At 72.2% G+C, this 56,527-nt stretch carries 50 protein-coding genes and 2 pseudogenes (1 of these 52 running past the window's edge); 23 read left to right on the forward strand and 29 right to left on the reverse strand.

The genetic code is table 11. From position 1 onward, the window contains the following. Positions 1–24: 24 nt before the first annotated feature. The 3 genes from ABZ851_RS30990 to ABZ851_RS31000 all read right to left on the reverse strand — a co-directional run bounded on the left by ABZ851_RS30990 (position 25) and on the right by ABZ851_RS31000 (position 2,975). Positions 25–930, reverse strand: coding sequence for a LysR family transcriptional regulator (locus ABZ851_RS30990; protein ID WP_361134757.1), 906 nt, complete (start codon positions 928–930; stop codon positions 25–27). A 114-nt stretch (positions 931–1,044) separates the two neighbouring features. Then, positions 1,045–1,491 (reverse strand): acyl-CoA thioesterase, encoded by a 447-nt coding sequence (locus ABZ851_RS30995; RefSeq protein ID WP_361134760.1) that lies wholly within the window; start codon positions 1,489–1,491, stop codon positions 1,045–1,047. Between the two features lie 254 nt (positions 1,492–1,745). Beyond that, positions 1,746–2,975 (reverse strand): S1 family peptidase, encoded by a 1,230-nt coding sequence (locus tag ABZ851_RS31000; RefSeq protein WP_361134561.1) that lies wholly within the window; start codon positions 2,973–2,975, stop codon positions 1,746–1,748. Positions 2,976–3,077: 102 nt separating this feature from the next. Here ABZ851_RS31000 and ABZ851_RS31005 point away from each other — a divergent pair, with 102 nt between their 5' ends. After that, positions 3,078–3,620: a cell wall hydrolase gene (locus ABZ851_RS31005; protein ID WP_361134564.1), complete on the forward strand. Its 543-nt coding sequence runs from the start codon at positions 3,078–3,080 to the stop codon at positions 3,618–3,620. Positions 3,621–3,725: 105 nt separating this feature from the next. Here ABZ851_RS31005 and ABZ851_RS31010 read toward each other — a convergent pair whose 3' ends face one another. Then, a complete protein-coding gene (locus ABZ851_RS31010) occupies positions 3,726–5,108 on the reverse strand; it encodes a hypothetical protein (RefSeq protein ID WP_361134567.1) in 1,383 nt (460 codons plus the stop codon). Between the two features lie 203 nt (positions 5,109–5,311). On the opposite strand from ABZ851_RS31010, the gene ABZ851_RS31015 reads away from it, so the two are divergent. Next, positions 5,312–5,866, forward strand: coding sequence for a hypothetical protein (locus ABZ851_RS31015; protein ID WP_361134570.1), 555 nt, complete (start codon positions 5,312–5,314; stop codon positions 5,864–5,866). 66 nt (positions 5,867–5,932) lie between these two features. Here ABZ851_RS31015 and ABZ851_RS31020 read toward each other — a convergent pair whose 3' ends face one another. From ABZ851_RS31020 to ABZ851_RS31040, 5 genes are all read right to left on the reverse strand, one after another. Beyond that, on the reverse strand, positions 5,933–7,126 hold the full coding sequence (locus ABZ851_RS31020) for an acyl-CoA dehydrogenase family protein (RefSeq protein ID WP_361134573.1): 1,194 nt from the start codon (positions 7,124–7,126) through the stop codon (positions 5,933–5,935). Next, positions 7,123–8,397: an acyl-CoA dehydrogenase family protein gene (locus tag ABZ851_RS31025; RefSeq protein ID WP_361134576.1), complete on the reverse strand. Its 1,275-nt coding sequence runs from the start codon at positions 8,395–8,397 to the stop codon at positions 7,123–7,125. The genes ABZ851_RS31020 and ABZ851_RS31025 overlap by 4 nt, the downstream gene beginning before the upstream one ends. After that, positions 8,394–9,392 (reverse strand): NADPH:quinone oxidoreductase family protein, encoded by a 999-nt coding sequence (locus ABZ851_RS31030; RefSeq protein ID WP_361134579.1) that lies wholly within the window; start codon positions 9,390–9,392, stop codon positions 8,394–8,396. The genes ABZ851_RS31025 and ABZ851_RS31030 overlap by 4 nt, the downstream gene beginning before the upstream one ends. 152 nt (positions 9,393–9,544) lie before the next feature. Next, entirely contained in the window at positions 9,545–10,027 is a 483-nt protein-coding gene (locus tag ABZ851_RS31035) for a hypothetical protein (protein ID WP_361134582.1), read from the reverse strand. Beyond that, a complete protein-coding gene (locus ABZ851_RS31040) occupies positions 10,024–10,755 on the reverse strand; it encodes a helix-turn-helix domain-containing protein (protein ID WP_361134585.1) in 732 nt (243 codons plus the stop codon). The genes ABZ851_RS31035 and ABZ851_RS31040 overlap by 4 nt, the downstream gene beginning before the upstream one ends. A 114-nt stretch (positions 10,756–10,869) precedes the next feature. Here ABZ851_RS31040 and ABZ851_RS31045 point away from each other — a divergent pair, with 114 nt between their 5' ends. The 7 genes from ABZ851_RS31045 to ABZ851_RS31075 all read left to right on the forward strand — a co-directional run bounded on the left by ABZ851_RS31045 (position 10,870) and on the right by ABZ851_RS31075 (position 19,368). Further along, entirely contained in the window at positions 10,870–12,081 is a 1,212-nt protein-coding gene (locus ABZ851_RS31045) for a pyridoxal phosphate-dependent aminotransferase (protein WP_093491234.1), read from the forward strand. Between the two features lie 322 nt (positions 12,082–12,403). Then, entirely contained in the window at positions 12,404–13,681 is a 1,278-nt protein-coding gene (gene egtA / locus ABZ851_RS31050; RefSeq protein WP_361134588.1) for an ergothioneine biosynthesis glutamate--cysteine ligase EgtA, read from the forward strand. Further along, the gene (egtB, locus tag ABZ851_RS31055) at positions 13,678–14,997 is read left to right on the forward strand and encodes an ergothioneine biosynthesis protein EgtB (protein WP_361134592.1); all 1,320 of its coding nucleotides are present in this window, start codon (positions 13,678–13,680) and stop codon (positions 14,995–14,997) included. Before egtA ends, egtB begins: the two co-directional genes overlap by 4 nt. A 37-nt stretch (positions 14,998–15,034) precedes the next feature. Then, positions 15,035–15,790: an ergothioneine biosynthesis protein EgtC gene (egtC, locus tag ABZ851_RS31060; protein ID WP_361134595.1), complete on the forward strand. Its 756-nt coding sequence runs from the start codon at positions 15,035–15,037 to the stop codon at positions 15,788–15,790. Next, on the forward strand, positions 15,787–16,749 hold the full coding sequence (egtD, locus tag ABZ851_RS31065) for an L-histidine N(alpha)-methyltransferase (RefSeq protein ID WP_361134597.1): 963 nt from the start codon (positions 15,787–15,789) through the stop codon (positions 16,747–16,749). Before egtC ends, egtD begins: the two co-directional genes overlap by 4 nt. Before the next feature lie 146 nt (positions 16,750–16,895). Beyond that, positions 16,896–17,825, forward strand: a complete 930-nt coding sequence (locus ABZ851_RS31070; protein WP_361134600.1) for a phosphatidylinositol-specific phospholipase C — start codon at positions 16,896–16,898, stop codon at positions 17,823–17,825. Between the two features lie 403 nt (positions 17,826–18,228). Continuing rightward, complete coding sequence (locus tag ABZ851_RS31075) at positions 18,229–19,368, forward strand: serine protease (protein ID WP_361134603.1); 1,140 nt, start codon at positions 18,229–18,231, stop codon at positions 19,366–19,368. On the opposite strand, the gene ABZ851_RS31080 is transcribed toward ABZ851_RS31075, so the two are convergent. Continuing rightward, positions 19,340–20,374 (reverse strand): phosphatidylinositol-specific phospholipase C domain-containing protein, encoded by a 1,035-nt coding sequence (locus tag ABZ851_RS31080; protein ID WP_361134606.1) that lies wholly within the window; start codon positions 20,372–20,374, stop codon positions 19,340–19,342. The genes ABZ851_RS31075 and ABZ851_RS31080 overlap by 29 nt on opposite strands. Before the next feature lie 176 nt (positions 20,375–20,550). On the opposite strand from ABZ851_RS31080, the gene ABZ851_RS31085 reads away from it, so the two are divergent. Beyond that, on the forward strand, positions 20,551–21,090 hold the full coding sequence (locus ABZ851_RS31085) for a DUF2165 domain-containing protein (protein ID WP_361134609.1): 540 nt from the start codon (positions 20,551–20,553) through the stop codon (positions 21,088–21,090). Positions 21,091–21,186: 96 nt separating this feature from the next. On the opposite strand, the gene ABZ851_RS31090 is transcribed toward ABZ851_RS31085, so the two are convergent. Then, positions 21,187–24,363 carry a cytochrome P450 gene (locus tag ABZ851_RS31090; protein ID WP_361134612.1) on the reverse strand — a complete coding sequence of 1,059 codons (3,177 nt, stop codon included), beginning with the start codon at positions 24,361–24,363 and terminating at the stop codon, positions 21,187–21,189. Positions 24,364–24,469: 106 nt separating this feature from the next. Between ABZ851_RS31090 and ABZ851_RS31095 the strand changes: the two genes are divergently transcribed. From ABZ851_RS31095 to ABZ851_RS31110, 4 genes are all read left to right on the forward strand, one after another. Beyond that, complete coding sequence (locus tag ABZ851_RS31095) at positions 24,470–25,189, forward strand: PAS domain-containing protein (RefSeq protein ID WP_361134615.1); 720 nt, start codon at positions 24,470–24,472, stop codon at positions 25,187–25,189. 103 nt (positions 25,190–25,292) lie between these two features. Beyond that, positions 25,293–25,754: a universal stress protein gene (locus tag ABZ851_RS31100; protein ID WP_336049580.1), complete on the forward strand. Its 462-nt coding sequence runs from the start codon at positions 25,293–25,295 to the stop codon at positions 25,752–25,754. Between the two features lie 107 nt (positions 25,755–25,861). Beyond that, positions 25,862–26,077 (forward strand): dodecin, encoded by a 216-nt coding sequence (locus ABZ851_RS31105; RefSeq protein WP_311626337.1) that lies wholly within the window; start codon positions 25,862–25,864, stop codon positions 26,075–26,077. 125 nt (positions 26,078–26,202) lie between these two features. Then, positions 26,203–27,642 (forward strand): amino acid permease, encoded by a 1,440-nt coding sequence (locus ABZ851_RS31110; protein WP_361134619.1) that lies wholly within the window; start codon positions 26,203–26,205, stop codon positions 27,640–27,642. A 73-nt stretch (positions 27,643–27,715) separates the two neighbouring features. On the opposite strand, the gene ABZ851_RS31115 is transcribed toward ABZ851_RS31110, so the two are convergent. The 4 genes from ABZ851_RS31115 to ABZ851_RS31130 form a co-directional block, all read right to left on the reverse strand. After that, positions 27,716–28,192, reverse strand: a complete 477-nt coding sequence (locus ABZ851_RS31115) for a hypothetical protein (protein ID WP_336049582.1) — start codon at positions 28,190–28,192, stop codon at positions 27,716–27,718. A gap of 315 nt (positions 28,193–28,507) precedes the next feature. Next, entirely contained in the window at positions 28,508–28,900 is a 393-nt protein-coding gene (locus ABZ851_RS31120) for a VOC family protein (RefSeq protein ID WP_361134622.1), read from the reverse strand. Positions 28,901–29,063: 163 nt separating this feature from the next. Next, positions 29,064–29,933 (reverse strand): alpha/beta hydrolase, encoded by an 870-nt coding sequence (locus ABZ851_RS31125; RefSeq protein WP_361134763.1) that lies wholly within the window; start codon positions 29,931–29,933, stop codon positions 29,064–29,066. A gap of 33 nt (positions 29,934–29,966) precedes the next feature. Then, positions 29,967–30,212 carry a hypothetical protein gene (locus ABZ851_RS31130; protein ID WP_361134625.1) on the reverse strand — a complete coding sequence of 82 codons (246 nt, stop codon included), beginning with the start codon at positions 30,210–30,212 and terminating at the stop codon, positions 29,967–29,969. A 178-nt stretch (positions 30,213–30,390) separates the two neighbouring features. On the opposite strand from ABZ851_RS31130, the gene ABZ851_RS31135 reads away from it, so the two are divergent. After that, entirely contained in the window at positions 30,391–31,182 is a 792-nt protein-coding gene (locus ABZ851_RS31135; RefSeq protein WP_361134628.1) for a hypothetical protein, read from the forward strand. Positions 31,183–31,362: 180 nt separating this feature from the next. Here the strand turns inward: ABZ851_RS31135 and ABZ851_RS31140 are convergent, their stop codons facing one another. Further along, on the reverse strand, positions 31,363–32,001 hold the full coding sequence (locus tag ABZ851_RS31140; protein WP_361134631.1) for a LysE family transporter: 639 nt from the start codon (positions 31,999–32,001) through the stop codon (positions 31,363–31,365). 113 nt (positions 32,002–32,114) lie between these two features. Between ABZ851_RS31140 and ABZ851_RS31145 the strand changes: the two are divergent. Next, a pseudogene (locus tag ABZ851_RS31145) lies at positions 32,115–33,040 on the forward strand (LysR family transcriptional regulator). 18 nt (positions 33,041–33,058) lie between these two features. Here the strand turns inward: ABZ851_RS31145 and ABZ851_RS31150 are convergent. From ABZ851_RS31150 to ABZ851_RS31180, 7 genes are all read right to left on the reverse strand, one after another. After that, positions 33,059–33,271, reverse strand: a complete 213-nt coding sequence (locus ABZ851_RS31150; RefSeq protein ID WP_086719256.1) for an EF-hand domain-containing protein — start codon at positions 33,269–33,271, stop codon at positions 33,059–33,061. Positions 33,272–33,353: 82 nt separating this feature from the next. Beyond that, positions 33,354–35,810, reverse strand: coding sequence for an excinuclease ABC subunit UvrA (gene uvrA, locus ABZ851_RS31155; protein ID WP_361134634.1), 2,457 nt, complete (start codon positions 35,808–35,810; stop codon positions 33,354–33,356). A 34-nt stretch (positions 35,811–35,844) separates the two neighbouring features. Beyond that, entirely contained in the window at positions 35,845–37,311 is a 1,467-nt protein-coding gene (locus tag ABZ851_RS31160; RefSeq protein ID WP_361134637.1) for an FAD-dependent oxidoreductase, read from the reverse strand. Further along, positions 37,308–37,502, reverse strand: coding sequence for a ferredoxin (locus ABZ851_RS31165; RefSeq protein ID WP_361134766.1), 195 nt, complete (start codon positions 37,500–37,502; stop codon positions 37,308–37,310). The genes ABZ851_RS31160 and ABZ851_RS31165 overlap by 4 nt, the downstream gene beginning before the upstream one ends. A 131-nt stretch (positions 37,503–37,633) precedes the next feature. After that, complete coding sequence (locus tag ABZ851_RS31170; RefSeq protein WP_361134640.1) at positions 37,634–38,698, reverse strand: protein kinase family protein; 1,065 nt, start codon at positions 38,696–38,698, stop codon at positions 37,634–37,636. Positions 38,699–38,845: 147 nt separating this feature from the next. After that, positions 38,846–40,900: a restriction endonuclease gene (locus ABZ851_RS31175; RefSeq protein WP_361134643.1), complete on the reverse strand. Its 2,055-nt coding sequence runs from the start codon at positions 40,898–40,900 to the stop codon at positions 38,846–38,848. Positions 40,901–41,128: 228 nt separating this feature from the next. Continuing rightward, entirely contained in the window at positions 41,129–41,482 is a 354-nt protein-coding gene (locus tag ABZ851_RS31180) for a DUF1330 domain-containing protein (RefSeq protein ID WP_336049592.1), read from the reverse strand. 240 nt (positions 41,483–41,722) lie between these two features. On the opposite strand from ABZ851_RS31180, the gene ABZ851_RS31185 reads away from it, so the two are divergent. Further along, entirely contained in the window at positions 41,723–41,926 is a 204-nt protein-coding gene (locus ABZ851_RS31185) for an SCO3870 family protein (RefSeq protein ID WP_361134648.1), read from the forward strand. 9 nt (positions 41,927–41,935) lie between these two features. Then, positions 41,936–42,178: pseudogene (locus ABZ851_RS31190) on the forward strand (hypothetical protein); the annotation flags it as partial. Positions 42,179–42,324: 146 nt separating this feature from the next. On the opposite strand, the gene ABZ851_RS31195 reads toward ABZ851_RS31190, so the two are convergent. Further along, complete coding sequence (locus ABZ851_RS31195; protein ID WP_361134651.1) at positions 42,325–43,887, reverse strand: AMP-binding protein; 1,563 nt, start codon at positions 43,885–43,887, stop codon at positions 42,325–42,327. Between the two features lie 311 nt (positions 43,888–44,198). On the opposite strand from ABZ851_RS31195, the gene ABZ851_RS31200 reads away from it, so the two are divergent. Beyond that, the gene (locus tag ABZ851_RS31200; protein WP_361134654.1) at positions 44,199–46,028 is read left to right on the forward strand and encodes an alpha-L-fucosidase; all 1,830 of its coding nucleotides are present in this window, start codon (positions 44,199–44,201) and stop codon (positions 46,026–46,028) included. Positions 46,029–46,318: 290 nt separating this feature from the next. On the opposite strand, the gene ABZ851_RS31205 is transcribed toward ABZ851_RS31200, so the two are convergent. After that, a complete protein-coding gene (locus ABZ851_RS31205; protein WP_361134775.1) occupies positions 46,319–46,489 on the reverse strand; it encodes a hypothetical protein in 171 nt (56 codons plus the stop codon). A gap of 390 nt (positions 46,490–46,879) precedes the next feature. Here ABZ851_RS31205 and ABZ851_RS31210 point away from each other — a divergent pair, with 390 nt between their 5' ends. Then, a complete protein-coding gene (locus tag ABZ851_RS31210) occupies positions 46,880–48,304 on the forward strand; it encodes a lipase maturation factor family protein (RefSeq protein ID WP_361134657.1) in 1,425 nt (474 codons plus the stop codon). Here the strand turns inward: ABZ851_RS31210 and ABZ851_RS31215 are convergent. After that, positions 48,198–49,286 carry a tetratricopeptide repeat protein gene (locus ABZ851_RS31215; RefSeq protein WP_361134660.1) on the reverse strand — a complete coding sequence of 363 codons (1,089 nt, stop codon included), beginning with the start codon at positions 49,284–49,286 and terminating at the stop codon, positions 48,198–48,200. The two genes, ABZ851_RS31210 and ABZ851_RS31215, sit on opposite strands and share 107 nt — an antisense overlap. A gap of 297 nt (positions 49,287–49,583) precedes the next feature. Between ABZ851_RS31215 and ABZ851_RS31220 the strand changes: the two genes are divergently transcribed. Further along, positions 49,584–50,819: a lactonase family protein gene (locus ABZ851_RS31220; protein ID WP_361134663.1), complete on the forward strand. Its 1,236-nt coding sequence runs from the start codon at positions 49,584–49,586 to the stop codon at positions 50,817–50,819. A 157-nt stretch (positions 50,820–50,976) separates the two neighbouring features. On the opposite strand, the gene ABZ851_RS31225 is transcribed toward ABZ851_RS31220, so the two are convergent. After that, positions 50,977–51,546 carry a helix-turn-helix domain-containing protein gene (locus tag ABZ851_RS31225; protein ID WP_361134666.1) on the reverse strand — a complete coding sequence of 190 codons (570 nt, stop codon included), beginning with the start codon at positions 51,544–51,546 and terminating at the stop codon, positions 50,977–50,979. An 81-nt stretch (positions 51,547–51,627) separates the two neighbouring features. Between ABZ851_RS31225 and ABZ851_RS31230 the strand changes: the two genes are divergently transcribed. Next, entirely contained in the window at positions 51,628–52,548 is a 921-nt protein-coding gene (locus ABZ851_RS31230) for an NADP-dependent oxidoreductase (protein ID WP_361134669.1), read from the forward strand. A gap of 146 nt (positions 52,549–52,694) precedes the next feature. On the opposite strand, the gene ABZ851_RS31235 is transcribed toward ABZ851_RS31230, so the two are convergent. Together ABZ851_RS31235 and ABZ851_RS31240 are read right to left on the reverse strand one after the other, a co-directional pair. Further along, positions 52,695–53,846 (reverse strand): extracellular solute-binding protein, encoded by a 1,152-nt coding sequence (locus ABZ851_RS31235; protein WP_361134671.1) that lies wholly within the window; start codon positions 53,844–53,846, stop codon positions 52,695–52,697. A 328-nt stretch (positions 53,847–54,174) separates the two neighbouring features. Beyond that, the gene (locus tag ABZ851_RS31240) at positions 54,175–54,966 is read right to left on the reverse strand and encodes a PaaX family transcriptional regulator C-terminal domain-containing protein (RefSeq protein WP_361134674.1); all 792 of its coding nucleotides are present in this window, start codon (positions 54,964–54,966) and stop codon (positions 54,175–54,177) included. 151 nt (positions 54,967–55,117) lie between these two features. On the opposite strand from ABZ851_RS31240, the gene ABZ851_RS31245 reads away from it, so the two are divergent. Further along, positions 55,118–56,527: the 5' portion of an acyl-CoA dehydrogenase family protein gene (locus tag ABZ851_RS31245; protein ID WP_361134677.1), read on the forward strand. It continues 243 nt past the right edge of the window; 1,410 of the gene's 1,653 nt are visible here — the first part of the coding sequence; it begins with the start codon at positions 55,118–55,120; its stop codon lies beyond the right edge, outside the window.

A 56,527-nucleotide genomic window follows, 5' to 3' on the forward strand; every position in this document is an offset into this window, starting at 1 on the left:
CACCGGATTACCGGCGTCCGTCTGTCAGGCGAAAAGCTCCTCGGCGAAGACGCGCCGGGCCGTGGTGACGAGCTCTTCAAGGTCGCCGCCGGGTTCCGCCCGGTCCGTACGGAAGAGCAGGCCGGTGGCGAGTTCGGGCCGGAAGTCCACCACCGGCAGTACCTTCACATTGTCCAGCCGGTAAAGCTGCATCGGGCTCTCCTCAGAAAGCATCGTCATCGAAAACGCGAGGCCACAGGACACCAGTTCCGAGGTCCCCGCATAATCGGAGCTATTGATGCGGATTCTCTTCTTCAGCCCCGCGGAATTCAGCCGGGCATCGATTTCATCGAAATACGCGGGCATGGCCTCGGGCGCGGTGGCCACAAAGGGGAATGGCTTCAGCTCGTCCAGGGTGACCGACTCCCGGCCCTCGAACCGGTCGGCGGGAACCGCCGCCCCGAGCCGTTCCCGCATGACCTCGATGATGCCGAGCGCGGGGTCCGCGACGGGGAGCCGGGCCAGTGCGAGAGCCAGCCGGCCGTCACGGACCGCCTCGGCGAGACCGCTGGAACGGCCGGGCCAGCGCTTGAGCTCGCAGGTCTCCCCGCAGGCCTCCTCCAGCTCCCGGACCCGGGCGCGGAGGCGGGGGTGCACCACGGAGGGCATCCCGATGAGCAGGGTGGTGCGCTGCGGACGGACCGCCTCACGCAGTCGCCAGGGAATGGAGTTGACGCGGTCCAGCACCTCGCGTGCCATCGGCAGCAACGCGGCACCGGCGGGTGTCAGCTCGACGTGATGGGTGGTGCGGTCGAAGAGCGTCTGGTGCAGCTCGCGTTCGAGGTCCTTGATCCGCTGACTCAGCGGGGACGCCGCCATATGCAGCTTGCGTGCCGCCTGGGAGAAATTCAACTCTTCGGCGACCGCCACGAAGTAGCGCAAGTGCAGCATGTCCACCCGCCCACACTACCCGGGGGTACCGGGCCGCGATTTCGCGGACCGCGGCGGCACATCGGGGTGGTCCGGGACGCCCCGGAGCACCCCGGACCAGCCCGACAGCGCTCGTCAGCCGGCGGTGAGACCGAGCAGCGAGGGGTCGTCGGCCAGGTCACGGAAGGCCGCTCGCGGATCCTTGAGAAGCTTGCGCTCCGTGAGGTCGAGCAGCCCGCAGACGGCGCTCACCTCGGCGGCCACCGTGCCGTCCGCCGTGCGGACGGTCTGCTCGATCCGGAAGGTCTTGCCCTCGCCCCAGACGAAGGCGCAGCTCACCTCGACCTCGTCACCGGCCCGCAGCTCGCGCCGATAGCGGATGGTGGTCTCGACGGTCACCGGGCCGACCCGCCGCTCCACCATCGTGCTCTGGCGGATGCCGCTCGCCTGCAGCAGCGACCAGCGGGCGTGCTCGGCGTACTGCAGATAGACGCTCTGGTTGAGATGGCCCTGGGTGTCCGTTTCGTAGCCGCGCACGGTGACCGGGACGGCAAACGGCCCGGCCGCGCCCGCACCGGCGATCTCCGTCTCCGCACCGGCCGTCTCCGTGCCCGCGCCGGATCCCCCGTCCGTACCGGATTCCCTGTCCGGCGCCTGTGCCGCTCCCACCACGATCTCTCCCGTCCCCGTACCGCCTCGTGCCCGTACCTGCCGGTCCGCCGCTCGGACGCCCTCGGGCTTCCTGGCCACCGACCGCTCATCGTAGGCGCCGGGGGCCGGCGGACACCGACCGCGTCAGGCACCGGCCGTCACGGGTGTCCGTCACGGGGCGTCCGTCACGGACTGCCCGTCTTCAGCCGCAGATTCCACTTGGCCAGCGGCTCTCCGACCGGCTGGAAGATGGTGACGGTGGCACCGCCGAAGTTGCCGCAGGTGGCGGCGCCGCCGCCGGAGTGCATGCCGATCGCCATCGGGGCGTTGGGCTGGGTGACGTACGAACCGCCCGAATCGCCCGGCGCCGAGCAGGCGTTGGTGAACGAGAGGCCGTCGATGACCGTGTTGCCGTAGTCCACGGTCTGGTCGACCCGGGTGATCTCTCCGCAGTGCCAGCCGCTGCTCTGCCCGGAGCGGCAGATCGACATGCCCACCAGGCCCTCCTGGGAACCGGTGACGGCGACCGGCGTACCGCCCTGGCCCGCCACGTACGAGCTGACGGTCCAGCCCGGCTGGTCGACCCCCACCAGCCCGAAGTCGCCCTCACGGTCGTTGACGCTGTGCCGGCCGCCCTCGTTGGAGACCCCCATGCGGGTGCCGTCCTTGCCGTACGCGTCCTGGTCGGCGGTGAGGGTGCAGTGACCGGCCGTCAGGAATCCCTGGAAGCCGTCCGGCCCGGTCACCGAGAAGCCGACCGAGCAGATGCCGTCGCTGCCGGGCATCCACCGCTCGCCGCCCACCACCGAGCCGCCCTGCTGACGTGGTCGCCGGTCGCCGCGTTCGAAGGTGACGGGGACCTTCGTGCGCGCCCCGAGAGAGCGGACGGCCTCCTCGAAGGCATCGGTGCGGGCGGTGCGCCCGGTGTGGTCGAGACGGACCACGACGCCGTTGGCGCGCTCGTCCACACCCCACCCGGTGATGCCCGGTACGCCCTTGCCGGCCTTCCGGTTGATCTGCTGCACCAGTGCGGAGAGCGTGGCGCGGCTGTGCGGCACCGTTTTGGGCTCCGCCCCGGCGGCACGTACCCGCTGCGCATCGGCGGCGCCGGTGACCGCCACGACGAGCTTGCCGGTCGTCTTCTCGAACCACATCCCCGCGGGCGGTGCGCTGAGCGCCCGGCGCACGGTGGCCACGGCACGGTGCGCCTCGGCCTCCTGGGCGAGCCGGATGCGCACCTGCTGTGCCGTCAGCCCGAGGTCCCGGCGCATCGCATCGAGCATGGCGCGCGGCGAGGGCGGGGGCGACGGGTCGGGCCGCGGCACGGCATGCGCCGGGCCGAGCGGGCCGGCGGCCGCCATGACGGCGGCGACGGTCGCGCCCCAGAGAGCTGCCTTGCGGAAGCGGCGTTCCATCGGGGTCTCCTCGCGGTGTCGAGTGCACGTCGGATCCGATTCGTCGAGCCTGCTCGACACCGGGGCGTGCGGCACGAGGGAGATCCCCTGCATCATGGCCGGGTGAGGTACGACCCCGGCCGTCAAATCCCCGCCTCCGGTGGCACGGTAGCCTTCCGGCGGCTTCCCCGGGCCCTGCGGAAGGTGACCTACTCGGGCGCCCGCCATCCGGGAGCGCCGACACCTGAATGCCCGTCATACGACCCGGCGAGGGCGGGCGGTGCACCCGGCGGCGCCGCCCCCGATCCCTTCGCCGACCTGGCCGGGGGCGCGAACTGCCAGCGCTACGCCTATGCCGTGCTGCGCCACTTCGGCCTGCTGATACCGCCGTTGCGCTCGGCGGAACTCTGGGCGGACGAACACGCAACACGGCGGGCCGCCCCTCCGCAACCGCTGGATCTGGTGCTGTTCGACTCCGGGCCGCTCGACGGTCGGCCGGCGGGGTACGGCGCGCATGTGGGCGTGCACCTGGGGCCCGACCAGGTCCTGCACCTGTGCCGGGAGGTCGGCGAACCCGCCGTATGGCGCTATGCGGACTTCGCGGCGCGCCCGCGCTACGGGAGGTTCCTCGGCGCCAAGCGGGCGGTGCGCCCGACGGAGCCCTGAGCGCCCGGCGGGGCGGCAGGTCCTAGAGGCGGCGGGGCTGGGAGCGCCTTGCGCCGGCCGGGCGGGAGAGCACCTTGATGCGGCGGCGCGTGAGGCGTCCCGCGCTCAGAAACCGCCGCCGAAGCCCCCGTCCCCTCCGCCGCCGAAGCCGCCGCCGTCGCCGAAGCCCCCGCCGTCGAAGCCGCCGCCGTCGCCGAAGCCGCCGCCGAAGTCGTCGGAGTTGAAGTCGGCTCCGGTGGAGTCGCCGCCCTCGGCACCGGTGGGGCCGCCGAAGCCGGCACCATAGGCGTCGGTCGACCACATCATGTTGCCGAGCAGCGTGCCCACCAGGAGGCCGGGCAGCAGGCCGCCGCCGAAGTAGCCGCCGGCCCAGGGGCCGTAGGCCGGACCCGCGTCCCAGTAGGGGCGGTCGCCGCTCGGGGTGCGGACCGTACGGGCCAGCGGCTCCCGGCCGTCGTCCAGGCGGCTCTGGTCCGCGGCACAGACCGGCACGGTGCGCTCCGCACCGCCCGCGGGGGCCCAGGCGGCATCGGCGACGGACGGCCCGTGGCGCGGATCGAAGAAGCAGGGCAGTCGGCGCTCGGGCAGCGGCCTGCCCTCGCGTCGCGCGGCAAGGGTGGCCAGCGAGAACCGGCCGTCCTCCAGGGCCTTCGTCACGGCCTGCACCTCGCCGGGGTGCCCGGCCGCCGCCATCGACGACTTGGCGTTCTCGTACGCGTCCAGCGCATGGCTGTAATCCGCGCGCATCGCGTCGTCGGCACCGGGCTCGCCGGGGTGGAAGTCGAGCCGGTCCAGCTCCTCGCCGAAGGCGGTGATGTCCTCGTCGACGACGACCCGCAGGTCCTCCAGCGCCGCCCGCTCCTCCTCGGCCCGCCTTCTGCGGTTGCGGCGGGCGAGCGCGTACGCTCCGCCCCCGCCGACGACGACCAGCACACCGAGACCGATCGCGGTGCCGGTGTCGAAGCCGCTGGTGCCGGAGTCGCCCCAGGAGGCGGGTGCCCGGCCCTGCGCCGAGGTGAGCGCGGTGTCGACGAAGCTGTTCAGCCGGGCGTTGACGCTCGGGTACTGGGAGCGCTTGACCGATCCGACGAGGTTCTGCACCGCGCTGTGCGGCATCACCCGCGGGTCGGCACCGGCGTTGAAGCCGTTGCCGAGTTCGACGGCGTAGACGCCGCTGATGCCGGTCTTGGTGCGGAGATCTCTCAGCAGCGTTTTGGGCTGGTACTCGGCGGCGCGTGGCAGCACGGCGACGAAGACCGGCTTGTCCGCGCCCTTGATCTTCTTGGCCAGCGCCTCCGCTTCGGCCGGGGAGAACTGCCCCGCGGCACGGGGATCCACATAGACCGGGCCCTTCTTGAGGGCTGCCGCGGCCTCGTCGAGCCCGCCGGCGGCACGGGCTCCCGGTGCCAGTGCGGCCGCCACCACCAGCAGGGCGGCCATCAGCAGGAGAACCGGCCCGATCAGCGCACGACGTGTTGCGGTCTTCATGTGTTCGACGCTACCTGAACCGCACTTTCCAGACATCACCGGTGACGGGGTCGATTCGGCCCGCACCGGGGGATTCTCCTCCGTCCGCCGACGGCTGTCGCGCCGGCGATGGCCATCCAGGTGATCGCTCCGCGCGTCGTTTTTGATGATCAAAGCGCCGGGGATGTTCCGGCTCGCCACTCCCCCGAGGAAACGAGGAGACGATGTGCAGGGCCACCTCGATGGCCACCAATCTGGCCGTCGCCGTCGCCGCCACCGCCGTCGGATGCATGCTGGTGATCTCGTTGACGCCGTCGAGCCCGCACGGCGGCAAGAACGGGCCGTCGGCCGGCCGTCCGACGGCCACCGTGTCCGGCCATGCGGGCCCGGCCGCGCGGGCCGCCGCCTCCGTCCTCCACACGGCCGGCGCCGGCCCCGAAGAACCCGGGGAGCCGGAGGACTTCGCCTCTGTGCCGACGGGACGGATCGAGGTGACCGCGCCGGGGCCCGGTGTCGACTACAAGGCGAACGGCAGCTTCACGGCGGCCTGGAAGAACAGCACGGGCGAGGAGGTGGACGTCTGGCTGCGGGCGGCGACGGGCCACGGCCGGTCGCAGCGGGTGGCCCTGGTGGTGCCCCGGGCGGAAGCCGGACCGACCGGTGAGGCGATCGTGACGCTGCCCAAGGTGCCGCCGGGCCCCCGCTACGCCCTGGAGGTGGCCACGGCCGGTGACGGCGCGGTCGGCGCCGTCAGCCGGACCTTCACCATCACCGAATGACGGGCCGCGGGCGGCCGCCGGCCCGCGGTAGCCCGCCCGCAGGAAGCGCCCCGGGGAGACGCCCTCTCAGGAGCGTCGGGAGCCAGGGGGCGTGGAGGGCTGAGGAGCGTCGAGAGCGACCAGCCCCGCCAGGGCCTCCCGGTGCCGGCCCGGCGACCCCAGGGCGAGTTCATCGCTCTTGGCCCGCTTGAGGAACAGATGGGCCGGGTGTTCCCAGGTCATGCCGATGCCGCCGTGCAGCTGGATGCACTCCTGGGCGGCGCGCACCGCCACCGGCGCGCAGTACGCCTGGGCGACGGCGACCGCCACCGGAGCGTCGGCGCTGCCGGTGGCCAGTGCGTCCGCGGCATTGCGGGCGGCGGCGCGGGCCGAGGCCACCTCCAGCCAGAGCGCGGCCATCCGGTGCTTGAGCGCCTGGAACGAGCCGACGGGGCGGCCGAACTGGGTGCGCTCGGCCGTGTGGCGCACGGTTTCGGCCAGGCACCATTCGGCGACGCCCAGTTGTTCCGAGGCGAGCAGCCCGGCACCGGTGAGCAGGGCGTGTGCGACGGCGGTGCGGGCCCGGTCGCCGGTCGCCAGGAGCCGGCCAGGGGCGCCGTCGAAGGTGACGTGCCCCAGGGGCCGGGTGAGGTCGAGCGGGGTGACGGGGTCGGTGCGGACACCGTCCGCCGCCGCCTCGACCGCGTAGAGGGCCGGGCCGTCGGGGCCCCCGGCCGGGACCAGGAGGAGTCCGGCGCCCGCGGCGTCGGCGACGGAGGTGACCCGGCCGGTCAGGGCACCGTCGGCCGCGGCCCGTACGGTCGGTGTGGCCGGCCCGCCCGGAGCGGTCGGCAGCGGGACGGCGAGCACGCCGACGGTGTTGCCCCCGGCGAGCGCGGCGAGCGGCGCGGCGACGTCCGCCTGACCGTGGTCGCAGCCGAGCAGGGCGGTCACCGCGATGACGGCGCTGGTCAGATAGGGGACGGGGGCGACACAGCGGCCGGTCTCCTCCAGCACCACGGCGGCCTCGCGGGCGCTCGCGCCCGCTCCGCCGAGCTTTTCGGGCACCAGCAGGCCCGCGGCGCCGATGTCCGTGGCGAGCGCCCGCCACAGGCCGGTGTCGTAGGCGGCCGCCGACTCCAGGCCCGCGAGCACGGTGGCCGGACCGCTGCGGTCGGCGAGCAGCGACCGTACGGCAGCACGCAGCGCGTCCTCCTCCGCGGAGTAGAGGAGGTCGGGGTCGGCTGCCGGGGTGCCGTTCAGGGGTGTCCCGTCGTTCATCGGGGGAGGTCCTTCCACGCGACGTCCTTGTCGGTGCGCGGCTCGGGCGGCAGCCCCAGCACACGTTCGGCGACGATGTTGAGCAGCACTTCCGAGGTTCCCCCTTCGATGGAGTTGCCCTTGGCGCGCAGATAGCGGTAGCCGGCCTCGCGGCCGGTGAAGTCGACCCCGTCGGGGCGGCGCATCGTCCAGTCGTCGTAGGTCAGACCGTCCTCGGCGAGGAATTCCACCTCCCAGCCGCTGATCTCCTGGGCGAGCCGGGCGAAGGCCAGCTTCATCCCGCTGCCCTCGGGGCCGGGCTGGCCGGTGGGGGCGCCCCCCGCGCGTGGGGGTCCCCCCGCTCGAGCGGAGCCGAGAGTGGGGGAGGAGTTGAGGGTGGGGGACAGCTGCTGGCGCAGCCGCTCGCCGGTGAGCCGGGCCACCTCGGCCTCCACCCACAGCGTCAGCAGCCGCTGGTGCAGATCGTGGGTGCGCAGCTCGGGCCGCGCGCGCCAGTCGGCGGCGGCCACGCCGATCATCCCGCCTTCGCGCGGGATGCGGGCGCCGCCGATGGCCACCCGCTCGTTCATCAGCGTGGTCTGGGCGACCTTCCAGCCCTCGCCGACCTCGCCGAGGCGGCGGCTGTCGGGGATGCGGACGCCGGTGAGGAAGACCTCGTTGAACTCGGCCTCGCCGGTGATCTGCCGCAGCGGACGCACCTCGACGCCGGGGTCGGTCATGTCGCAGATGAAGTAGCTGATGCCGCGGTGCTTGGGCAGGCCGGGGTCGGTACGGGCGATCAGGATCGCCCAGCGGGCCAGATGGGCGCTGGACGTCCAGACCTTCTGGCCGTCCACGATCCAGTCGCCCGCACCGCCGGCTTCGCCCCCGTCCTCCCGGACCGCGCGGGTCGCCAGGGCCGCGAGGTCGGAGCCGGCGCCGGGCTCGCTGAACAGCTGGCACCACACCTCCTCGCCGGTCCACAGCGGGCGCAGCAGTCGCTGCTTCTGCTCGTCGGTGCCGAAGCGCAGGATGGTGGGCGCGGCCATGCCGAGGCCGATGCCGATGCGGCCGGGGTCGTTGCCGGGGGCGCCGGCGGCCGCCAACTCCTCGTCGACGACCGCTTGCAGGGAGCGTGGCGCGTCCAGCCCGCCGAGGCCTTCGGGGTAGTGGACCCAGGCCAGTCCGGCGTCGAAGCGGGCGCGCAGGAAGTCGAGTCGCCCGGTACGGGCCGGAGGGTGTGCGGCCAGCAGCTCGGCGGTGCGCCGGCGCAGGTCTTCGGCGTCGGTCATCGGGTCTCCTCGGCCGTGGGCAGGATGACGAGCCGGCCGGTGGACGTACCGTCGGCGACCCGCTGGACGGCAACGGCTGCGTCCTCCAGGGGAAACCTGCCGCCGATGAGCGGCTTGACGGCGCCCTGTGCGGCGAGCCCCGCGAGCTCCTCGTGGCAGGCGTCGACCGCGGCCGGGTCCTTGGTGTTGTAGAGGCCCCAGTGCAGGCCCAGGATCGCGTAGTTCTTCACGAGCGCGTGGTTGAGGGCCGGGGTCGGGATGGCGCCGCCGGCGAAGCCGACGACGATGATCCGGCCCTCGAAGGCGATGCACTTGACGGACTTGGCGTAGGCCTCGCCGCCCACCGGGTCGTAGACCACATCCGCGCCACGACCGCCGGTGGCCTCCTTCACGGCGGCGACAATGTCGTCGTGGCGCCGGTCGAGGACGAGATCGCAGCCCAGTTCGCGGGCGGTGCGGGCCTTGTCCTCGCCGCCCACGACACCGATGACCCGCGCACCCGCGGCCTTGCCGAGCTGTACGGCGGCGCTGCCGACGCCCCCGGCGGCGGCGTGCACGAGCAGGGTCTCGCCCGCCTGGAGCCGGGCCCGGCGGTGCAGTCCGAACCAGCCGGTCTGGTAGCCGATGTGCAGTGCGGCGGCCTCGGCGTCGTCCAGCGCCTCGGGGGCCGGGCGGACCGTGGCCGCGTCGACGACGGCGAGTTCGGCGAAACCGCCGTCCGGCAGCGGCGGCTGGGCCAGCACCCGCGCCCCGGTCTCACCGGCCGCCCCCTCCCCCGCGGCGATCACCTCGCCGCAGATCTCCACGCCGGGGGTGAACGGCAGCGGCGGCCGGACCTGGTACTGGCCGCGGCACAGCAGGGCGTCGGGGAAGTTGACGTTGGCGGCCCGCACCCGCAGCAGCAGCTGACCCGGCCCCGGCTGCAGGTCCGGCACCTCCTCCAGCCGCATCACCGCACGCGGCTCACCGTTCGCGTGTACGCGCCATGCCTTCACCTGGTGCCTCCACAGACCTTGGATACGCGGGTGGGGCAAAGAGCGCGCCGGCGCCCCTCGCCAGCGACATACTAAGCGGTCGGTATCCTCCAGGGAACAGTCTCCGCCACATCGCGGGGACGGTCCGGCCCCGGCCAGGCGCGCGAGGTGGTTCAGGTGCGCCCGGCCCGCTGCTGGGCGTCGCGCAGGGCCTCGGACGGGGTGGCCCACCGGGCCCGTATCACCGGGAAGCCGGCCTTTTCGCAGGCGTCACAGACGAGGTCGTCGTCGTCGACGACATGACGGACCTCGCGGCCGCGGGCGATCCGGCGCAGGATCTCCAGCTTGGTGTGCCGGGCCGGGCGCCGGTCGCTCTCGGGGCGCATCCACAGCCGGCCCTCGGGCAGCCCGTGCCGGGCGAGCCAGGCCAGCGTGTCGCGGCGGCAGCGCTCCGGACGGCCGGTCAGATAGACGACCTCGCAGTCCTCCGTGCTGCGCAGGGCCAGGGCCACCCCTTCGGCGAGCGGAGGGTCCTCGGTGGCGGCCGCGAAGAAGGCCTTCCAGTCACGTGGTGTGCGGTGCAGCAGATGCTGCCGGTGACCGGCGTCGGCGAGCGTGCCGTCCAGGTCGAAGACCGCCAGGGGGCGCCTCGTCATGCCGTTGCCGTCCTCGTTCGTCGCCGCCGTTCGCCAGACGCCTCGGGCCAGGTGACCACGATCCGGCCGGATGCGATGCCCTGCGCGAGGGAGAGGCGATCGTACGCGACCTCGGCGCAGGTCGCGGTGTCCATCCGCAGCCGCACATCGGGGCGTTCGGCGGGTCCGTCCGCATAACCGGGCCGGCCGTCCGCGGAGCCGGACCCGCTGTCCGCGGAGCGGTGCCCGCCGTCCGGACCGTCGGAGCACAGGCCGTCGCCCTGCGCTCCGCCGCCCCCCAGGACGACATGGAACTCGCCCTCGTCGAGGGCGATACCGACCACCTCGACGCCCTCCGCGAAGTGCCGGGCCAGCCGGGCGACGAGGGGCACCGCGAACCAGTGGGCCCGCACCGCGTCCGTCGGGCGCTTCTCGTCGAGGGCGGGGGCGCCCCAGTCGGCGAGGGCGGTGAGCGCGGGCAGCAGCGCGCGACCGCGGGGGGTGAGTTCGTAGACGAAGGCGGCTGAGGGCGGGGCGAGCCGGCGGCGGGTGACCAGGCCGTCCCGCTCCATGTCCTTGAGGCGGGAGGCGAGCATGTCGGTGCTGACGCCCGGCAGATCGGCGTGCAGATCGGTGTAGCGCCGGGAGCCGCCCAGCAGCTCCCGGACGATCAGGAGCGTCCAGCGGTCGCCCACGGCGTCCAGGGCTCGGGCAACGGCGCAGTACTGGTCATAACTTCGGCGCGGCATGACACCCAGCATAGACAGAGGTTGGACTTTCCAAGTCCCCACTTGGTAAAACCAAGTACGGTGTATCGAATGCTGCCGCGCCGCGCGGTGAGCGAGGGACCGGGAGGCCACCGCATGCAGTTCAAGCAGTCCAGCAAGATGGCCGACGTCTGCTACGAAATCCGCGGGCCGGTGATCGAGCACGCGGACGCACTGGAGGAGGCCGGCCACAGCGTGCTGCGGCTGAACACCGGCAACCCGGCGCTGTTCGGCTTCGAGTGCCCGGAGGAGATCCTGCAGGACATGCTGCGCAACCTCTCCCGCGCGCACGGCTACACGGAGTCCCAGGGCATCCTCTCGGCCCGCCGCGCGGTGGCCCAGCGCTACCAGCGCAGCGGGCTGCCGGATGTCGACGTGGACGACATCTACCTCGGCAACGGCGTCTCCGAACTCGTCTCGATGGCGGTACAGGCGCTGCTCGACGACGGCGACGAAGTCCTCATCCCGGCACCGGACTTCCCACTGTGGACGGCGGTCACCACACTCGCGGGCGGCAAGGCCGTGCACTACCTCTGCGACGAGTCGGCGGACTGGCTGCCGGACCTCGACGACCTCGCCTCGAAGATCACCGACCGGACCCGGGCGCTGGTCATCATCAACCCGAACAACCCGACCGGCGCGGTCTACCCCCGTGAACTGCTGGAGGGCATGCTCGACCTCGCCCGCCGCCACGGCCTGATGGTCTTCGCCGACGAGATCTACGACCGGATCCTGTACGACGACGAGGTCCACCACCACGCCGCGGTGCTCGCCCCCGACCTGGTCTGCCTCACCTTCAGCGGACTGTCCAAGTCCTACCGCGTGGCCGGCTTCCGCTCCGGATGGCTGGTGGTCTCCGGCCCCAAGCAGCACGCCGCCGACTATCTGGAGGGCCTGGGCACCCTCGCGTCCATGCGACTGTGTCCGAACGCGCCCGCCCAGTACGCCATCCAGGCCGCACTCGGCGGCCGTCAGACCATCGAGGACCTGGTGCTGCCGGGCGGCCGGCTGCGCGAGCAGCGCGACCGGGCCTGGGAGCGGCTCAACGAGATCCCGGGCGTCTCCTGCGTCAAGCCCAGGGGCGCGCTCTACGCCTTCCCCCGCCTCGATCCCGCGGTCCACAAGATCCACGACGACGAGAAGTTCGTCCTCGACCTCCTCCTGCGGGAGAAGATCCAGGTCGTCCAGGGAACCGGTTTCAACTGGCCGCACCCCGACCACTTCCGCATCCTCACCCTCCCGCACGCCGATGACCTCGACGCCGCGATCAGCCGGATCGGGCGCTTCCTGGCGGGCTATCGCCAGTGACACCGGACGGCGGAGGTGCCGGAGGGCCGTCACGGCAAAACGCACCCCACCCGGCACTCACTCGAACGGCCGTACGCCCCCGCGGCCCCCGTCGGCCGTCCCCCGGTCCGGTCACCGGCCGCCGCGGCGGGCCAGGAGGCCGTCCTGGCGCCGGGAGGGCGCCGCGGCTCCGTCCGGGGGCCTCCCGGCCCGGACGGCCCGCCCGCCCCGTGACGGCCCGTCCCGCCGGCCGCGGCGCGAACGCGCCCTTGAGCGCATCGCCCGCAGCGGATTAGGTGGAGGGCGGCAATCCTGCCGCCACCCCACCAGGGAGAGGGATTCCATGCCCGTACGGCCTGCGGAAACAGAAGCGGAGCTGGAAGCTCACCTGCGCGGAATATGCTTCAAGACGGGGCCTCCGCGCCGTATCGGCGTCGAGATCGAATGGCTGGTCCACGACGCGCGCAACCCCCGATGTCCCCTCGAACCGGACCGGCTGCGCAGCGCGGCAACGACGTTGCGCGCCCTTCCCCTCAGCTCCCTCCTGACCTTCGAGCCCGGCGGCCAGCTGGAGCTCAGCTCGCTCCCCGCCCGCACCCTCTCCGAGTGCATCGAGGCGGTCACCGCCGATCTCGCGCTGGTGCGCCCCGCCATGCTGGCCATGGGCCTGGGCATGGCCGGCCACGGTCACAACCCGTGGCACCGCCCGCAGCGGGTGCTGACCGAACCGCGCTACAACGCCATGGAGGCGTACTTCGACCGCTGGGGCTCCGCCGGGCGGTCCATGATGTGCGCCACCGCTTCCGTGCAGGTGTGTGTGGACGCCGGCTACGAGGAGCCGGGGCCGCTCGGGCACGGTCGGCGCTGGCTGCTGGCGCACCTGCTGGGCGCGGTGCTGGCCGCGGCCTTCGCCAATTCGCCCACCAGCGAGGGCTGCCCCACCGGCTACCGCACCACCCGCCAGGTCGTCTGGTCGCAGCTCGACCCGGGCCGTACGCTCGCCCCGCCGCAGGGGGCCGACCCGCGCACCGCCTGGGTGGCGTATGTCCTGGACGCCCCGGTGATGTGCATCCGCGCCGAGGACGGGCCCTGGGACGCGCCGGAAGGGCTCACCTTCCGCGAATGGGTCCGTACCGGCGTGCCCAGACCGCCCACCCGGGAGGATCTGGACTACCACCTCACCACCCTCTTCCCGCCGGTACGGCCGCGCGGTCATCTGGAACTGCGGATGATCGACGCGCAGTCGGGCGACGCCGGGTGGGTCGTGCCGCTGGCCGTCACGGCCGCGCTGTTCGACGACCCGGAGGCCGCGGAGCGGGCGTACCGCATCGTCAAACCCCTTGCGGAGACGGCGGGCTCCCGGCCGGCCCCGCGCAATCCGCTGTGGCGGCGCGCCGCCCGCGCGGCGCTGACCGACCCGGAACTGCACACGGCGGCGGTGGCCTGCTTCGCCGCCGCCCAGGAAGCCCTGCCGCGGCTCGGCGCCTCCGCCGAGGTGCGGGCGGCGGTCGCGGAGTTCACCGAACGGTATGTGGCACGCGGCCGCTGCCCCGCGGACGATCATCTCGACGCCCTGTACGCCGCGGAGGGCGATCTCATCGTTGGGAAGGAGAGCCAGTGACCCCCGATCCCGAGCTCCTTCGTGAGCGCGCGGCCTCGGCGCTGCTCGCCGCCCGTGACCGCACCCGCCTGCTGACCACCTGTGTCGAGGATCCCGACCTCATCGCGCAGCACTCCCCCCTGATGTCCCCGCTGGTGTGGGACCTGGCCCACATAGGCAACCAGGAGGAGCAGTGGCTGCTGCGCACCGTGGGCGGCCGGGACGCGCTGCGCCCGGACATCGACTCCGTCTACGACGCCTTCGAACACCCCCGGGCCCGGCGCCCCTCGCTTCCGCTGCTCGCGCCCGACGAGGCGCACGGCTATGTCGCCGAGGTCCGCGGCCGGGTGCTGGACATCCTGGAGCGCACCGAGCTGCACGGCGGTCCGCTGCTCGACTCCGGCTTCGCCTTCGGCATGATCGCGCAGCATGAGCAGCAGCACGACGAGACCATGCTCATCACCCACCAGCTCCGTGCGGGTCCCGCTGTGCTCACCGCGCCCGAGCCACCGCCCGCCTGCGACGACATCTTTCCCGCTGAAGTCCTGGTGCCCGGCGGGCCGTTCTCCATGGGCAGCTCCACCGAGCCCTGGGCGCTGGACAACGAGCGGCCCGCGCACCACCGGCTGGTGCCCTCCTTCCTGATCGACACCACCCCCGTCAGCAACGGCGCCTACCAGCGGTTCATCGAGGCCGGCGGCTACGAGGACCCGCGCTGGTGGGCCCCGGAGGGCTGGGCCCAGGTACAGGAGCACGCGCTGCGGGCACCGCTGTTCTGGAAGCGTGACGGGGGCCAGTGGCTGCGCCGGAGGTTCGGGGTGACCGAGCCGGTGCCGCCGGACGAGCCCGTGCTCCATGTGAGCTGGTACGAGGCGGACGCCTATGCGCGCTGGGCCGGCCGGCGGCTGCCGACCGAGGCCGAGTGGGAGAAGGCCGCCCGGCACGATCCGGTGACCGGGCGGGCCAGGCGCTACCCCTGGGGCGACGAGGACCCCACGCCGGCGCACGCCAACCTCGGCCAGCGGCATCTGCGGCCCGCACCGATCGGCAGCTACCCGGAGGGCCGGTCGCCGCTCGGCGTACGGCAGCTGATCGGCGATGTGTGGGAGTGGACGGCGAGCGACTTCCTGCCGTATCCGGGCTTCGCCGCCTTCCCCTACCGGGAGTACTCGGAGGTGTTCTTCGGCGACGAGTACAAGGTGCTGCGCGGCGGCTCGTTCGCCGTCGACCCGGTCGCCTGCCGGGGCACCTTCCGCAACTGGGACCTGCCGGTCCGCCGGCAGATCTTCTCCGGGTTCCGCACCGCCCGGGACGCCGACCCGGCGGCGGACGCATGACGGCCGCGGCCCCGCCGACCCGGGAGGCTGGTGCCTGATGTGCCGTCATCTTGCTTATCTGGGGCCCGAAATCCCCATCGGACAGGTGGTTCTGGCCCCGCCGCACAGCCTGTACCGGCAGTCGTGGGAACCGCGCCGGCAGCGGTACGGGACGGTCAACGCCGACGGGTTCGGCGTCGGCTGGTACGCGCCGGGCGATCCGGTGCCCGCCCGTTACCGGCGGGCCGGGCCGATCTGGGGCGACGATCTGCTGCCCGACCTGGGGCGGGTGGTGCGCACCGGCGCGCTGCTGGCCGCGGTGCGCGATGCCACCGTGGCCGGTGCGGACGCCGAGGCCGCGGCCGCGCCGTACGCCGAGGGACGCTATCTGTTCAGCCACAACGGCGCGGTGTCCGGCTGGCCGGACCGGCTCGCCCCGCTGGCGGCCGAGCTGCCGCCGGGAGAGCTGCTGCGGCTGCCGGCCCGCTGCGACGCGGCGTTCCTGTGGGCGCTGGTCCGCCACCGGCTGGCGCGCGGCGACGAGCTCGGCGAGGCACTGGCCGGCACGGTGGCGGCGGTCGCCGCGGCCGCACCCGCCTCCCGGCTCAATCTGCTGCTGACCGACGGCACCGCCATCGCCGCCACCACCTGGGGCGACACGCTGTGCCACCTGGCCGTTCCCCAGGGCGGCACGGTGGTCGCCTCCGAACCGTACGACGATGCCCCCCACTGGACCGAGGTCCCGGACCGCACCCTGCTGCGCGCCACCGGAACCGAGGTCCACCTCACCCCGCTCAAGGAGCCCGCCACGTGAGCCCGCTCAGCATCACCCGCACCCTGCCTGCCGACGCCACCGCGGCCGCACTGCGCGCCGACGTCGCCCAGGGCCTGTCCCGTACCCCCAAACAGCTGCCGCCCAAGTGGTTCTACGACGCCCGCGGGAGCGAGCTGTTCGAGGACATCACCAAGCTGCCCGACTACTACCCGACCCGCGCCGAGCGGGAGATCCTGCTCACCCGTGCCGACCACATCGCCGCGGCCACCCGGGCCCGCACCCTGATCGAGCTGGGGTCGGGCTCCTCCGACAAGACCCGCCATCTCCTGGGCGCGCTGACCGAACTGCACTCCTATGTGCCCATCGACGTCAGCGAATCCGCGCTGGCCGTGGCGGGTGAGACGCTGCTCGCCGAGCATCCCGGCCTCAGCGTGCACGCGCTGGTCGCCGACTTCCAGCAGGGCATCGAACTCCCCGGCACCCCCGGCCCGCGGCTGCTCGCCTTCCTCGGCGGCACCATCGGCAACCTGCTCCCCGAGGAGCGCGCCGCGTTCCTGCAGTCCGTGCACGCCATGCTCTCCCCGGGCGATGCGCTGCTGCTCGGCACCGACCTGGTCAAGGACGAGGCCACGCTCGTGGCCGCTTACGACGACCCGCAGGGCGTGACGGCCGCGTTCAACAAGAACGTCCTGGAGGTCATCAACCGTGAACTGGGCGGCGACTTCGACCCGGCGGACTTCGACCATGTCGCCCTGTGGAACGACGAGCGCGAGTGGATCGAGATGCGCCTGCGGGCCCGCAAGGACCTGACCGTCAAGATTCCCGGAGTGGACCTGGCGGTGAGCTTCACCGCGGGCGAGGACCTGCGGACCGAGGTCTCGGCCAAGTTCCGCCAGGACGGCGTGCGGGCCGAACTCGCGTCGGCCGGACTGGAGTTGAGCAACTGGTGGACGGACAGCACGGACCGCTTCGCGCTGTCGCTGTCCTTCCGCGTCTGATTTCCGCCCCTTCCCGGCCGGCGTGCCCCTCGGGCCCGCCGGCCGGGTGCCGCTCGTACGCTCCCTGTGGTTCGATGCCCCGATCGCCGGTGCGCGCCGGGGCTGCCGCTGCGCACCACGCAGACTCGACGGACAGGGGAAGCGGCATGGGGCTGGGACTGGATCGACGGGGATTCCTCCGGGGCGCGGCCGGGCTGTCGGCCGCCGGGGTGCTGGCGGGTGTCGGCAGCGCGCAGTACACGGCGCAGGCCGCCCAGCCCCGGGCCCCCCGGCTGTCCGTACAGGACTGGATGTCGGCGCTCGGCGACGCCACCCCCGTCCAGCGGCTCACCCTCCCCGGCACCCATGACTCGGGCGCCCGGGTGGGCGGCCCCTGGGTCGCCTGCCAGAACACCCCCGTCGACGCCCAGCTGAGCAGCGGTATCCGCTTCCTGGACGTCCGCTGCCGCGCCATCGACAACGTCTTCGCCATCCATCACGGCGCCTTCTACCAGGAGTTGATGTTCGGTGATGTGCTCAACGCCTGCCGGGCGTTCCTGCGGGCGCATCCCTCCGAGACGGTGCTGATGCGGGTCAAGCAGGAGTACTCGGAGGTCAGCGCCGAGGAGTTCCGCCGGATCTTCGGCAGCTACCTGGACGACAAGGGCTACCGGTCGCTGTTCCGGCTGGACGCCGGGCTGCCGACGCTGGGCCAGGCCCGCGGCCGGGTCGTCCTGCTGGCGGACTCCGACGGGCTGGGCGGCGTCCGTTACGGCGATCCGCAGCTGTTCGACATCCAGGACGACTACATGGCGGAGCCGTTCGGGAAGTACCCGAAGATCGAGGCCCAGTTCCGCAAGGCGGTCACCCAGCCCGGCAAGCTCTTCGTCAATTACGTCAGCACCGCCGCGCTGCTTCCGCCCCGCTCCACCGCGGACCGGCTCAACCCGCAGGTAAAGCGGCTGCTGGAGGGCCCGGAAGGGAGCGGCTGGACGGGCCTGGGGATCGTCCCGATGGACTTCCCGAACGAGACCGGCCTGGCCGAGACGCTGATCCGGCACCAGCTCGCGGGGCAGGGGGTACGGCTCGCGGCGTGAGCGGGGGCCGTGGGGTGTACGGCGCTCCGGCACGCGCGCGTCCGCCACGTGCCCGTCCGCCATGCACCCTCCGCCACGCACCCGTCCGGCCCGCGCCTCGGCCCGCCGCGGAGGGCCGGGGCCGGCACCCCCGCGGGTCACCCGACCGGCCCAGCGGACCGCGCCCCGGCGGCGCGGCCGTCCCGCTCGCCGCGACCTGGCGGCCGGGCGCCTCGTGCGGCGGGTGCGCCGGGATTTCCGGTGCGGCCTTTTGTTCGTGATCTTCGTCGCCTGAGCGGAATGTTGCGCCAAGTGACCGAACCACGGCACGCATCCTTGCATCAGACTGGGTGAAATGTCTGGTTCCGGTGTCACCCCAGCATCCGACGGGGTAATGCCGGCTGATGCGGCGAGGCGGCGGCTGGTGGAGACGAGCGCACGCGGGACCGAGCCGGCGGACCACGCCGGCGGGGCGGACCGGAACGCCGGGGCACCGGCGGCCGAGGACTGCCTCGGTCCCGGCGGCCCGGCCTGCACCGGCCGCGGCCGGCCCGGCGTTCCGCTGCGGGCGACCCTGGCGCTCGGGGTGCTGACCGTGGTCGTGGGCAGCACCGCACTGGCCCTGGGACCCCCGTCCCGCGATCCGTTCCTCGCCGCCGGGGACAGCGCCACCGGTTCCTATCTCGCGACCCGGGCCGACGGCGAGCAGGCCGCCGCCGCGGTGCTCGCCGGCCCCTACGAGGAGCGGCCGGGGCCGCCGGTGACGGCACGGTACGGCGGTGGGACGGCGGCCCCCCTGACGCGGGTCCCGCTGACGGCGTCCCGGCCCCTGCGGGCGGCCCCGGCGGCGCCCGCACCGGCGATCGGTGCGCTCTTCTCCCCTGACGACGACGGCGCCCCGGTCCACCACTGCACGGCCAGCGTGGTGCACGCCCCCGGCGGTGACCTCATCGTCACCGCGGCGCACTGTGTGCACGACGACGGCTTCCGCACCCGGCTGGTGTTCGCGCCCGGCCTGCACGACGGGATCGCGCCGTACGGCCTGTGGGTTCCCACCCGGATCCATGTCGATCCGCGCTGGATCAGCGACCGGGACCCCGACCACGATGTGGCGTTCCTGCGGGTGCGCCGGGCGGGGCGGCCCGGCGGCCGGATCGAGGACGTCACCGGCGCCGAACGGATCCGGTTCGGCGCGCCGGCCGGACGCCCGGCGCAGCTGACCGGTTACCCCGAGGACCAGGACACCCCGGTCAGCTGCCGGCACACGGCGGACGCCCAGGGCCCGACCCAACTCCGGTTCGTCTGCCCGGGTTTCCCGAACGGGACGAGCGGCGGGCCGATGCTCACCGACCTCGACCCGGCCACCGGCACCGGGTCGCTGATCGGCGTGATAGGCGGTCTCCACGAGGGCGGCGACGACCTCGTCTCGTACAGCAGCCGGTTCGGCGCGGAGGTGGCCGCGCTCTACCGGCGGGCGACGACGGAACCGGACCCGCGGGCCGCCCAGCCCGGCACCCGGGCCGCCGCGTCGGGTGTCATGCCCCGCGCGGCACCACGGTCTTGAGGACGGACGGCAGCGGGTACCAGTCGGCGGTGGCGAAGCTGGCGTGCGCCGCGGCGAGTTGCCGGACCCGGGCCAGCGCCTGCGCCTCGGTCGGGTGGGTCCCGTCGATGACCGGCGGCACGTTGTGCGCGTCGGTCATGATGAGCAGGTAGTTGCGGGTGTCGTACCACGAGGTGTCGATACTGCCGTTCAGATACGTCGCGGCGTCGCCGTCGAAGACCACGAACCAGGGACGCAGCGACGGGTCGGTGTAGCGCTCGCGAGGGTCGCCGGGAGCGGCCCCGTGCACCGCCGGGAACGCCGTCGACCGCGCCAGCTTTCCCTGCGCCGCGAGGCTCTTGAGGTGGCCGGCGTACTCGACATCCGTCCACAGCTTGTCGAACGGGTTCTTCTCCTCGACCGTGCCGGGTATCAGCTCGAACAGGAACTTGCCCGCCAGGCCGGCCCGGGAGGGCCAGCCGCCGGCCCGCACGGCTTCGTCGGCGGTGGCGTGCCGGCCGGTGAGGTCCCCGGGGCCGTAGACCGCATCGCCCAGCTTCTGCCGTACCAGTGCGTCGAACTCGGCGGGCCCACGGCCGCCCTTGGCGTTGAAGCCGTCCTTCATCTCGACCTTGAGCAGGATCGGGCGGTGGCCGGGGTGGGCGTCGTGCCAGGCCTTCATATCGGCCAGGCAGCCGGCGAAGTCCTGGTCGCGGTTCTTGGTGCGCAACTCCGAGGCGTTCGCGGCCCCTTCGCAGTTGCTGTTGTTCCCGAGCGGGTTGCTGTGCGAGACGCGCCAGGACCGGCCCAGCCCGTTGGACCAGAGGTCGAGTTCGAGCAGTGCGGCTCCGGAGTCCAGGGCGTCCGCGAAGTAGTGGTACTTCTCCTTGTCATAAGCGTTGTGGACACCCACGGACGTGCTGGTGCCGTATGTCGTGGTGGGCGGCTCGGCGCCCGCGGGCCCGCTCACCGCGATCACTGCCGCCGCCGCGGCGGCGACCGTCCCCACACACCGCTTTCCGTTCATGTGCCCCGCTTTCCTCCAGGTCTTCGGCCGCCGGCACTGCTCCCGGACACGCCCCTTCGGCCGGTGCCTCCCCCGGCCGACCGGGGAGCAGCGTACGGGAGTTCGGCAGATGAGGGACCATAAGGGCCGCGACAGACAAGGAAACAGCAGATGACAGGAACCGCCGTGGAGGGCGCATGACCGACAGACACCCCACCGAACTCGCACCGCGTACCACAGTGCCGCTCGCCGCGGCCGTTCTCACCGGGACGGTCGCGCTCTACATCTCACTCGTCGCCTTCGGCAACATCACCGACTTCGGCACCAACCGGGACTTCGTCCGCCATGTGCTGGCCATGGACACGACGTTCAAGGACCCGGACCTGATGTGGCGGGCCGTCAGCTCACAGGCGCTGCAGGACGCCGCGTACGTGGCGATCATCGCCTGGGAGGCGGTGGCCGCCGCGGTGCTGCTCGCGGCCACCGCGCTGTGGGTCGTCGGCGCCCGGCGCGGCAGCATCGCCCGTGCCCGGCGGCTGAGCACGGTCGGGCTCTTGATGATGGTGCTGCTGTTCGGGGTGGGCTTCCTCGCGATAGGCGGCGAGTGGTTCTCGATGTGGCAGTCCAAGCAGTGGAACGGGCTGGAGGCCGCGACCCGTAACCTCACGGTCGCCGGGATCGCGCTGGTGGTGGTCCATCTGCCGGCTGCGGCCGGGAAACAGGAAAGCGGGGAGTAGCCGGCACCCGGCCCACCGCTCCCCGCCACTCTCCCTCTCCCCCATCTCTGCCGGCGGGCCGGATGATCCGGCCCGCCGGCAGAGGGGCACCGGGCCTCAGCCGGCCGCGTACACGTCCTCGATGTAGCGGCCGGAGGCGGTCAGTTCGCGCAGCCAGGCCTCGGACTCCTGCGGCGAGGCGCCGGTGTTCGCGCCGTGCAGTTCACGGAAGGCGGCCCGTACCCCGGGGGCCATCCGGCTGCCGTCCCCGCAGACGTACACCCGCGCGCCGGCCCGCAGCAGCTCCCACACCTCGGCCCCCTCGGCGGCGATCCGGTGCTGGACGAAGCGGTGGCCGTTCTCGGGGCGTTCGCTGAAGACGGGCCGCATCGAGATGACACCGGCGGCCTCGGCGGCGGCGAACTCCGCGGCGTGCAGGAAGTCCGCTGCCGGGTCGTCGCAGCCGAAGTAGAGCCGGGCGGGCGAGCGCCGGCCCGCGGCGAGGCGGTCGGCGACGGCACCGCGGAACGGCGCGAGACCGGTACCCGCCGCGATGAGGATGACGGGGGTGTCCTCGTCCGCGTCGAGGCGGAAGGCCTCACGGCAGGGCTGGACGCGGGCCAGGACGGTGTCACCGGGCCGCAGGGAGTGCAGATGGGTCGAGCCGGTGCCGCCGGGCAGCAGCGAGACCATCAGATCGGCGTGCCGGGGGTCGGTGGCGGGTGAGGACGACAGGGAGTAGTGCCGGATGCGCAGGGCCGGCAGCAGCTCCAGGAGCGTCGGCCAGGGCAGCGCGCCGCGCAGCGCCGGGTGGGCCTCGATCAGGTCGATCAGGGTGCGCGGATCGTCCTCGGCGACGTTCTCCAGGGCCTGGCGCTCGGGCGGGCAGGGGTTGAGCGCGGCGAGTACGGCAACCTGCTCCGGGGTGGGCCGCATGCCCAGCTCAAGGTGGTGGGTCAGCAGTTCACGCACCGTCAGGGGCCGGTCGACGGGCAGCGTGTCGCGGCTCGGACGGCGCCCTGAGTGCAGCGCGAGGACGGTGTCCGGGTCCACGCCGAGCGCCTGGGCGGCCCGCTCGGCGGCGGCCGGGGCGTTGGCCGGCAGCACGGCGAGGTGGTCGGCGGTGCGGTAGCCGACACCGTCCGGCAGGGCGATGCGCAGGAAGCGCTTGGGCCGCGGCCAGCCCTCGGCGGTGAGGTCGTGGGCCTCGGTGACGGTCATCGGGACGAGGCCGTGACGGGCGGCGAGCGCGTCCAGCGGACCGCCGGTGATCTCGGTGACGGTGTAGCCGGTGTCCTCGGCGTCCGGTGCGCTCGCGCCGATGCTCGCCGGGTCGCCGTAGCGCGTCAGCAATCGGGTGCGCAGCGCGGCGGTGAACTCCTTGACGGTGCCGCCCAGGTCGCCGGAGGCGTCGGCCTCGGCCCGCGGCAGCAGCCGGTCGCCGCCGAGTGCGTCGAGCCGGTCGTCGATGAGGGTCGGTATGTGCTGGTAGGTGGCGGCCCAGTTGCGGTCGCCGACGCCGAGGACGGCGAACGGGAGGCCGGTGGCGGCGCCGTCCTGCGCGGTGTTCAGCCAGCTCACGAAGGCGGCGGCGTCGTCGGTGGGCCGGCCGTTGTAGGAGGCGGCGACGATGACGAGGGGCCGGTCGGCGGGCAGCGCACCGGCGTACGCGTCCAGCGGCGCCACATCGGCGTCGAAGCCGAGCCCGGTGGCCTCGTCGGCGAGCCGTTCGGCGAACTCCCGGCAGGTGCCGTAGTTGCTGCCGTGCAACAGCAGCAGGCCGGTGCCCTGCACGGCGCGGGTGGGCAGCCCGTCGTCGGTCGCGGGGGCGTCCGCTGCGCCGGCGCCGCCGCCGGGGAGCACGGCCGGCGCGGCGCGGACCGCGGCCCGGTCGGCGGGCGTACGGGCGGCCAGGGTGAGGGTGAACCCGTCCGGTTTGAGGGTCAGCGTCTCCTTGATGCGCAGCCGGTAGTCGCCGTGGTCGATCAGGCGGTAGCGGTGGGCGAGGAGGGCGAGCAGCATGGTCGCCTCGTGGAGCGCGAACTGCCGCCCGATGCAGGCGCGTTCACCGGTCCCGAACGGCTTGTAGGCGTGCGGCGAGCGGGCCGCCTCGGCCTCCGGGCTGAAGCGGGACGGGTCGAACAGCTCGGGGTTGTCGCCCCAGGCGGGATCGCGGTGCAGCATCGGCGTCAGCACCGTGACCAGCTCCCCCGCCTGCACCGGGTAGCGGCCGCCGAGCAGGGTGTCCTCGCGCGCCTGCCGGGTGAAGGCGGCGGCGGTGGGCCACAGCCGCAGCGCCTCGTTGAGGACCTGACGGGTGAACGGCAGCCGGCCGATGTCCTCGAACGAGGGGTCGGGGTCGCTCCGGTCACCCCACAGCTCGTCGGCCTCGCGCTGGACCATGCGCAGCGCGAGCGGGTCCTTGAGCAGGTGATAGAGGGCGAAGGAGAGCGCGCCCGAGGTGGTCTCGTGGCCGGCGATCAGGAAGGTGATGACCTGGTTGCGGATGTTGGCGAGGTCGAGGGACGGCCCGCGGCCCTCCTGGCCCCCGGCGCCGAGCATCAGACCGAGCAGATCGTCGTCGCCGGTCTGTCCGCTCTCCGTCCTGGCCGCGATGACCTCGTCGACGACCGACGCGAGGTAGTCGGCGTCGGCCTGGAACGCCGCGTCCGCGGCGGAGTGGTCCTCATCCGGGTCCCGGGAGAACTTCGTCATGCTCCATTCGAGACAGCGCACCATCGCCTCGACGAACGGATGCGCGCTGTCACCGCGGGAGAACGACTCGAAGTCGAAGCCGAAACCGGCGAGCCCGATGGTGTCCAGCGTCATCCGGGTCATGTCCTCGGCGACCTGGACGGGCGTGCCGTCGGCCACCCGCCGGTCCCAGGACGCCATCACCCGGCGGGCGACCTTGAGCATCGCCGGGTGGTAGGTGCGCATCGAGCCGAGCGCGAAGGCCGGCATCAGGACCTCGTGCGCCTTGGCCCAGTTCGGCTCGTCGTTGTAGGCGGTGAACAGACCGTCACCGGCGAACTCTCGGACGTTCTCCAGGACGACCGACACGCCCTTGGCGAAGCGTGACTCGTCGGCGACCTCGGTGACCAGGTCCAGCGAGGACAGGAACAGCGTCTCGCGCTCGCCGAACTTGCGCTTGAAGACCGGGCCGTGGAGCCGGGCGAGGTCCATGGACTGCTGGATGGGCGTGTGGGTGAGCCCGGTCGCCGTGAGGTCGGCCACCGGAATGCCGTCATCGGCGGCACGTGCGTCGCTGTGGAGCGCGATGGTGTCGGTCATGTCTCCAAGCGTGCAGGCACCCAGGTGCAGGTCACGCCCGGACAACTGCATGATTGTGCAGTGGTTTTTCGGTGCTCGCTCTTGCGCACGGACCTGAGAAGGGGCAATGGACAACGGGACTGCCGACGGAACGCCGGACGCGGACGCGGACGCAGCCGCGGTCGAAGGGGACAAGGCGCCCTGTGAGCGCGGAGACGTCGATCCTGCCGGGCCGTACGCGGGCGGCCCGTGGCGCAACTACTTCCTGATCCTGCTGGACCGCATCCCCACGCCGATCGCGGTGTGCCGGGCGCACGGCGAGGTGCTGATCGCCAATCCGGCGATGGCCGAGCAGTGGGGCGCGGCCCCGGGCGCGCTGCGTGGCCGCAACCTGCTGGACCTTTTCCAGCCGCGCGCGATGGCCCAGGTCGACCGGCTCACCGAGGCCCTGCGCCTGGGACGCCGTTCCCGCTATCCGGTCGAGGTGCGCTGGCGCGCCGGGACGGACGGGGCCGAGCGGGAAGGGGAACTGACCATCGACCCGGTGGGTGACCCCTCGGTGAACCCGCCCGCCCTGCTGGCGCTGCTGCGCGTGCGGGAGAGCGCCCCGCAGCCGGCACCGCGCGGTGCGGCGAGCCCGGTGGAAGCCCGGATCCTGGCGCTGGCCGCGGGCGGCGCGACCACGGCGTCGATCGGTACGGCACTGGGGCTGACGGTCGACGGGGTGAACTACCACCTCACCCGGCTGGCCCGCCGCTGGCGGGTGCAGGGCCGTACCGCGCTGGTCGCCAGGGCGTATGTGCTGGGCGTGCTCTCCCCGGACAGCTGGCCGCCGGCCCCCGCCTGACCGGGCCGCAGCCTGCCCGGGCCCGGCAGCGCGCGGCCGGCGGGCCCGTGCGGACTGCGGCCCGGCACCCCGTCGGCACACCCGTTCGGATAGCCTCCCTGGTGTGGAGGAGAACGCACCCGCGCCGTTCGAGCGCGGAACGGACGGCCCGAAGGTCATCGTCGTCGGCATCGACGGCTCCGACTCGTCGTGGCGTGCCGCCTCGTACGCGGCGGGCCTGGCCAGGCGCCAGTCCTCGAAGCTGGTGCTGGTCTACGTCCAGCCGGTACTGCCGGCCGGAGCCGCGATGGGCGCCCCGGTCACGGAGGCGACCGACCAGGTGGCCGAGGAGCTGATGGCCGAGATCCGCCAGGCGACCGAGCGGCTGGCGGGGGTGTACAGCCTGCGCTGGGAGTTCCACACCCTGCGCGCCGACCCGTACAACGGCATGGTGCAGATGGCCGACGAGCTCAAGGCCGACGCCGTGGTGGTCGGCGCCTCGGAGCAGGCCGGGCACCGCATCATGGGCTCGGTCGCGGTGCGCCTGGTCAAGGCCGGGCGCTGGCCGGTCACCGTCGTTCCCTGAGCCGCGCGCCCCACGGACCGCCCCGGTGCTCCGCTGGTGGGCCGGGCCGCCCTGAGGCACGGTGGACAGTGCACGGGCGGAGCGCCGCCCCGGCCAGGGAGACCACCGTGACCGACCGCACGTATCGCGTGACCGAGATCGTCGGTACGTCCCAGCAGAGCGTGGACGCCGCGATCGAGAATGGCATCAAGCGCGCCTCGCAGACCCTGCGCAACCTCGACTGGTTCGAGATCAGCCAGGTCCGCGGGCATATCGTCGACGGCGCCATCGACCATTACCAAGTCGGCCTGAAGGTCGGATTCCGGCTTGAGGACGCCGATTGACGCCCCTCCCGTGTACGTCTCCCGGCGAGTCCCGGCACTACTAGGGAGTCGCCTTCCTTAGTGGCCCCCAAGGGGCCATGATGATCCGCCGTCGGACCACGACGGAGCGTACGGAGGGATGACGTATGGGGCTGCGTGCGGGACAGGGCATTTTGCGCCGTAAACCGATCGAACACATTGAAGAGGCGGAAGGCACCGCGAGCGAACAGCTCACCCGGGCGCTCGGCCTGTGGCAGCTGACGGCCATCGGCGTCGGCGGCATCATCGGCGCGGGAATCTTCACGCTGGCCGGCACCGTCGCGAACGGGAAGGCGGGCCCCGCGGTCCTGATCTCCTTCCTCATCGCGGGCATCGCGAGTGCCGCCGCCGCGTTCTCCTACGCGGAATTCGCCGGGCTGATCCCGAAGGCGGGCTCGGCCTACACCTACGGCTACGCGGTCCTCGGCGAGGTGGCGGGCTGGTTCATCGGCTGGGACCTGCTGCTGGAGTACACCGCGATCGTGGCGGTGGTCGCGATCGGCATCTCCGGCTACTTCGGCTTCCTGCTCGGCGAAATGGGCCTCGACCTGCCCGCCTGGATGCTGGGCGCGCCGGGAACGGGGCCGGGGCACCAGGTGGACCTCTTCGCCGCGGTGCTCTGCCTCCTGATCGCCTATCTGCTGACCCTGGGCATCAAGAACGCCGCACGCTTCGAGACGATCGTGGTGGCCCTGAAGGTCCTGGTGGTCATCGTGGTGATCGTGGTCGGCTTCTTCCACATCGAGACCTCGAACTACACGCCGTTCTTCCCGTTCGGCGTGAGCGGCGCCTTCACCGGCGCGGCCACCGTCTTCTTCGCGGTCTTCGGCTACGACGCGATGAGCACCGCGGCCGAGGAGTCCAAGGACGCCCAGCGCCATATGCCCAAGGCGATCATCTATTCGCTGGCCATCTCGATGGTGCTGTACGTCCTGGCCTGCCTGGTTCTGACGGGGATGCAGAACTACAAGCACATCGACCCGGAGAGCGGCTTCTCCTCGGCGTTCAAGTCGGTGGGCCTGAGCGGTCTGGCGGATGTCATCGCGGTCGGCGCGATCATCGGCATTCTGACCGTCATGTTCACCTTCATGCTCGGCGTGACCCGGGTGTGGTTCTCGATGAGCCGGGACGGCCTGCTGCCGAAGTGGTTCGCCAAGACCAGCCCCAAGCACCATGTGCCGACCCGGGTGACCTGGATCGTCGGCATCGCCTCCGCGGTCATCGCGGGCTTCCTCCCGATCGGGGAGGCCGCCGAGCTGACCAACATCGGCATCCTGCTGGCGTTCGTGGTGGTCTGCGTCGCGGTGATCGTGCTCCGCTACAAGCGTCCCGAGCTCCCACGGACGTTCCGTACGCCGGGGATGCCGGTGGTGCCGGCCATCGGGGTGTGCTTCTCGATCTGGCTGATCACGTTCCTGGAATGGCAGACCTGGGTGCGGTTCGTGGTCTGGTTCCTGGTCGGCATGGTCATCTACTTCACCTACTCCTACCGCCGCTCGAACCTGGCACGGGCGGAGCGGGCGAGCGCCGGCGGCAAACGGCTGTGAGCCGCGGCGGAGGACGGCGCCGCGGCTGACGGACGGGCGGGGCCGGCGGACGCGGCCCCGCCCGTCCGCGGCATCAGAAGACGAACGGCCCCGGGGACTGCGGCGACGTGGCCTTGCAGGTGGCCGTGATGCCGAAGACCACGACCTTCAGGGACGTGGCCGCCAGCTTGTCGCCCGCGGCGACCGTGCCGCGGAGCGGACCGGTGGAGACCTGACCGCCGGCCGGGATGGCCGGGTTGGAGCTGCCGGTGAACGTCGTGCTCCCGGAGCCGTTCTTGCTGAGGGTGAGCGTGGAGGCGACCGAGTTCGCGCCCACGGGTATCGGTGAGGTGATCGCCGACGTGGCGAGGCTGATGGTCGCGGCCGTGCCGTTCTGGGTCGCGGTGAGCGTCGCCTTACCGGAGCCGAACCCACCACAGTCGAACGAGAGGGTCGCGGTGCCGGGGGTCACCGCGGCGGCGGCCGGAGCCATCGCCAGTGTGCCCGCCGCGGCGAGGGCGACGCCGAGCGCCGTACCGAGTCTGAGCGTGCCTGATCCGAGGTGTCTCATGGGGGAGTACCGCCTTCTTGAGGGGGTGCAGGCCCATGGCCCCGGCCGTCGGGGGGACGCGCGGGAACGGCCGGCAGCCACGCGGGAGCCCGCGGTCGGACCCCCGTGCCGACCACCGTCCAGATCTGACGGCTGGTCAGCGACCTGAATCGCTGCCCATTGAGACATGCACCCCTGAAGAGAGCAAGGCAGCCCCCTCATGATTTTTGACGTGCCTACACCAAATCGAGCCATGGTCCGGTGCCGCTTCCCCGGCTGGTGCTGACAGTTGAGGGCCGCACTCCCGCGCCGGGGTGCGGCCCTCGGATCGGGCGCCTACGACAGCCGGCCGCCATACGGCACGGTGATCAGTTCCATGGCATGCCCGGCCGGGTCCATGAAGTACACGCCACAGCCGCCGTCATGGTGGTTGATCTCTCCGGGATGCCGCCGTTGCGGGTCGGCGTAGTGCTCGATGCCGCGCTGCGTGATCCGCGCGTAAGCCGCATCGAACTCCTCCTGGGAGACCAGGAAGGCGTAGTGCTGCGGCGTGATGCTTTCTGCGGGAATCGTCGCGAAGTCCAGCGTGACCCCGTTGCTCAGGCCGACGGCGATGAACGGGCCCCACTCCGCGGTAAAGATCTCAAGGTCCAGCAGGTCCACGAAGAACTCGGCGGACTCCCGGTTGTTCCGGGCGTGGATGATCGTGTGGTTCAGCTCAACTGGCAAGGAATGCCTCCAGGGGCATCTCCCGGACACCTCCATGCCTCACCCAGCCGGTGACCGGCACGCGATGTCGCTGCGCATCCTAGCCGTTGCCCGAGTTCCGCACTCATCGCCTTCCTGCGGCCTTGTCGCACTCATGCGGCCTTGCCTCAGCGCTGGGCACGGGTCACGACCCGTCAGACGCATCCAGAAGTGTGACGAGTTCACCCAGCACCCGGGCCGCCGGCGCCGCGTCGATCAGCCACTTCAGATGACTGCTGTCGAGCGTGCGGACGTCGTACGGGTTGTCCGGCGTCAGCTCGTTGCCCTCGCGGATCAGCCGGTCCTGCAGCGCGGGCGGCAGACTCACATCACGGGCCAGGCGGACATAGGTCTTGGGTATCCGGCCCCAGGTCGCGGCCTGCGCCCGGTCGTCAGAGGTGCCGGCGTCCAGGTTCTCGTCAGGCTGGAAGGTGTTCAGGAAGGCCAGGAACTCCTCGTCCGTGCCGTCGGCGAGGAAGGCCGCCTTGAGCGCCGCGAGGACGTCCGTGTCCGCTGTACGGAAGTTGGTGCGGAGCAGGCCGAGTTCGGCCGGGTTCCCGACCATCGCCGGGGCCAGGGAAGCGACGTCGACCGTGGCCATCTCCGGCTCGGTGTAGTAGTCGCCGACGTCGAGCCGGACCGGGCACCAGGCCGAGACGTAGACGATGCGGTCGATCAGTTCCGGCCGGGCATTGGCCGCGGCCGTGGCCGTCATACCGCCGCGACTGTGCGAGACCAGGATCACGGGGCCGTTCCGCTTGGCCCGTTCCAGGATCCCGATCAGGTACGCGGCGTTGTCGGCAAGCGTCACGCCCTTGATCGAGCCGGGCTCGGCGGCGAGCCCTGCGAGATCCTGCGGTGCCTGATAGGCATGCGGGTAGGACGCCCCGAATCCGTGGCCGGGCAGGTCGACGGCGACCGAACGGTGCCCGAGGAGGCCGAGTTCGGCCTGGAGCGGCGCGAAGGAGAAGGAGTTCGCGAAAGCTCCGTGGACCAGCACGAACGTCGGTTGCATCTGTCTGTTCACCACTACTGCTCACCTTCTGGCCTACGCGGCGTCCGGCAGCACCCGTGGCGCCGGCCCGGCCCGGTGATCCACATTACCCAGCGGAAGATCATCCGCACTACCGGTACAAGCTCTTCCGCTTTTTCCGTCGGGCGCCGCATGTGCCTCGACCCACGCCGCCCCCAGCCGCTGGTTGAGGCCGAGCCCGGCGGCTCGCCCCTCCAGCCCGGTCAGCGAAGCCGTATCAAGGACCTTCAGCTCACGGGGCACCGGCTGATCCGAGTTCATCGCCCCATGCTGCCCGGCAGTCCTCCCGGACCGGGAACCAACGGCCCACTGAAGAGACCGGAGCAGGTGCGGTCGGCTCTCCCCGAAGGGCCGACGAGAGCGTGTCCGCGGCCCGGTGCGGTCGTTGGCCACCGCGCCGGTGGTGGGCGGGTGTGGGATACGTCAGGAGCGTGGAGCGGTGACCCGTTGGATCGTGATCAACCTCCCGCCCTGGTTGCTGCTGGCCGGGCTCATCGTGGTGATCGCCGGCGGGACGGCAGTCTTCCAGGCGGTCGTCCGGCACCGTTTCCCCCGCCCCGGGGAGGGCGGGGGAAACGAGGTCGCGAACTTCGTGTTCCCCGTTGTCGCTGTGGTCTACGGGTTCCTCATCGGCTTCATCGTCCTCGCGCTCTGGGGCCAGGTGAACGTGGCAGACCAGACGACACGGACCGAGGGCGCCGCGGCGGTGCACCTGGCCAGGGGCCGCAACGCGTTCGGCACGGCCGAGAGCGTACGGATCCGGCAGAACCTCATGGAGTACGGACGCGCGGCGGCGGCCGAGTGGCCCCTCGCCGCAAGCGGGCGCGCCACACCCGAGGCCGAGAACGCACTGAACCGCCTCCAGAGCACGTACGAGAGCATCACGCCCCGCAGCGACGCCCAACGCGCCATTCTCGCCAGCTCCCTCACGTCCCTCCGGGAATTGAGCCTCGCGCGAACGGAGCGGCTGCTCGAGGCGCGCTCCAACATCGGCCCGCCCCTGTCCTTGTGGATGGTGGTCTTCCTGACCAGCGGACTGGTCCTCGGCTTCTCCGTCGTTTTCGACGCCGGGCAGGCCAAGGCGCACTACGGAATGGTCGCGGCGGTAAGCGTCCTCGTCGCCGCCAACCTGTTCCTCGTCACAGAACTCTCCTACCCCTTCCTCGGCGAGTTCTCCACGTCACCGGAGCCCCTGCACGAGCTGATCGAGATCCTGTCGCCGCCTCGATAGAGCGGAGCGCCTTGCCCCAGTCAGTATCCGTCTGAAAATGGCTCCCTTCCGCCCCGGTCGGAGGTGTCTGCGGAGAGGCCGGGATCATAGGTGCACCGAACTCCGAAGTCTGGAAGTTCGCATGCGTCATGAAGCCAGCCGCCCATGGTGACGGCCGCGCCGCCGCCGGTGGCCACGTCCTCAGCCGCGCAGCAGCAGTCCGGTCGCCAGGGCTGAGATCACCACGGCGGAGAGCACGGAGGTGACCATCCGCCCCCGTGGGCCGGTGAGCGCCCGGCCCAGTACGGTCCCGCCGGCGGCCAGGCACAGTTGCCAGCTCACAGAGGCCAGGGTCACCGCCGTCACGAAGGCGACGGGGCCGGCCGCACCGGAGCCGGGCGGGCCCGCGCCGCCGGCGAGGACCAGCGCCGAGAAGTAGAGGATCGCCCAGGGGTTGACCAACGTCAGCCCCAGGAAGGCGAGATAGGCCCGCGCGGGGCGTTGCAGGGCGTCCCGTTCCGGGGCGTTGTGGGTGCGGCGGTGGCGCAGCGCCCGGACGGCGGTCCGTAACGCCATGGCGAGCAGGAGGACGGCGGCGAGCACCCGCAGCGGGCCCGCGACGGGGGCGACGGCACGGGAGAGGGCGGCACCGCCGGCCACCGCGGCCAGCGCGTAGAAGCCATCGGCGGTCGCCACCCCGAGTGCCGCCGAGGCACCGACCCGGAAGGAGGTCCGGGCGGTCACGCTCACCAGCAGCACGGCCGGCGCACCGACGGGGACGGCCAGGGCGTAGCCCGCCCACAGCCCCGGCAGAAAGGCATCGGTCAGGATCTCGGTCATGCCGTCCAGCGTCGGGGGCGGCAACCGTACGGGTCCATCGAAAGTTTCCGCAGGGAACCGTGTGGCGTCTCCGCATGATTCATCTCCGCATGGTTGACCCCTACGCTGCGCGCATGATCGATCCCAGGCTCCAGACCCTGCGCGTGCTGCACACCCAGGGCACCGTCACCGCGACCGCCGCGGCGCTGCATCTGACGCCGTCGACGGTCTCCCAGCAACTGCGTCAGCTCTCGGCCCGGCTCGGGGTGGAACTCCTGGAGCCGGCGGGCCGCAAGGTGCGCCTGACACCGGCGGCGTTGGCGCTGGTCGCGCACGCCGATGCGCTGTTCCTGCGCTGGGAGGAGGCACGCGCGGATCTCGCGGGGTACGCGGACGGGGTGGCCGGGCGGCTGCGGATCACGGGGGTCGCGACGGCGATCACGGGGGTGATCGCACCGGCGGTGGCCCGGCTGCGCGCCGAGCTGCCGCGGCTGGCGGTGGAGATCGGGGAGGACCCGGACGTGAACCGGTTCGAACTGCTGCTGGCCCAGCGGGCGGACATCGCCGTGGTGATCGTGGCGGAGGGCACCCCCCGGCCGCTGACGATGCGCGATTCTTCCAGCAACCGGTGCTGGAGGAGCCGCAGGATCTGCTGGTGCCGGCGGGGCACCCCTTCGCGGGGCGTGCGGCACGGGGCGTGGCGCTGGCCGAGGCGGGCGAGGAGAGCTGGATCCGGGCCGGCGATCCGGCCGATCAGCACCGGCTGCTGCTGACCGCCTGCGCCTCGGCGGGCTTCACCCCGCGAGTGCGCCACCACGCGGTCGACTGGTCCGCGGTCGCGGCGCTGGTCGCGCACGGCTTCGGGGTCTGTCTGGTGCCGCGGCTGGCGCCGGTGCCGGAGCGGTACCCGGTCGTCAGGGTGCCGCTGCGCGGGGAGCCCCTTCCCGTACGGCGGTTCGTGGCTGCCGTACGTCGCGGGAGCGAGCGGCAGCCCCCGGTCGCCCGCGGGCTGGCGGCGCTGCGCGCGGCCGCGGGCGAACGGGAGGCGAAGGGGGTGTGAGAAAAGGCGGTGCGGACGTCAGTCCTGCAGGGCCTGCCAGAACTCGTCGAAGGACATCCGGCCGTCGCTGTCGGTGTCCTTGGCCCTGATGACCGCCTCGGCGACCGGGCCGGTGACGAACGGGTCACCCATCTCGGCCATCGCGTGCTTGAACTCCTCCGGCGTGACCTGGCCGTCGCCGTCCGCGTCGAACCGGGCGAACGCCGCCCTGGCCTTCTCGATGTCTGCCATGAGAGGTGCCCCCTTCGTGGTGCTGCGCAGTGCTGCGCGGTGCTGTTGCCTGCTGATCTGACCTGCGTACATTAGCGGACCGTCAAGAGGCGTCCGGCCGCGCCCTCCGCCGGGCCAGGTAGGGCGCGGTACGGCTCTCCGGTGCCGCCGCGACCTCGGCCGGAGTTCCGGCGGCCACGATCCGGCCGCCGTCCGCGCCGCCGCCGGGGCCGAGGTCGATGACGTGGTCGGCGCCCGCGACCACCCCCATGTCGTGCTCGACGACCACGACCGAGTGCCCGGCGTCGACCAGGCCGTGCAGCTGGCGCAGCAGCACCTCGGTGTCGGCGGGGTGCAGTCCGGTGGTGGGCTCGTCGAGGAGGTAGAGGGTGTGGCCGCGGCGGGTGCGCTGGAGTTCGGTGGCGAGTTTGATGCGCTGGGCCTCGCCGCCGGACAGTTCGGTGGCGGGCTGGCCGAGCCGCAGGTAGCCCAGGCCCACGTCCTGGAGGGTGCGCAGGCTGCGGGCCGCCGCGGGGAGATCGGCCAGGAAGCCGGCGGCGGCGTCGACGGTCATCGCCAGGACGTCGGCGACGGTCCGGTCCCGATAGGTGATCTCCAGGGTTTCGGGGCGGTAGCGGGCGCCGTGGCAGTCGGTGCAGGGGGCGTACGTACCCGGCAGGAAGAGGAGTTCGACGGCGACGAAGCCCTCGCCCTGGCAGGTCTCGCAGCGGCCGCCGGCGACGTTGAAGGAGAACCGTCCGGGGGTGTAGCCGCGGGCGCGGGCCTCGTCGGTGGCGGCGAAGACCTTGCGCACCGCGTCGAAGAGCCCGGTGTAGGTGGCGAGATTGGAGCGCGGGGTGCGGCCGATCGGCTTCTGGTCGACGCGGACCAGCCGGTCGATCGCCTCCAGGCCCTCGGCGGCGGTGAGCCGGGCGCGGGCCATCGGCCCGGCGGCGTCGCCGTCGGCGGCGTCCTGCTGGTCCTCACCCGCGCCGAGGTGGTCCCGTACGGCGTCCGCGAGGACGCGGGTGACCAGCGTCGATTTACCCGATCCCGAGACACCCGTGACGGCGGTGAAGACGCCGAGCGGGAAGGCCGCGTCCAGGCCGCGCAGATTGTGCAGGGTGACGCCGCGCAGGGTGAGGGTGCCCGAGGGGCTGCGCACCGGGCGCGCGGCGGGCGGTGCGGGCTCGAAGAGGAACCGGCGGGTGGCGGAAGCAGGGGCGTCCGCGAGCGCGGCGACGGTGCCGCTGTGCAGGACCTGCCCGCCGTGTTCCCCGGCGTGCGGGCCGACGTCCACGATCCAGTCGGCGCGGCGCACCACGTCCATGTCGTGCTCGACGACGAACAGCGAGTTGCCCGCTTCCTTGAGCCGCCCCAGGACCGTGAGCAGGGACTCCGTGTCGGCGGGGTGCAGGCCGGCGGAGGGCTCGTCCAGGACGTAGACGACGCCGAAGAGACCGGAGCGCAGCTGGGTGGCCAGCCGCAGCCGCTGGAGTTCGCCGGCCGACAGGGTGGGCGCCGGCCGGTCCATGCTCAGGTACCCCAGGCCGAGTTCGGTGAGGACGTCGATACGGGCCACCAGGTCGCGGGCGAGTACCGGTGCCACCTCGTCGTCGGCCCGCCCGGCGGTGGGCCGCAGCAGCCGGGCGAGGGCGCTCAGCGGCCGGCCCGCGAGGGTGGCGATGTCGTGGCCCTTGAAGGTGACGGCCAGCGCCTCCGGGCGCAGCCGCCGCCCGTGGCACACCGGGCAGGGCTCGGCGACCATGAACCCCTGGACGCGCCTGCGCAGGGTCTCGCTCTTGGAGTCGGCGAAGGTGTGCAGCACATAGCGTTTGGCGCTCATGTACTGGCCCTTGTAGGGGCGTTGGATCCGGCCCACGTCGCGGACCGGGTGCACGGTGACGACGGGCTGTTCGTCGGTGAACAGGATCCAGTCCCGGTCGGGCTGCGGCAGCTCGCGCCAGGGCCGGTCGATGTCGTGGCCGAGGGCGTCGAGGATGTCACGGAGGTTCTTGCCCTGCCAGGCCCCGGGCCAGGCGGCGATGGCGCCCTCGCGGAGGGTGAGTGAAGGATCGGGGACGAGGGAGTCCTCGGTGACGCGGTGGACGGTGCCCAGCCCGTGGCACTCCGGGCAGGCGCCGGCCGCGGTGTTGGGCGAGAAGGCGTCGGAATCGAGCCGTTCCGTCGCCCCCTCCGGGTAGTCGCCGGCGCGGGAGAAGAGCATGCGCAGGGTGTTGGAGAGGGTGGTGACGGTGCCGACCGAGGAGCGGGAGGTGGGCGCGGAGCGGCGCTGTTCCAGGGCGACGGCGGGCGGCAGGCCGGTGATGTCCTCGACCTTGGGCGCGCCGACCTGGTGGATCAGCCGCCGGGCGTAGGGGGCCACCGACTCGAAGTAGCGGCGTTGCGCCTCGGCGTAGAGGGTGCCGAAGGCGAGGGAGGACTTGCCCGATCCGGACACCCCGGTGAACGCGACCAGCGCGTCCCTCGGGATGTCCACATCGACGGAGCGGAGATTGTGTTCACGGGCGCCGCGCACCCGTACGTACGAGTCGGCCATGCCTCCATGATCGGGCACGACCGCGGGTGCACGGTCAGCCGGCCGCCGTGACGGCGGCGATCCGCTCGCGCGCCTCCTCCCAGGGCAGTGGCGCGGCGATGACCGCGCGCAGCGCCCTGACCTGGCGGGGCGGGAGCCCGGCCGCGAGCACGCCGACGGCGCTGCCGTCCCGCCCGTAGAGTGCAACGGCACGGCGCGCCGCCCGGTCCACGACGGTGGTCTCGACCCGGTCGGCGCCCGCCGTCAGTCCGTACGCCTGGATCTTGACGGCGTACTGATCGGACCAGAAGTACGGCACGGGGGCGAACGGGCGGCGCTCCGGGGCGGGGGCGGCCTCGGTCCCGGCAGCGGCTCCGGCGGCAGCCGTGGTTCCGGCGGGGCCGGACGCCTCCGCGGCGAGTTCGGCCAGGAGGTTGCGGGCCGCGGCCATGCCCTGTTCGGTGGCGTTCATCCGGTGCTCGAAGCGCAGCGGGCGGCCGTGGACCGGATGGTCCCAGCGGGCCACATCGCCCGCGGCATAGACACCCGGGGCGGCGGCGCAGTACGCGTCGCAGCGCAGCCCGTCGCTGATGTCCAGGGCCGGGTCGTCCAGCCAGTCGACGGCGGGCCGGGAGCCGATCGCCAGCAGCACGAGGTCCGCGGGCAGCCGGCCGCCTCCCCCTCCCCCGGCGGCTACGCCTTCACCGGCGGGGCTACCCCCCTCGGCCAGTCGTACGGCGGTGACCCGCGGGGCGTCGGCACCGGGCAGCTCGCCGCCACCGGCCGGGTCCGCGGGCGCCGTCTCGAAGCCGTCCACCGCTCCGGTGAGCAGCCGGACGCCGCGGGCGCGGTGCTCCTCGGCGAGCAGTTCACCGACCTCGCTGCCGACGGCGGCGGCCATCGGTGCCGCCTCGATGCCGACGAGGGTGACCTCGTGCCCCAACTCCCGTGCCACCGCGGCGGCTTCACAGCCCAGTACACCGTTTCCGACGATCACCACCCGCCGGCCCCCTCCCCCTCCCCCGGCGACTACGCCCTCACTGCCGGGGGGACCCCCATTGGCCAGCCGGTCCCGCAGGGCCAGCGCATCGTCGAGGGTGCGCAGGGTGTGCACTCCGGCGATGCGGTCGGCGCCGGGCAGGGTACGGGCCGCGACACCGGTCGCAATGATCACGCCGGCGCAGCGCAGCGTCCCCCGCTCCCGGCCTTGCGCGAGCGGGGGAGCACCCACGCCGCCGTCGAGCGTGAGGGTGCGGCCGGCCACGTCGAGCCCGGTGGCGCGGGTGCCGAGCCGCAGGTCGAGGTCGAGCGGAGCGAGCTGGTCCGCGGTGCGCAGCAGCAGCTTCTCCGGCGTCCAGGCGCCGTGCAGCAGCTGTTTGGACAACGGCGGCCGGTCGTACGGGAGATGGGGCTCGTCGCCGATGAGGGTGAGCGGGCCGCGCCAGCCGAAGCGGCGCAGCGCCTCGGCCGCGGCGAGGCCGGCCGCCGAGGCGCCTACGACGGCGATCGGCAGCCCGTTCACGCGTTCACCTCGATCACGGCGGCCGGACAGAGGGCGGCCGCCTCGCGCACCGCGTCGTGCTGTCGGGCCGGCGGTTCGGCGTCGAGCAGCACGACCACACCGTCCTCCTCGCGCTGGTCGAAGACCTCGGGGGCGATCAGCACACACTGGCCGGCGGCACAGCACTTGTCGGCGTCGAGGGTGATCTTCACGTCAGTGGGCTCCATTGCTGTGAGGTGACGTGGGAACGAACGACCGGGACACCCCCGGAGTGCCCGGTCGCGGGCCGTGTCGCCGATGGACGGGCAGAGAGCCGCCTCCGCGGAATCAGCCCCAACGGCCGTCAGCAGAGGGACGCGCCGTACCGCCCGCCGGCCACCCGGCAGATCTCCTCCAGCGGGTACGGGGTCTGCCTGCTCTCCTTCTGCACCGTACGGAAGAACTCCGTCATCACCGCGGCGAGCGGCCCATGCCGGGCGATGAGTTCCGCGGCCGGGGCCGGGATTCCCGAGGGCGGCTCGCCGCCGGCGCAGGCGCGCACCCACGCGTCGCGTTCGTCCCTGCCGTACCCGTACAGAGCGGTGACCAGCCAGCGCACCAGGTACGTGACGGTGTAGCAGCGGTCATAGGTCCGGTGCCGGTCGAAGAAGCCGGCCTCGTCCCGTGACAGCTCGAACCGGGAGGAGACCGCGAGGCCGTAGTCCGTGAAGAAGAGGCGCCGGCCGTCGGTCAGGATGTTCTCGAAGTGGGCGTCGAAGTGCAGGAGTCCGCGCGCGTTCATGAACGAGGTGCCGGCTTCCAGCTCCCTCTCGACCATGGCGCATGCCCGGCCGGCCGCCTCGTCACCGGCTTCGAGCTGCACCCCCATCCAGTCGTGCAGGTTCTGCGGGATGTACTCCAGGAACAGCGCAACCGTCGCCGACGACCCCTGGAGCCCTTCGATACGGCTGCGCACCTCCGGTCCGCCGCCCCAGTAGGCGACGGCCTTTTCCACGTCCGCCAGTTCCCCGGGAAGCGGCGTCGCCGGCTCCGGCAGCACCCGCCAGTGGTACATCAGGGGGAAGCCCTCGTACTCCCCCGCCAGCACCCAGTTCGTCGTCATGATGTGCACGGCCAGTTCCCGCCAGGCCCCGAATCCCGGGCTGCCCATGCCGTACTGGAGGAAGGGCGGCAATCCGAACACATTCGCCGTGGACCGGACGTGTTCCGGCTGCCTCTCCCGATCGGTCAGGCGCACCTGCTTCACGAAGACCGGGGTGCCGGAGACGTCCAGCAGCGCCGACTTTCCACCGATGCCGGAGCCGAGCGGCGCGGCCGCGTCCACGAGCTCACGCAGCCCGCGATCACTGCACAGGGCCAGGGAGGTGGAAACGTCGCCGTGGGCGGCCAGACGAGCGCCATGGGACATGTCGGGGAGCCTCACCCCTTCCTCCCTGGCTTCCCTGGCCACCACGTTTTCATGGCCTCCATCCGTCCACGACCTCCCCTGTCTCCATGGCGTCCATCGGTGCCGGCCGACCCGCCCAGGGCCACGCCCCGGCCCGCAAAGCCGCCCTCAGGCAACCTCGATGCCGTACTCCTGCACCAGCGCTTCCAGGCCGCCGGGGAATCCCTTGCCGCCGATTACGAAGTCCCAGTCGCCGCCCTCCCGTTGACGGAACGAGCCGAGGACCAGCGCGGTCTCGCCCTGCCGTCCGTCCGAGACCTCCAGGCTGCCCAGCTCCTCGCCCGACGCGTCGAGCAGGCGTATCCGGGCGTCGGTGAAGCCGGCGAGATCGGCGTCGGGGTTGGCCTGGGGGTCGATCGCCGCGACCAGGACCAGCCGGTCGGCGGCCGGCGGCAGCGCCTCGAACCGCACCTGCATCGCGGCCCGGTCGGGGGCGAAGCCGGGCAGCATCCGGACCGAACCGTCGGGACTGCGGGGGTTGTTGTAGAAGACGAAGTGATCGTCGCTGAGGACGTCGGCGCCCTTGCACACCAGGGCACAGACATCGAGGGCGACCTCCCCGGACCAGTTCATACCGAGGATGTTGTGGTCCGCCGCCTCCTCGGCGGCGGACGGGCCGGACGGGGCGTCCCCGCCGAGCCGTCCGCGCAGGCCGTAGCGGCCGAGCAGATCGACGAGTTCGGGGCCGGCGATGAGGCTGAGGGGTTTGCCGTTGGCGAAGGTGTGGGCACCGGGACCGAACCGGGAGGTGGTCACCAGCACGCCCTTGTTGGCGCCTTCGGACTGGACGGTGCCGTACAGGTCGCGGACGGCGGTCGGCGGGACGGTGTTGCGGTAGCGCTTGACCTGCACGATGATCTTGCCGCCGCGGATCGGATCGGGGTCCAGCGCATCCACGTCGACACCGCCGTCGCCGGAGCGCTGGGTGGTCACGGCCTGCATGCCCATGGCGCGGAACAGCTCGGCGATCAGGTTCTCGAAGGCGATCGGATCCATCTCGTAGAGATCCGGTTCGCCCTCCGTGCCGTGCGAAACGACCCCGCCGCCCACGTCTCCCGGCAGGCGCACCGGGCGGACCGCGGTCCGCTGGTCGGGGCGGGCGGCGAGCTGCCCGCGCAGCCCGTCGGTCAGACACTCCACCGCGCTGACCTGCTCGAGACGGAAGGTGTCGAAGGAGCTGCGGGGAGCCATCACGGTCGCGAGATACACCTGGGCCGGGCGGCCCGTCACCGGGTCCACATCGTCCACGAATCCGTTCAGCGCCACCGAGTCCAGCGCGCCGTAACCGTCGGCTGCGAAGAGGTCGCGCAGCACCAGCAGCACGCTCTGGGCCAGCACTTCGCGGTAGAGCGCGCGTCGCTGCGCGGCCGGCCGGGCGGTCTCCTTCTCCTGGTCGGCGGTGGGCATATAGCGGACGGACCTGGTCTCCGGGACGATGTCGTAGCCCGGGAGCTCCCAGTCCAGGACGAGCTGACGGGCCGTCGGGTCGTAGGCCGCCGCGATCTGCCGGGGAAAGCCCTCCGGCCAGGCCGTGGAGGAGTACAGCGCGGCGGAGAAGTACTCGACGGCCGCGTCCGCGTCGCCGCCGCGCAGGCCCGACAGCAACTCCTCGATACCGGAGTTGTGCTGCCGGATCTCGGCCAGGGCGCCCGCGGCCCACTGGTCGTACTGCTGCCGGTAGGCGGCGAGTTGGGCCTGCCGGCGGCTCTCCGCTGCCTGCGCCGTGTACCAGTCCTGCTCATAGCGGGCGCGGGCCTCCTCCTGGGCACGGTCCCGGCGGGCGCCGAGGTGCCAGCCGCCCGTGGGCGCGTGGTAACGGGCCGGATCGGGCATCGGTACCGGCGTGGCAAGGGCGCCGGGCGCGAACTCCTCGATCCGCTCGGAGCGCAGCAGCGCGGCGGCGGAGAAGGCGGGGGTGCGGCAGCCGTCGGCGAGCAGGCCGGTCAGGGCGGTGACGCGGGCGTCCAGTTCCTCGGTCCGCCGGCGGGCGTCGGCCTCGCGTTGCTGACGGTAGGCCGCCTGCCGCTCACGGTGCATCCGCGCCATGGCGCGTTCGGCGTCCCGTGCCTGCCGTTCCTGGTCGCGCTGCTGCTGTGCTCGCGCGCGGCGCTGGGCTTCCTGCTGGCGCTGCTGCTGACGCTGCGCCTCGGCCCAGACGGCCATTAATCCATGGGAACGGCGGCTCATATCGCTGTGTGTCCTCCCCCCGGGGTGAACTGCCCCCGGAACCCTGTGGAAGCGGTTTCACCTGCGTTGTTGGGTGAAACTCTAGCGGGGGTGCGAGAGGCTGGTCACGGTTGGGGAAGAAGATTCCGCGCCCTTCGTGCGATGCCTGCCGGCGCGGTTTCCGGAACCGCTCGGGGCGGCTGCCCGGGTCGCGGCAGCCCGTCCTCATCCCGCGGCCGGCCCCGCCGCCGCCCGCAGCTTCGCCGCCGTCACGGCCGGGTCGTAACCGTCGGGCACCCCCGGCACCAGCACCACATCCCCGTCGATGTGCCGGGTACGCAGCGGCAGGATCTCCGCATAGGCGGGCGAGTCGTACCAGCCGCGGGCCCGCGCCAGGTCGGGGAAGGCGATGACGACCACGGTTCCGGGCCAGTCACCTTCCGTGACCTCCACTTCGGCGCCATGGACGAGGAAGCGACCGCCGAAGGGGTCCAGGGTCGCCTGGATCTTCTCGATGTAGTCGAAGATCTCCGGGTGCGGGGCGGCGGGGCGGAAGTGGGCGATGGCGTATGCCGTCATGGGACTGCCTTTTCTGCGTGGGGTGGTTGGTGCGTCGGTGTCCACGTTTCCAGCCCTCGCGGTACGGGTCGATTACCTCGGGGGTAAGACGGCAGGAACCGGGCGGGGGACGCCAGTTGGCGGGGAGTGAACCAGGACCTGTGCGCAGCCTCGCCGTTGCTCATGTCTGATCACCGGGCCACGAGATCGCCTTAGACTCGACGGACACCGTGCCGGATCACAGTGAAGAGAGGAGATGAAATGAAGCAGCCACCACCCTTTGCCTCCTTGGCCGCCGCACTTGCGGCGCTCGGGACGGTGCTGGGCTTTCTCGCAATCCAGTTGCGTACGGACGGTTACGAGCAGTACGTCGAGTCCGTGGCCACCGCCAGTGTCGTGATGTGGACGACCGCCTGCCTGACGGTCGTGACCTGGTCCCGCTGGCGCCAGGGGAAGACGAACTGAGTTCTCCACATGCCGACGGGCGTCGGGGCATCAGCCCCGGCGCCCGTTGCACGCGGCTCGGCCCCGCCACCACTGCCACGCCGGCACACCGGCCGTACGGAGCCGAGCACCTTGCCGACCGGGAAGGCCGGCGCCGCGATCCGCCATCCGGAGGGCCTGGAGCGGGCGCCGCGCATCCTCTTCCAGCTGGTGACGGAGCCCAAGGCGGCCAAGAACCGCGTCCACCTGGACGTGCGCACGGGCCCCGACGATCCGCACACCGTGGTCGAGCGGCTGATCGCCAAGGGGGCCACACTCCTCACCACGGCAAGCAGGGGCCCTTCGCCCGGACCACACTCGCCGACCCGGAGGACAACGAACTCTGCGTCTCGTCATGACTGGGGGCGGGGGCCCGGGGCTCAGATCGCGCGGTGGTGCTCCGCCCAGTACGGGTCCCGCAGCTGCCTCTTGAAGAGCTTTCCCGACTCGTCCCGCGGCAGCAGCTCCTCGAAGACCACGGCCCTGGGGACCTTGTATCCGGCGAGCCGCCCGGCGACATGGGCGCGTACCTCCTCGGCGCTGAGCAGCACACCGGGTTCGGTCTGCAGATGGGCGGCGAGGACTTCGCCGAACTCCTCATCGGGGATACCGAAGACCGCCACGTCACGGACCCCGTCGAGGGCGAGCAGGCAGCCTTCGACCTCCGCGGGGTAGATGTTGACGCCACCGGAGATGACCATGTCGTTCCGGCGGTCGCTGAGGAAGAGATAGCCGTCCGCGTCGAGATGGCCGATGTCTCCGATGGTGACGTATCCGGGCAGGCCAGGTGCTTCCATGGCGGCGCGCCGGGCGGGGTCGCCGAGGTAGGTGAACGGGGGCCAGCCGTCGCCGGGTTTCAGGTAGATGTCACCGGTGGCTCCGGCCGGCAGCGGCTCGTTGCCGGGGCCGATGACCGCCACCTCGCAGGTTCCGGTGGCGCGTCCGACGGTGCCGGGGTGGGCCAGCCACTCGGCGCTGTCGCACCAGGTCACGGCGCCGGTCTCGCTGCCGCCGTAGTACTCCCGCAGCACCGGTCCCAGCCAGTCGATCATGGCGTACTTGATGTGCGGCGGACAGGGCGCCGCGGCGTGGACGACGGAGGTGAGCGAGGACAGGTCGTAGCGCTCGCGTACGTCCTTCGGCAGCCGCAGCAACCGTACGAACATCGTCGGCACGACCTGCACCTGCTCGATGCGGTGGTGGGCGATCAGCCGCAGGAATTCCTCGGCGTCGAAGCGCGGCATGAGGGTGATGTCCAGGCCGGCCGCGAGCGCGAGGACGGCGTGCTGGCTGGGAGAGGCGTGGTAGAGCGGCGCGGGGATGAGCGTGCGTCCGCCGGGGGCGACGGCGAAGCGCTCCAGGAATAACCGCACCCCTTCCTCGAGCTGCTGGGGAGCGACGGGTTCGCGCAGAACTCCCTTGGGGAGCCCGGTGGTTCCGGAGCTGTAGATCACGGTGGGCGGGCGTTCCCCGGCGGCCTGGTCCAGCGGGGCAAAGCCTTCCAGCCACCGGTCGAGCAGCGGGTGCTCTCCCGTGGCGGGCGGTACGGCGATCCCGCAGGCGGCCGCGACCCCGGCGGGAACGGCGGCCTCGACGATCCGTACGCCGTCGGGGAGCACGGCGGTCACCGCCGCCAGCAGGTCGCTGTGCGCAAAGACGACCTTGCTGCCGCTGTCGGTGAGCACATGCCGCAGGTCGTCCTGGCGGAAGTGCCAGTTGACGGGTACAGCCGAGGCGCCCAGCAGGGCGGCCCCGGTGGTGATCTCCAGATGGGCGGGCTCGTTGCGCATCACGACGGCGATCCGGTCGCCGGGCTCGACTCCCGCCGCCCGCAGCCCGGTGGCGATCCGCGCCGCGCGGTCGAGGAAGGACGGATAGTCGCGTTCATGGCCCGCGGAGCGAATGGCCGGGGCGCCGGCGGCGGACGGGACGACGGCTTCCATGGTGCCTCCAGTGAATGCGACCGGAAGGCCCATTGAACCGACAAGTCCGGTGGTTATCCAGAGCGCCCGCGGCCGGCCGGTACTCCCCCGGGCCCGCGGCGGCGTCTCTTCCGGCCGCTCTCCCCCGACGCCCCACTGAGATCCGAGGTCTTGCGCCTCTGAGGCCTCCGCCTTCCCCAACTTCCGTCCGATTTCCGGCAGGTGCTCCGATGTCTGGCGCGTCCGGGGTCTTCCGGTCCGGGTGCGGCCGCTGCACCATGCGGGGTGGCACAGGAGGCACGTACGTGACCAACTGACCCGAGGAGCGAGCGATGCACAGCCGCACCAGAGCGTTCCGGCTGCTGGGGCTCATGGGGGTGCTGGGCGCCCTGCTGCTGGCCGCAGGCGGCACCGTGGCCGCCGCGAAGCCCCCGCCGCGGCCCGCCGCAGGCCCCGGAACCAACCACGCGACCGACGATCCCGTCACCTCGTCGCGCACCTCGTGGTGGCGTCAGGACCGCTTCGGGATGTTCATCCACTTCGGCGCGTACTCCAACCTGGAGGGCGAGTACACCCGGCCCGACGGCACGGTGTGCCGCAACGCGGAGTGGATCAAGCGAGAGTGCGGGATCCCGGACGACGTGTACGAGAAGCAGGCCGCCACCTTCAACCCGGCCGCCTTCGACGCCGGGGCGATCGTCCGCGCGGCCAAGGACGCCGGCCAGCGCTATATCGTCATCACGGCCAAGCACCACGACGGCTATGCGATGTGGCCGACGCGGCAGAACACCTGGAATCTGCGCGACCACTCCTCCTTCGACCCGCACCGCGACATCCTCGCCGAGCTGAAGAAGGCCGCCGACGCCGCCGGGATCAAACTCGGCTTCTACTACTCGATCTGGGACTGGCACGACCCGGACTTCGCCGGCCCGGCGACCTTCCCGCGCTACAAGAAGCGGATGTACGGCCAGCTCAAGGAGCTGATCGACAGCTACGACCCGGCGCTGCTGTGGTTCGACGGCGAATGGGACGCGGACAACCCCACCAACCGCTGGTCACGTCAGGACGGCGCCGGCCTCCAGGCGTATCTGCACGGACTGAACCCCCACCTGATCGTCAACAACCGCGTCGGCAAACGCGAGGTGGTCGACGGGGACTTCGGCACGCCGGAGCAGGAGATTCCCGCCGAGCCCGTCGACGGGCAGCTGTGGGAGAGCTGTATGACGCTCAACGACCACTGGGGCTACGCCAGGTACGACACCCACTGGAAGCCGGCGGCGACGGTGGTGCGCAACCTGCTGGAGGTGGCGAGCCGCGGCGGCAACTATCTGCTCAACGTGGGCCCCGACAAAACCGGGCGCATCCCGCAGCCGTCCGTCGACCGGCTGCGCGAGACCGGCCGGTGGCTGGGCGCGTACGGCCAGGGCGACGCGGTCCACGGGGCCGGATACACCGGGCTGGTGGCGGACCCGTCCTGGGGCACGGTCTCCCGGCGGGGCGACACGCTGTATGCCGCGGTCACCTCCTGGCCGGCCGCCGGCGCGCCGCTGCACCTCACCGCCAAGGGGCGGTTCGAGATCACCGCGGCCCGGGTGCTGGGCAGTTCCCAGCAGGTGAAGGTCGCGCGGGCCGGGGACGGTTTCGACCTGACGCCGTCCGGCACCGCCACCGGCCCGCTCGCCACCGTCATCCGGCTCACGATCACACCACCGGCCGCGGCACCCGCCGGCACCGGAAGGGGGCTGACGGCGCGGAGCTGGGCGAACGGCTCCTTCACCGGCCCGCCCGCGGTGACCACCGTCGACCCGACGGTGAACAAGGCCTACCGCTTCGACGGCTCCCCGGACCCGGCGATCCCCGCCGAGCACTTCAGCACCCGCTGGACCGGCAGCATTCAGCCGCGCTTCGACGAGACGTACACCTTCACCACCGTCTCCGACGACACCGTGCGGCTGTGGATCGACGGCAAGCTCGTGATCGACAACACCACGCCGCACGGCCCGAAGGCCGACAAGGGCACCGTCACCCTGCGGGCCGGTCACCGGCACGGCATCCGGCTCGACCACACGGAGCAGACCGGTGAGGCCTATATGAAGCTGCTGTGGTCCAGCCCGAGTCAGCCTCAGCAGATCGTGCCGCAGCGGCAGCTCCACGCCGACTGACCGCGGCCGAACCGGCCGGGCACGGACGGACGGGCGGACGAGCGGGCGGCCGGCCGGCCGGACAGAGACGGACGGTCGGTCCGAGACGGACGGGAGGGAAAAGTTCCACCCCCGGTTGAGCCGTTCGGGTCGGTCCGAGCCCCCGGGGTGCCCGGTCTTGCCCACCCCCCGCGGTGGCGCCGCCGCCCGATGCCGACGGGCTCACCGGCCGCTGTGTCTGCTCGGGCGCCGGCCCCGATCCCGGAGGAGGAGGCCCACGGGTCAGGGCCGGCGCCCGAGCGATCGGTGATTCAGTCGATACCGCGGAAGATATTCGGTTCGGCGGGATCGTCATCGCAGCCGGCGAGGCGCACGGGGGCGCAGCGGTCCCAGACCTCCAGATTGCGGACTTCCTTGATCCGGCCGGGGCGCTCGCCCTGCTTCAAACGGGGCTGCTTGTGTTGAACCTTGTGCAATGCCACCACGCACTCCTTCTTCTGAGGTATTGGTCCGACGCGGTGGCGCCTTTTTCACAAACCGGGAGGTCGGCCAAGGTTTGTGGCGTTCCCGCGACGGGCCAATGGTGTTGGCGTCTCCCAGAAAGGTCGTCCGTCGCCCCTCAGAGTAACGACGCGGCACTCCGCGCGCTCGACGTTTCCCGGCGGCACAGACAGGTCATCGGAAGATGCGGATACGAGGCCGCTGAATGAGGGGAAAGCAGGCGCAATATGTGACGCACATCACTCACTCCAATGGCCCTCCGGTTGCTGCATTCGCCCCGTTCCCTACGCTGAAGAGTGAGCGGCGGATCCGGCTCCCGTCGCCGCGCGCCCTGCTGCGGGGCACGCGGCGGCAGTGCTACCCATGGGCGGGTGGCATGGTTCTCGGATTCCGGTTACTGGCTCGGGCGGCTGCTCTTCCAGCGCATGCTGGCCGTCCTCTACGTGGTCGCGTTCGTGGCGGCGGCCCGGCAGTTCCGGGCGCTCATCGGCGCGCGCGGCATGCTGCCGGTGCCCGCCTTCGTGGCGCAGGTGCCGTTCCGCGCGGCGCCCTCGGTCTTTCACCGGCACTATTCGGACCGTTTCTTCGCCCTCTGGTCGTGGAGCGGGGCGCTGCTGGCCGCTGCCGTGGCGGCGGGGGCGGCGGATGCCGTTCCGCTGTGGGCGTCGATGGTGCTGTGGGCCGTGCTGTGGGCGATGTATCTGTCCATCGTGAACGTCGGGCAGACCTGGTACAGCTTCGGCTGGGAGTCGCTGCTGCTGGAGGCCGGTTCGCTCGCGGTGTTCCTCGGGAACGGCGAGATCGCTCCCCCGGTGACCGTGATGTGGCTGCTGCGCTGGGTGCTGTTCCGGGTGGAGTTCGGGGCCGGTCTGATCAAGATGCGCGGCGACCACTGCTGGCGGGATCTGACCTGCCTGTACTACCACCACGAAACGCAGCCGATGCCCGGTCCGTTGAGCTGGTTCTTCCACCATCTGCCGGCGCCCCTGCACCGGGTCGAGGTGGCGGCCAACCACGTCGCCCAACTTGCCGTTCCGGTCCTGCTGTTCACTCCCCAGCCGATCGCCGGGTGGGCCGCGGTCGCCATGGTCGTCACCCAGCTGTGGCTGGTGCTCTCAGGCAACTTCGCCTGGCTGAACTGGGTGACCATCGCGCTCGCCGTCTCGGCCGCGGCCCCGCTGTGGGGGCCGCCGTCCACGCCGCTGCCCGCGCCCCCGCTGTGGTTCGAGGTCCTGGTCCTCCTGGCCACGGCCGGGGTCCTCGTCCTCAGCTATCGGCCGGCCCGCAATCTGCTGGCCCGGCAGCAGATGATGAACACGTCCTACGAGTCGCTGCATCTGGTCAATTCGTACGGGGCCTTCGGCAGTATTACGCGGGTGCGCCGGGAAATCGTCGTGGAGGGGACCGCGGATGCGGTGACCGGGCCGGAGACGGTCTGGCTCCCTTATGAATTCCGGGGCAAGCCGGGTGCGGTGGGGCGGCTGCCGCGCCAATTCGCGCCGTATCACCTCCGGCTGGACTGGCTGATATGGTTCGCCGCGCTGTCACCGGCCTATGCGCGGTCGTGGTTCGTCCCGTTCGTCGCGCGGCTGCTGGAGAACGACCGGGACACGCTGCGGCTGCTGCACCGCAATCCGTTCCCAGATCTGCCGCCGGCCCGCATCAGGGCCCGGGTCTTCCGTTACCGCTTCACGACCTGGCGGGAATTGCGGGAGACCCGGGCGTGGTGGCATCGCACCGAGGAGCGGGAGTTCCTGGCGCCGATTGCGCGGTCAGCTCTGCACGGAAGGCGATGACCATATCGCGGGCGTGGCGCAGCCCGATGCGGGTGAAGTCCGCTTCCAGGGAGTCGAGTTCGGCAAGGGTCTCCTCCCGGTCGCGGCCGAGGCGGGCGCGGGACTTCGCCAGGCCGAGCCGGGAGAGCGCCTCCCCACGGGGCTCCTGCATCTCGCGGAACTCCCGCAGCGAGAGGGTGTACGTCTCGCGCGCCGACTCGTAACGGCCCGCCCGGTAGAACACGTTGCCGCGCATCTTGTGGTTGTACGCGAGGGCACTGGCCAGGTCCATGGTGCGGCAGATGGCCTCCGCCTCGGACAGCAGCGTCAGCGCCCGCTCCGTCTCGCCCTGGACGGACAGGACGTCGGCGACGCCCCGCAGCGACCAGGCGCGCCCGCGGAAGTCATCGGCCTCGGCGGCGATACGGGCCGATTCCTCGAACAGCTCCAGGGCCTTGTCGTAGCCGCCGGTGTTGCGGTGCATCTGGGCTATGCCGGACATCGCCCAGACCATGTGCCGGGCCTCGCCGTGCGCCCGGCCCTGTTCCAGCAACTGCTCGTGGAGCTCGGCGACCGCTTCGTAGTCGCCCTGTATGCGGCCGGTCTCGGCGAGGCCGGCGAGCGAGTAGCCGTGGGCGAGGCGGTCGCCGCTGCCGTCGGCCAGCGCCACGGCATGAGTGAGCAGCCGGCGGGCGAGCGGCAGGGAGCCGCACTGCCGGGCCAGGGTGCCGCCGCTCCACAGCGCCCAGGCCATGGCACCCCGGTCACCGGCACCACGGGCACTGCGGTAGCTCTCCCGCCAGGCGTCGCCCGCCTGCGTCACCCGGCCGAGCCGGCGGTTCGCCTCGGCGACCGCGAGCGCGGCCCGGGACCGCTCCAGCGCCGTACCGGCCTCGGCATGTGCGCGGCTCGCCGTCGCCAGCACCTCCTCGTACGAGGAGTTCACGCCCAGTGCCGTACCCAACTCGCCCTGATATTCCGGGGCGAACGCCTTGCCGTACATAGATACCCGTGGCCTCTCGATGATCTCTGTGCCTTGATCAACAACCTACGAGCAGTGGGGGGTGCGGCGAATCAGTCCGCGTATGGGTTGTGGTGTACGACTGGAGTGCTACGGGAGGGGGTCATGGTCATCATGGGGATGTAGGGGGTCGTCAGGGTCACCCCGTACGGGGTACCGCCGTGACGTGGCACCTCACGCCCCCCGGGCGGCGTCACTTGCCGCGGCGGGCGAGGCGGGACACCCTGCTGCCACGACCCCCGATCACGGACCACCGACCGCCGAGCACCGAGGTGTGGCATGAGCGCAGCGCGTACGGGAACGCAGACCGGGACAGGGAGCAGCCGCGTCAGCCGCAGGCGGTTCCTCGGCGTGGCGGCGGGGCTGGCCGCAGCGGGCGGGGCAGGCGGGGCGGGTCTGCTGGCGGCGGAGGATCCGGCGCCCGGACACACCACCCGTCACGCCACCCGCCACGCGGCCGGGCACCGCCGGCGCCGCATCCGGCCGCTCTTCCTGGGGACGTACACCTCGGCCCCGGGCGGCGGGGCCGGGGTCGGACTCGGTACGTACGACACCGTGACCGGCCGGATCACCCGCACCGGTGCCGTGAACGGGGTCGCCGACCCCTCCTACCTCGCCCTGGCACCGTCCGGCCGCACCCTCTACGCGGTCGACGAGCAGGAGCGGGGCGAGGTGACCGCGATGACTCTGAGGCCGGACGGACCGCCCACGGTGCTGGGCACCCGGCCCACCGGCGGCGCCGGCCCCTGTCATCTGTCGGTGCACCCGAGCGGCCGCTGGCTGCTCAGCGCCAACTACCTCTCCGGCAGCGTCGCCGTTCATCCGGTCGACCGCGCCACCGGATCCCTCGGCGCGCGCACGGATCTGGTCACCCACACCGGCCCGCCGCCCGGTCCCGGCCAGGACGGGCCGCATGCCCACCAGATCATCACCGCCCCGGACGGCCGGCACGTACTGGCCGTCGATCTCGGCAACGACACCGTCTACACCTACCGGCTGGACGAGTCGGCCGGTGAGCTCACCCAGGTGTCGTATGCGTCACTGCGGCCCGGCGCCGGACCCCGGCATCTGACGTTCCACCCGTCGGGGGCCTTCGCCTACCTGGCGAACGAGGTCGACAACACGGTCGTGGTCTGCCGCTACGACCGGAGAACCGGGCGGCTGACCCCCGGTGCGCCGCAGCCCACGGGGACCGGGTCCGACACCAGCTACCCGGCGCAGTTCCTGGTCACCCGCGACGGCGGCTTCGCGTTCCTCGCCAATCGCGGTCACAACAGCCTCACCCGCTATGCCGTGGAGGCGGCCGGGGCGCGGCTGCGGCTGCTGGACACCGTGCCGGTGGGCGGCGACTTCCCCCGGCAGATCGCCTTTTCGCCGGATCAGCGGTGGCTGTTCGCGGCGAACCAGAAGTCGGGGTCGGTGACGGTGTTCTCGGTGGACGCCCGGACCGGATCGCTCCAACGCGCGGGCGAGCCGTTCCCGGCTCCGGTCCCCGTATGCGTCCTGCCGCTGTGAGCGCGGATCACGCCACCGTCCAGCCGGTCCCGCGCTCCAACGGCGCCGGCAGCCCCGCAGATACGCCGGCGCAGGCTCCCGCGACCGCTCCCGGCGAACCGGTGCGCGAAAGGCTCACGCGAACCCGACGACCGTCACCACAAGCACCATTGCGTGATCAGGGCACGGCTCCGGCCGCGCGTACTTCGGCGAGCGCTTGTCGTGCCAGCGGGCCGAAGTCCTCGCTGTTGTGGGTGTCGATCCACTGGTCGTAGGCGATCTCCCAGACGAGCATGCCCAGTTTCGCGGCCACGCGCGCGGTCAGGCTCGGGACTCCGCGGCGGTGGAGGGCCTCGGTCATCGAGGCGGTGAGGTCGACCCTTTTCAGGGCTTCGCGTTCACGCAGTTCCGTATGGGCGTTCAGCACGGCCTGGCGCCGGCCGCTGAACTCGCGGCGGTCGACGGTGAAGAACGTCCGGCCGAGCGCATCGAGAGCGTCCGCCACCGCGTCGAGCGGCCCGGCCGCCGGCGGCGCCGAGGCGATCCCTTCGACGAGCAGACCGGTCACCGTGCCCCTGTCGAAGAGCACTTCGCGCTTGTCCGGGAAGTGCCGGAAGAACGTGCTCTTGGTGAGCCCCGCGCGCTCCGCGATCTCGATCACGGTCGTGTTCTCGTAGCCGTGCTCCTCGAAGAGGTCGAGGGCGGCGGCGGCGAGTCGTCCTGGTGCGTCGGGTTGCCAGCGAGCCATGGGAGCAGTGTACGGGACTTGGTCCCGTCACTGGTGTACGGTCCATGGGACCAAGTCCCGTCACTGGCCAGGAGTTCACCGATGAGCAGAGCTGTCCGATACCGGCGTTTTGGCGGTCCCGAAGTACTCGAACTGCAGGAGATACCCGAGCCGCACGCCGCACCGGACGAGGTTCGCGTCCGGGTCACGGCCGCCGGGCTGAATCCGATGGATTGGCAAATCACCGCACAGCCCGGCATGGCGGCGCGGTTCGGCATCACCTTGCCGGCCGGGTTCGGCAGCGACTTCGCCGGAGTGGTGGACGAGGTGGGCGCCCAAGCCACCGGATTCGCGGCCGGCGACCGGGTGTACGGGGCTGCGATTGGCCGGTCCGTCGCCGATTTCGTGCTGGTCAAGACGCCCGCGGCAACGCTGTGGCCCACCCCGGAGGGCATCGGTGACGAGGTGGCGGGGACGCTTCCGGTGTCCGGTCTGACGGCCTCCGCCGCGCTCGCCGCGATCGGGCTCCGCACCGGGGACACCGTCCTGATCGGTGGGGCGGCGGGTGGCGTGGGCGTCTTCGCCGTACAGCTGGCGAAGCTTGCGGGTGCCCGGGTGCTCGGCACCGCCTCCGAGGGCACGTTCGGATTCCTGCGCGGGCTCGGCGCCGAACCCGTGGCGTACGGCCCCGGCCTGACGGACCGGGTGCGGGCCCTGGCGCCCGAGGGGATCACCGCCGCAACCGACCTGTTCGGAAGGGAGGCGGCCGAGACCGCGCTCAAGCTCGGGGTGGCACCCGAGCGGATCTCCGTCGTAGCCGACGGCGCCGCCCCGCCGCCCGGTGTGCGCAAGTCGGGCGCCCTCGACGCGGGTCCGGGCGCCATGGAACGGATCGCCGACGCGATCCGTTCCGGCGAGGTCACGGTTCCGATCGCGGCGGCCTTCCCGGTCGAGCGGATTCGCGAAGCCGTGACGACGCAGGCCGAGAGGCACGTTCACGGCAAAATCGTGATCGCCCTGTGAACCGGTACAAGGTGGACTCGGCGACCAGGATCAGTCGCACGTCATCGCCGCGGGGCGGTGGGCGCCGGGAGCAAGAGGAAAGCGGGCCGCGCGGTGCCGCCGCGGAGAAGCGGCGGGCACCACGGCGGTCCGGGCGCGACCCCCGGTCACTGGGAAGCGGACCCGCCCCAGCTCTGGGTGATGGCGAGCTTGGCGTTGCCCTGCTGGGTCTCGGTCGGGAAGCTCGGCGTGCCGGAGACCTTCGGCAGCTTCGCCGCCGCGGTCTTGTCGAGCTTGCCGTCCTTCTTCATGGCGTCCATCAGGGCCGGGCGGGCGAAGCCCTTGAGCCTGAGGTTCTGACCCTCGGGGCTGTAGAGGTACTCCTGCCACAGGCGCGCGGCCGCGGGGTGCGGCGCATCCTTGTTGATGGCCTGCGAGTAGTACTGGGAGAACTTGCCGTCCGTGGGGACCGTGACCTTCCAGTCGATGCCCTTGGACTTGAGCTCGTCGGTGTACCCGGCGTTCAGGTAGTCCCAGTCGATGCTGATCGGCGTCCGGCCCTTCGCGATGGTGGCCGCGGTGGATTTCACGGGCGCGAGAATGCCGTCCTTCTTCAGCTTGGTGAAGAAGTCTATGCCGGGCTGGATGTCCTCGAAGGAGCCGCCGCGGGCGAGGGCCGCCGCGTACACGGCGCCGAAGGCCGAACCCGCCGTGGTGGGGTCACCGTTGAGCGCGACCTTCCCCTTGTACTGGGGCTGGAGCAGATCCTTGAAGCTGGTCGGGCAGGTCTGCACCCGCTTGGCATCGCACCCGAAGGAGACATAGCCGCCGTAGTCGTTCGCCCAGCGGCCGATCGAGTCTCTTTGGACATCGGGAATGTCGGCGAAACCGGTGACCATGTACGGCGCGAGCAGCCCGTCCTGGGCGGCGCTCTGCGCGAAGGAGCTGCCGAGGTCGAGGACGTCGGGCGCGTTGTCCTGGCCCTTGCGCGAGGTGACCGCTTTGATCTCGTCCTGGCTGGCGCCCTGCGGGTTCTCGACCTCGACCTTGATGCCGTACTTCTTGGTGAAGCCGTCGATCAGGGCGCCGTAGTTGGCCCAGTCGCGGGGCAACGCGATCGCATGCAGGGTGCCTTCTTTCTTGGCCGCCTCGGCCAGGGCGTCGACGCCGCCCAGGGCCTCGGCCGTGGTCGCGGTGGCTGCGTTCTTTCCGTCGGCGGTGTTCGCGTCGGAGGCCCCGCCGCATGCGCTGAGGGCGAGTGCGGCGGGGATGACGAGGACGCCGGTGAGGACGGCTGTCCTCGGCGGGAACACGGTCACGGTCTCTCCAGGGGTACGCGCAGAGGGTTGAGGGGGATTCATGCGGGGCCACACAGGGGATGCACGTGGGGGGTGAGCACCTGCCCGACGGGCTGTCTGACAAGTTGGGCCTCAGTAGGCCCAACTATGGTGTCCGGCAGGTAAACATTGGTAAAAGTACTGACTCCGATTCGCTCGCCATCGCAGCTCGCGGGGGTCACGGCGGCGCCTCGTCCGGGCCGGCCGCGCTACACACTCTCCACACAACTCCGCGCGACGCGGGCAGCGGAGCGGCGTGATAGGAGGCGATCGCCGCCGAACCGGGACGGGCTGTTCCACAGGACACTCCCTAGCCGGCCAGGTACTGCCGCAGCAGTTCGCGCAGGTCGGTCTCGAACGCGGCGTACCGGCGGCGGAGCCGGTCGCCGGGCCAGTCCCCGGGCAGCAGCTCGGCGGGGAGCAGCGGGTCGGAGAGGAGATGGCGGAGCGCGGCCGCGGCGATGGTGAAACGGTCGGCGGGGGCGTCGGCGCGGTCCAGGGCACGGGACAGGGCACGGGCGCGGTGCGCCCATCCGGTCAGGTCCCACAGCCGGGCGGCGAGCGCGGCCGGGTCGCCGTCCGGGGCGCCGGTGAGCCAGGTGCACTGCTCGGTGACGACGGCGGGGCGGGGCCGGTCGAGGTTGGCGGGGCGCAGCCAGCTGCCCTCGCGGAGTTCGGCCAGCCGCAGCGCCGCCATGGCCTGGCGCAGGGCGGTACGTTCGGCCGGCGGCCGGCCCTCCGCCGTGGCGACCACGGCGATCTCCCAGTCCCCGTTCCAGGGCCGGGTCCTCGGTGAACGGCTCTCGTCCTGCCGGGTCTGGCGCGCCAGGAGGCGGGTGGTGAGGGCATAGGAGCCGTCGTCCTGCCGCAGGTCGTCGGCGGCCACCATGCGGGAGAGCGCGACCCGGACGGTGCCCTCGGCGATGCCGAACAGCTCGCCCACCCGTACCAGGGCGCGTGCGGGCAGCCGTGGCGGGTGGTGACCGAGGAGAGTGCTCAGCACGATCGAACGTGCGGTGAGCGGCCGCAGCGCCAGGGCGGCGGCCTCGGTGGCGTGAGAGGTACCGGTGCCGCGGGGGGTTCCGGTGTCGTCGTCGTTCATATGTGGAGGAGATTGTAGCGACGGCGGTCAACAGGACACCTTCCCGCGTGACCACACATGACGGCTCATGACAATCCGCGCATGACAATCCGCGTCACATCCACACCCTTACAATCTTCCCTCAACTGTCCTGATTATGTAACTTCAAGGTATGACCGTCACTCATGAAGTCGTGAATCAGGCTCCGCCACTGACCGGGTTCAGCGCGGCGGACGAACCGGCCCTGAGGGAGGCGCTGGTCCGGGACGGTGCCGAGTGGGGCACCCGGGAAGTGGCCGAGCTCGGCGCGCTGGCCGGTTCACCAGAGGTGCAGGAGCAGGCCCGCTGGGCGGAGGAGCAGCCGCCCCGGCTGCACACCCACGACCGCTTCGGGCACCGCATCGACGAGGTCGCCTTCCACCCTGCCTGGCATCAGCTGATGACCGTCGCGGTGGAGCACGGCCTGCACGCCGCGCCCTGGGCCGACGACCGCCCCGGGGCGCATCTGGTGCGCGCCGCGAAGTTCTACGTCTGGTCGCAGGCCGAGGCGGGGCACGGCTGCCCGGTCTCGATGACGTACGCCGCCGTCCCCGCGCTGCGCGCCGCCCCGGACCTCGCCGCGCAGTACGAGCCGCTGCTCGCCGCGCGCAGCTACGACTTCGGGCTGCGGGCGCCGCTGACCAAGTCAGGTCTGATCGCGGGCATGTCGATGACGGAGAAGCAGGGCGGCTCCGACGTACAGGCCAACACCACCCGCGCCGTACCGGCCGCCGACGGCACCTACCGCCTCACCGGCCACAAATGGTTCACCTCCGCGCCGATGAGCGACGTCTTTCTGGCTCTGGCACGGACCGAGGAAGGCCTCAGCTGCTTCCTGGTCCCGAGGGTGCTGCCGGACAGCACGCTCAACGGCATGCGGCTGATGCGGCTCAAGGACAAACTGGGCAACCGCTCCAACGCGTCCTCCGAGATCGAGTACGACGAGGCGGTGGCCTGGCCGGTCGGTGAACCGGGACGCGGGGTGCGGACCATCGTCGAGATGGTGAACATGACCCGGCTGGACTGCGTGCTGGGGTCGGCCGCCGGGATGCGGGCGGGACTGCGGCAGGCGCTGCACCACACCGCGCACCGGCAGGCCTTCGGGCGGGAGCTGGACCGGCAGCCGCTGATGCGCTCGGTGCTGGCCGACCTGGCGGTCGAGTCGGAGGCGGCGACGGTGCTGGGGATGCGGCTGGCAACGGCGGTGGACCGGTCGCAGGCCGGGGACGCCGGCGAGGCGGCGCTGCGCCGGCTGGCACTGGCGGCCGGGAAGTACTGGGTGTGCAAGCGGGGCAGCACCCATGCGGCCGAGGCGCTGGAGTGCCTGGGCGGCAACGGTTACGTCGAGGACTCCGGGATGCCGCGGCTCTACCGGGAGGCGCCGCTGCTGTCGATCTGGGAGGGTTCGGGGAACGTCGCCGCGCTCGATGTACTGCGGGCGCTGGGCAAGGAGCCGGCCGCGCTGGACGCGTTCTTCGCGGAGGTGGAGACCGCGGCGGGCGCCGACCGCCGGCTGGACGCGGCGGTGGCCGGGGTCCGCAAG

The organism is Streptomyces sp. NPDC047049 (assembly GCF_040643995.1).
In the GTDB taxonomy this organism is placed as follows: Bacteria; Actinomycetota; Actinomycetes; order Streptomycetales; family Streptomycetaceae; genus Streptomyces; species Streptomyces mooreae.

Bases quoted from the DNA above. Each gene is read 5' to 3' on its own strand.
- ABZ851_RS30990 (WP_361134757.1), bottom strand. From the start codon at position 930: ATGCTGCACTTGCGCTACTTCGTGGCGGTCGCCGAAGAGTTGAATTTC.
- ABZ851_RS31000 (WP_361134561.1), bottom strand. From the start codon at position 2,975: ATGGAACGCCGCTTCCGCAAGGCAGCTCTCTGGGGCGCGACCGTCGCC.
- ABZ851_RS31010 (WP_361134567.1), bottom strand. From the start codon at position 5,108: ATGAAGACCGCAACACGTCGTGCGCTGATCGGGCCGGTTCTCCTGCTG.
- ABZ851_RS31015 (WP_361134570.1), top strand. From the start codon at position 5,312: ATGTGCAGGGCCACCTCGATGGCCACCAATCTGGCCGTCGCCGTCGCC.
- ABZ851_RS31020 (WP_361134573.1), bottom strand. From the start codon at position 7,126: ATGAACGACGGGACACCCCTGAACGGCACCCCGGCAGCCGACCCCGAC.
- ABZ851_RS31025 (WP_361134576.1), bottom strand. From the start codon at position 8,397: ATGACCGACGCCGAAGACCTGCGCCGGCGCACCGCCGAGCTGCTGGCC.
- ABZ851_RS31035 (WP_361134582.1), bottom strand. From the start codon at position 10,027: ATGACGAGGCGCCCCCTGGCGGTCTTCGACCTGGACGGCACGCTCGCC.
- ABZ851_RS31040 (WP_361134585.1), bottom strand. From the start codon at position 10,755: ATGCCGCGCCGAAGTTATGACCAGTACTGCGCCGTTGCCCGAGCCCTG.
- ABZ851_RS31045 (WP_093491234.1), top strand. From the start codon at position 10,870: ATGCAGTTCAAGCAGTCCAGCAAGATGGCCGACGTCTGCTACGAAATC.
- egtA (WP_361134588.1), top strand. From the start codon at position 12,404: ATGCCCGTACGGCCTGCGGAAACAGAAGCGGAGCTGGAAGCTCACCTG.
- egtC (WP_361134595.1), top strand. From the start codon at position 15,035: ATGTGCCGTCATCTTGCTTATCTGGGGCCCGAAATCCCCATCGGACAG.
- ABZ851_RS31070 (WP_361134600.1), top strand. From the start codon at position 16,896: ATGGGGCTGGGACTGGATCGACGGGGATTCCTCCGGGGCGCGGCCGGG.
- ABZ851_RS31080 (WP_361134606.1), bottom strand. From the start codon at position 20,374: ATGAACGGAAAGCGGTGTGTGGGGACGGTCGCCGCCGCGGCGGCGGCA.
- ABZ851_RS31085 (WP_361134609.1), top strand. From the start codon at position 20,551: ATGACCGACAGACACCCCACCGAACTCGCACCGCGTACCACAGTGCCG.
- ABZ851_RS31090 (WP_361134612.1), bottom strand. From the start codon at position 24,363: ATGACCGACACCATCGCGCTCCACAGCGACGCACGTGCCGCCGATGAC.
- ABZ851_RS31095 (WP_361134615.1), top strand. From the start codon at position 24,470: ATGGACAACGGGACTGCCGACGGAACGCCGGACGCGGACGCGGACGCA.
- ABZ851_RS31110 (WP_361134619.1), top strand. From the start codon at position 26,203: ATGGGGCTGCGTGCGGGACAGGGCATTTTGCGCCGTAAACCGATCGAA.
- ABZ851_RS31115 (WP_336049582.1), bottom strand. From the start codon at position 28,192: ATGAGACACCTCGGATCAGGCACGCTCAGACTCGGTACGGCGCTCGGC.
- ABZ851_RS31125 (WP_361134763.1), bottom strand. From the start codon at position 29,933: ATGCAACCGACGTTCGTGCTGGTCCACGGAGCTTTCGCGAACTCCTTC.
- ABZ851_RS31130 (WP_361134625.1), bottom strand. From the start codon at position 30,212: ATGAACTCGGATCAGCCGGTGCCCCGTGAGCTGAAGGTCCTTGATACG.
- ABZ851_RS31140 (WP_361134631.1), bottom strand. From the start codon at position 32,001: ATGACCGAGATCCTGACCGATGCCTTTCTGCCGGGGCTGTGGGCGGGC.
- ABZ851_RS31150 (WP_086719256.1), bottom strand. From the start codon at position 33,271: ATGGCAGACATCGAGAAGGCCAGGGCGGCGTTCGCCCGGTTCGACGCG.
- uvrA (WP_361134634.1), bottom strand. From the start codon at position 35,810: ATGGCCGACTCGTACGTACGGGTGCGCGGCGCCCGTGAACACAATCTC.
- ABZ851_RS31170 (WP_361134640.1), bottom strand. From the start codon at position 38,698: ATGTCCCATGGCGCTCGTCTGGCCGCCCACGGCGACGTTTCCACCTCC.
- ABZ851_RS31175 (WP_361134643.1), bottom strand. From the start codon at position 40,900: ATGGCCGTCTGGGCCGAGGCGCAGCGTCAGCAGCAGCGCCAGCAGGAA.
- ABZ851_RS31180 (WP_336049592.1), bottom strand. From the start codon at position 41,482: ATGACGGCATACGCCATCGCCCACTTCCGCCCCGCCGCCCCGCACCCG.
- ABZ851_RS31185 (WP_361134648.1), top strand. From the start codon at position 41,723: ATGAAGCAGCCACCACCCTTTGCCTCCTTGGCCGCCGCACTTGCGGCG.
- ABZ851_RS31195 (WP_361134651.1), bottom strand. From the start codon at position 43,887: ATGGAAGCCGTCGTCCCGTCCGCCGCCGGCGCCCCGGCCATTCGCTCC.
- ABZ851_RS31200 (WP_361134654.1), top strand. From the start codon at position 44,199: ATGCACAGCCGCACCAGAGCGTTCCGGCTGCTGGGGCTCATGGGGGTG.
- ABZ851_RS31215 (WP_361134660.1), bottom strand. From the start codon at position 49,286: ATGTACGGCAAGGCGTTCGCCCCGGAATATCAGGGCGAGTTGGGTACG.
- ABZ851_RS31220 (WP_361134663.1), top strand. From the start codon at position 49,584: ATGAGCGCAGCGCGTACGGGAACGCAGACCGGGACAGGGAGCAGCCGC.
- ABZ851_RS31225 (WP_361134666.1), bottom strand. From the start codon at position 51,546: ATGGCTCGCTGGCAACCCGACGCACCAGGACGACTCGCCGCCGCCGCC.
- ABZ851_RS31230 (WP_361134669.1), top strand. From the start codon at position 51,628: ATGAGCAGAGCTGTCCGATACCGGCGTTTTGGCGGTCCCGAAGTACTC.
- ABZ851_RS31240 (WP_361134674.1), bottom strand. From the start codon at position 54,966: ATGAACGACGACGACACCGGAACCCCCCGCGGCACCGGTACCTCTCAC.